At 59.4% G+C, this 54047-nt stretch carries 52 protein-coding genes, 2 tRNA genes, 1 pseudogene and 1 riboswitch; of the genes and pseudogenes, 22 read left to right on the top strand and 33 right to left on the bottom strand.

Features of this window, described 5'->3' with window-relative positions; all coding sequences use genetic code 11:
- Positions 1 to 131 precede the first annotated feature (131 nt).
- Positions 132 to 374 (bottom strand): hypothetical protein, encoded by a 243-nt coding sequence (locus COA65_10490; GenBank protein ID PCJ56687.1) that lies wholly within the window; start codon positions 372 to 374, stop codon positions 132 to 134.
- An 18-nt stretch (positions 375 to 392) separates the two neighbouring features.
- Here COA65_10490 and COA65_10485 point away from each other — a divergent pair, with 18 nt between their 5' ends.
- Positions 393 to 920, top strand: coding sequence for a hypothetical protein (locus tag COA65_10485; protein PCJ56686.1), 528 nt, complete (start codon positions 393 to 395; stop codon positions 918 to 920).
- Here the strand turns inward: COA65_10485 and COA65_10480 are convergent.
- From COA65_10480 to COA65_10395, 18 genes are all read right to left on the bottom strand, one after another.
- Complete coding sequence (locus COA65_10480; protein ID PCJ56695.1) at positions 917 to 2302, bottom strand: potassium transporter TrkH; 1386 nt, start codon at positions 2300 to 2302, stop codon at positions 917 to 919. The genes COA65_10485 and COA65_10480 overlap by 4 nt on opposite strands.
- A gap of 183 nt (positions 2303 to 2485) precedes the next feature.
- Complete coding sequence (gene folE / locus COA65_10475; GenBank protein PCJ56685.1) at positions 2486 to 3097, bottom strand: GTP cyclohydrolase I FolE; 612 nt, start codon at positions 3095 to 3097, stop codon at positions 2486 to 2488.
- Positions 3098 to 3151: 54 nt separating this feature from the next.
- Complete coding sequence (locus COA65_10470) at positions 3152 to 3544, bottom strand: Co2+/Mg2+ efflux protein ApaG (protein ID PCJ56684.1); 393 nt, start codon at positions 3542 to 3544, stop codon at positions 3152 to 3154.
- 131 nt (positions 3545 to 3675) lie between these two features.
- On the bottom strand, positions 3676 to 4872 hold the full coding sequence (gene metZ, locus COA65_10465; protein PCJ56683.1) for an O-succinylhomoserine sulfhydrylase: 1197 nt from the start codon (positions 4870 to 4872) through the stop codon (positions 3676 to 3678).
- A gap of 132 nt (positions 4873 to 5004) precedes the next feature.
- Positions 5005 to 5082: riboswitch (SAM riboswitch) on the bottom strand.
- An 80-nt stretch (positions 5083 to 5162) separates the two neighbouring features.
- Entirely contained in the window at positions 5163 to 6128 is a 966-nt protein-coding gene (locus COA65_10460) for a radical SAM protein (protein ID PCJ56682.1), read from the bottom strand.
- Between the two features lie 29 nt (positions 6129 to 6157).
- Positions 6158 to 7552, bottom strand: coding sequence for a bifunctional folylpolyglutamate synthase/dihydrofolate synthase (locus COA65_10455; protein PCJ56681.1), 1395 nt, complete (start codon positions 7550 to 7552; stop codon positions 6158 to 6160).
- Between the two features lie 35 nt (positions 7553 to 7587).
- On the bottom strand, positions 7588 to 8496 hold the full coding sequence (locus COA65_10450; protein ID PCJ56680.1) for an acetyl-CoA carboxylase carboxyl transferase subunit beta: 909 nt from the start codon (positions 8494 to 8496) through the stop codon (positions 7588 to 7590).
- Positions 8493 to 9377, bottom strand: a complete 885-nt coding sequence (locus COA65_10445; protein ID PCJ56679.1) for a tryptophan synthase subunit alpha — start codon at positions 9375 to 9377, stop codon at positions 8493 to 8495. Before COA65_10445 ends, COA65_10450 begins: the two co-directional genes overlap by 4 nt.
- Positions 9374 to 10600, bottom strand: coding sequence for a tryptophan synthase subunit beta (trpB, locus tag COA65_10440; protein PCJ56678.1), 1227 nt, complete (start codon positions 10598 to 10600; stop codon positions 9374 to 9376). Before trpB ends, COA65_10445 begins: the two co-directional genes overlap by 4 nt.
- A gap of 34 nt (positions 10601 to 10634) precedes the next feature.
- On the bottom strand, positions 10635 to 11273 hold the full coding sequence (locus COA65_10435) for a phosphoribosylanthranilate isomerase (GenBank protein ID PCJ56677.1): 639 nt from the start codon (positions 11271 to 11273) through the stop codon (positions 10635 to 10637).
- Positions 11270 to 12043, bottom strand: coding sequence for an orotidine-5'-phosphate decarboxylase (locus COA65_10430; protein ID PCJ56676.1), 774 nt, complete (start codon positions 12041 to 12043; stop codon positions 11270 to 11272). The genes COA65_10435 and COA65_10430 overlap by 4 nt, the downstream gene beginning before the upstream one ends.
- A 134-nt stretch (positions 12044 to 12177) precedes the next feature.
- On the bottom strand, positions 12178 to 12519 hold the full coding sequence (locus COA65_10425; protein PCJ56675.1) for a hypothetical protein: 342 nt from the start codon (positions 12517 to 12519) through the stop codon (positions 12178 to 12180).
- Positions 12520 to 12571: 52 nt separating this feature from the next.
- Positions 12572 to 12856, bottom strand: a complete 285-nt coding sequence (locus COA65_10420; protein PCJ56674.1) for an integration host factor subunit beta — start codon at positions 12854 to 12856, stop codon at positions 12572 to 12574.
- 123 nt (positions 12857 to 12979) lie between these two features.
- A complete protein-coding gene (sppA, locus tag COA65_10415; protein ID PCJ56673.1) occupies positions 12980 to 13882 on the bottom strand; it encodes a signal peptide peptidase SppA in 903 nt (300 codons plus the stop codon).
- 42 nt (positions 13883 to 13924) lie between these two features.
- Positions 13925 to 15808, bottom strand: a complete 1884-nt coding sequence (locus tag COA65_10410; protein ID PCJ56672.1) for a 30S ribosomal protein S1 — start codon at positions 15806 to 15808, stop codon at positions 13925 to 13927.
- Between the two features lie 12 nt (positions 15809 to 15820).
- Positions 15821 to 16495, bottom strand: a complete 675-nt coding sequence (locus COA65_10405) for a cytidylate kinase (GenBank protein PCJ56694.1) — start codon at positions 16493 to 16495, stop codon at positions 15821 to 15823.
- Between the two features lie 5 nt (positions 16496 to 16500).
- A complete protein-coding gene (gene aroA / locus COA65_10400; GenBank protein ID PCJ56671.1) occupies positions 16501 to 17838 on the bottom strand; it encodes a 3-phosphoshikimate 1-carboxyvinyltransferase in 1338 nt (445 codons plus the stop codon).
- Positions 17839 to 18083: 245 nt separating this feature from the next.
- A complete protein-coding gene (locus COA65_10395) occupies positions 18084 to 19367 on the bottom strand; it encodes an outer membrane lipoprotein-sorting protein (protein ID PCJ56670.1) in 1284 nt (427 codons plus the stop codon).
- Between the two features lie 272 nt (positions 19368 to 19639).
- On the opposite strand from COA65_10395, the gene COA65_10390 reads away from it, so the two are divergent.
- The 3 genes from COA65_10390 to COA65_10380 all read left to right on the top strand — a co-directional run bounded on the left by COA65_10390 (position 19640) and on the right by COA65_10380 (position 20596).
- A tRNA-Ala gene (locus COA65_10390) sits at positions 19640 to 19715 on the top strand.
- A gap of 177 nt (positions 19716 to 19892) precedes the next feature.
- Complete coding sequence (locus tag COA65_10385; GenBank protein ID PCJ56669.1) at positions 19893 to 20360, top strand: heat-shock protein Hsp20; 468 nt, start codon at positions 19893 to 19895, stop codon at positions 20358 to 20360.
- A gap of 11 nt (positions 20361 to 20371) precedes the next feature.
- Complete coding sequence (locus COA65_10380; protein ID PCJ56668.1) at positions 20372 to 20596, top strand: hypothetical protein; 225 nt, start codon at positions 20372 to 20374, stop codon at positions 20594 to 20596.
- Positions 20597 to 20782: 186 nt separating this feature from the next.
- Here the strand turns inward: COA65_10380 and ptsN are convergent, their stop codons facing one another.
- The 8 genes from ptsN to COA65_10340 form a co-directional block, all read right to left on the bottom strand.
- Positions 20783 to 21247 carry a PTS IIA-like nitrogen-regulatory protein PtsN gene (gene ptsN / locus COA65_10375; protein ID PCJ56667.1) on the bottom strand — a complete coding sequence of 155 codons (465 nt, stop codon included), beginning with the start codon at positions 21245 to 21247 and terminating at the stop codon, positions 20783 to 20785.
- 141 nt (positions 21248 to 21388) lie between these two features.
- Positions 21389 to 22840, bottom strand: coding sequence for an RNA polymerase sigma-54 factor (gene rpoN / locus COA65_10370; GenBank protein ID PCJ56666.1), 1452 nt, complete (start codon positions 22838 to 22840; stop codon positions 21389 to 21391).
- 15 nt (positions 22841 to 22855) lie between these two features.
- Positions 22856 to 23644: an LPS export ABC transporter ATP-binding protein gene (gene lptB / locus COA65_10365; GenBank protein ID PCJ56665.1), complete on the bottom strand. Its 789-nt coding sequence runs from the start codon at positions 23642 to 23644 to the stop codon at positions 22856 to 22858.
- Between the two features lie 17 nt (positions 23645 to 23661).
- Positions 23662 to 24510, bottom strand: a complete 849-nt coding sequence (locus COA65_10360) for a hypothetical protein (protein PCJ56664.1) — start codon at positions 24508 to 24510, stop codon at positions 23662 to 23664.
- A complete protein-coding gene (gene lptC / locus COA65_10355) occupies positions 24507 to 25202 on the bottom strand; it encodes an LPS export ABC transporter periplasmic protein LptC (GenBank protein ID PCJ56663.1) in 696 nt (231 codons plus the stop codon). Before lptC ends, COA65_10360 begins: the two co-directional genes overlap by 4 nt.
- Positions 25203 to 25295: 93 nt before the next feature.
- Positions 25296 to 26273: a KpsF/GutQ family sugar-phosphate isomerase gene (locus COA65_10350; GenBank protein ID PCJ56662.1), complete on the bottom strand. Its 978-nt coding sequence runs from the start codon at positions 26271 to 26273 to the stop codon at positions 25296 to 25298.
- 123 nt (positions 26274 to 26396) lie between these two features.
- Positions 26397 to 27008, bottom strand: coding sequence for a ribonuclease D (locus COA65_10345; protein ID PCJ56693.1), 612 nt, complete (start codon positions 27006 to 27008; stop codon positions 26397 to 26399).
- Between the two features lie 107 nt (positions 27009 to 27115).
- Positions 27116 to 27202: transfer RNA gene (locus COA65_10340), tRNA-Leu, on the bottom strand.
- 110 nt (positions 27203 to 27312) lie between these two features.
- Here COA65_10340 and COA65_10335 point away from each other — a divergent pair.
- Positions 27313 to 28266 (top strand): complex I NDUFA9 subunit family protein, encoded by a 954-nt coding sequence (locus COA65_10335; protein ID PCJ56692.1) that lies wholly within the window; start codon positions 27313 to 27315, stop codon positions 28264 to 28266.
- 55 nt (positions 28267 to 28321) lie between these two features.
- Here COA65_10335 and COA65_10330 read toward each other — a convergent pair whose 3' ends face one another.
- Complete coding sequence (locus COA65_10330; protein PCJ56661.1) at positions 28322 to 29140, bottom strand: undecaprenyl-diphosphate phosphatase; 819 nt, start codon at positions 29138 to 29140, stop codon at positions 28322 to 28324.
- 346 nt (positions 29141 to 29486) lie between these two features.
- On the opposite strand from COA65_10330, the gene COA65_10325 reads away from it, so the two are divergent.
- The 4 genes from COA65_10325 to COA65_10310 all read left to right on the top strand — a co-directional run bounded on the left by COA65_10325 (position 29487) and on the right by COA65_10310 (position 37169).
- Positions 29487 to 30944: a dihydropyrimidine dehydrogenase gene (locus tag COA65_10325; protein ID PCJ56660.1), complete on the top strand. Its 1458-nt coding sequence runs from the start codon at positions 29487 to 29489 to the stop codon at positions 30942 to 30944.
- Between the two features lies 1 nt (position 30945).
- On the top strand, positions 30946 to 35505 hold the full coding sequence (locus COA65_10320; protein PCJ56659.1) for a glutamate synthase large subunit: 4560 nt from the start codon (positions 30946 to 30948) through the stop codon (positions 35503 to 35505).
- Positions 35506 to 35586: 81 nt separating this feature from the next.
- The gene (locus COA65_10315; GenBank protein PCJ56658.1) at positions 35587 to 36255 is read left to right on the top strand and encodes a glutathione S-transferase; all 669 of its coding nucleotides are present in this window, start codon (positions 35587 to 35589) and stop codon (positions 36253 to 36255) included.
- 17 nt (positions 36256 to 36272) lie between these two features.
- Complete coding sequence (locus COA65_10310) at positions 36273 to 37169, top strand: NAD(P)-dependent oxidoreductase (protein PCJ56657.1); 897 nt, start codon at positions 36273 to 36275, stop codon at positions 37167 to 37169.
- Here COA65_10310 and COA65_10305 read toward each other — a convergent pair.
- Positions 37134 to 37910, bottom strand: coding sequence for an alpha/beta hydrolase (locus COA65_10305; GenBank protein ID PCJ56691.1), 777 nt, complete (start codon positions 37908 to 37910; stop codon positions 37134 to 37136). The genes COA65_10310 and COA65_10305 overlap by 36 nt on opposite strands.
- A 75-nt stretch (positions 37911 to 37985) precedes the next feature.
- Between COA65_10305 and COA65_10300 the strand changes: the two genes are divergently transcribed.
- The 12 genes from COA65_10300 (at position 37986) to COA65_10245 (ending at position 50981) form a co-directional block, all read left to right on the top strand.
- Positions 37986 to 39161, top strand: a complete 1176-nt coding sequence (locus COA65_10300; GenBank protein PCJ56656.1) for a glycosyl transferase — start codon at positions 37986 to 37988, stop codon at positions 39159 to 39161.
- The gene (locus tag COA65_10295) at positions 39158 to 40129 is read left to right on the top strand and encodes an ADP-heptose--LPS heptosyltransferase (protein ID PCJ56655.1); all 972 of its coding nucleotides are present in this window, start codon (positions 39158 to 39160) and stop codon (positions 40127 to 40129) included. The genes COA65_10300 and COA65_10295 overlap by 4 nt, the downstream gene beginning before the upstream one ends.
- Before the next feature lie 80 nt (positions 40130 to 40209).
- Positions 40210 to 42123 (top strand): threonine--tRNA ligase, encoded by a 1914-nt coding sequence (locus COA65_10290; protein PCJ56654.1) that lies wholly within the window; start codon positions 40210 to 40212, stop codon positions 42121 to 42123.
- Positions 42124 to 42198: 75 nt separating this feature from the next.
- On the top strand, positions 42199 to 42735 hold the full coding sequence (locus COA65_10285) for a translation initiation factor IF-3 (protein PCJ56653.1): 537 nt from the start codon (positions 42199 to 42201) through the stop codon (positions 42733 to 42735).
- 147 nt (positions 42736 to 42882) lie between these two features.
- Positions 42883 to 43083, top strand: coding sequence for a 50S ribosomal protein L35 (locus COA65_10280; protein PCJ56652.1), 201 nt, complete (start codon positions 42883 to 42885; stop codon positions 43081 to 43083).
- Positions 43084 to 43092: 9 nt separating this feature from the next.
- Positions 43093 to 43458: a 50S ribosomal protein L20 gene (locus tag COA65_10275; protein PCJ56651.1), complete on the top strand. Its 366-nt coding sequence runs from the start codon at positions 43093 to 43095 to the stop codon at positions 43456 to 43458.
- Between the two features lie 99 nt (positions 43459 to 43557).
- The gene (locus tag COA65_10270; GenBank protein ID PCJ56650.1) at positions 43558 to 44637 is read left to right on the top strand and encodes a phenylalanine--tRNA ligase subunit alpha; all 1080 of its coding nucleotides are present in this window, start codon (positions 43558 to 43560) and stop codon (positions 44635 to 44637) included.
- Complete coding sequence (locus COA65_10265; GenBank protein ID PCJ56649.1) at positions 44634 to 47039, top strand: phenylalanine--tRNA ligase subunit beta; 2406 nt, start codon at positions 44634 to 44636, stop codon at positions 47037 to 47039. Before COA65_10270 ends, COA65_10265 begins: the two co-directional genes overlap by 4 nt.
- An 8-nt stretch (positions 47040 to 47047) precedes the next feature.
- A complete protein-coding gene (queG, locus tag COA65_10260) occupies positions 47048 to 48190 on the top strand; it encodes a tRNA epoxyqueuosine(34) reductase QueG (GenBank protein ID PCJ56648.1) in 1143 nt (380 codons plus the stop codon).
- A gap of 14 nt (positions 48191 to 48204) precedes the next feature.
- Positions 48205 to 49233, top strand: coding sequence for a tRNA preQ1(34) S-adenosylmethionine ribosyltransferase-isomerase QueA (locus COA65_10255; protein ID PCJ56690.1), 1029 nt, complete (start codon positions 48205 to 48207; stop codon positions 49231 to 49233).
- On the top strand, positions 49233 to 50348 hold the full coding sequence (locus COA65_10250; GenBank protein PCJ56647.1) for a tRNA guanosine(34) transglycosylase Tgt: 1116 nt from the start codon (positions 49233 to 49235) through the stop codon (positions 50346 to 50348). The genes COA65_10255 and COA65_10250 overlap by 1 nt, the downstream gene beginning before the upstream one ends.
- Before the next feature lie 171 nt (positions 50349 to 50519).
- Positions 50520 to 50981, top strand: a complete 462-nt coding sequence (locus tag COA65_10245; GenBank protein PCJ56689.1) for an NADPH-dependent 7-cyano-7-deazaguanine reductase QueF — start codon at positions 50520 to 50522, stop codon at positions 50979 to 50981.
- On the opposite strand, the gene queD is transcribed toward COA65_10245, so the two are convergent.
- The 4 genes from queD to COA65_10225 all read right to left on the bottom strand — a co-directional run bounded on the left by queD (position 50978) and on the right by COA65_10225 (position 53509).
- Positions 50978 to 51367, bottom strand: coding sequence for a 6-carboxytetrahydropterin synthase QueD (gene queD / locus COA65_10240; protein ID PCJ56646.1), 390 nt, complete (start codon positions 51365 to 51367; stop codon positions 50978 to 50980). The two genes, COA65_10245 and queD, sit on opposite strands and share 4 nt — an antisense overlap.
- 9 nt (positions 51368 to 51376) lie before the next feature.
- A complete protein-coding gene (gene queE / locus COA65_10235) occupies positions 51377 to 52018 on the bottom strand; it encodes a 7-carboxy-7-deazaguanine synthase (GenBank protein ID PCJ56645.1) in 642 nt (213 codons plus the stop codon).
- Positions 52015 to 52737, bottom strand: coding sequence for a 7-cyano-7-deazaguanine synthase QueC (queC, locus tag COA65_10230; GenBank protein PCJ56688.1), 723 nt, complete (start codon positions 52735 to 52737; stop codon positions 52015 to 52017). Before queC ends, queE begins: the two co-directional genes overlap by 4 nt.
- Positions 52738 to 52798: 61 nt before the next feature.
- Positions 52799 to 53509 carry a hypothetical protein gene (locus COA65_10225; protein ID PCJ56644.1) on the bottom strand — a complete coding sequence of 237 codons (711 nt, stop codon included), beginning with the start codon at positions 53507 to 53509 and terminating at the stop codon, positions 52799 to 52801.
- A 235-nt stretch (positions 53510 to 53744) separates the two neighbouring features.
- Here COA65_10225 and COA65_10220 point away from each other — a divergent pair.
- Positions 53745 to 54026: pseudogene (locus COA65_10220) on the top strand (3-beta hydroxysteroid dehydrogenase).
- The last annotated feature ends 21 nt before the right edge of the window (positions 54027 to 54047 follow it).

Genomic DNA, 54047 nt, shown 5'->3' with positions numbered 1-54047 from the left:
TGGCGTTTCCCACACACTTTCAGTCAAGAGCGCTCAACTCACGGTCGGGGAGAGCGCCTTCTCGCAACGACCCCATCCGGGGTCGTTCGTAATCAGCCAAGGAGGGTTGAGTGATCGGTTTGCCTCTATTGTTAGCTGCCAAGGAAGGCGGCTTGGAGCTTTTCTTCGCGGTCGTCGCCGGCAGCGTCGCCACCTTGATCGCCACGCTCGGCCTGATCTGGATGGTCAAGCAGTTCCTGTTCATATGCCGGCCTAACGAGCTCCTCGTGTTCTCGGGCCGCGCCAACAACAAGAACGGGCTCGGCTACCGAATGATCAGCTCGGCGACGGGCAAAGGCCGCGGGTTCCGCGTCCCCTTCTTCGAGACGGTTCAACGAATCGACCTCTCGCTCATGGAAGTCGAAGTCTCGACCCGGAGCGCGTTCTGTCGAGGCGGCGTTCGCCTCAACGTGGACGCGATCGAAATTGTGCGCGCGTACACGCCGCCGATGCGTACGCCAAACGTCGAACATCTTTTCCCGACCTCGCCCATGAAAACGGCGGAACGCTGGGCCACGGACCGGTTGACGGCGGCGGGCGCACCAGGCGGCGCAATTGCCCGTTTCGTGATCCTTGACGCCAGGGTGGTCGAAGAAAAACTTCCCACGGCTGGCGGCATTGGCGGCTATTTCACGGTGGATCAAGGGGCCCGTTACACCGCCACCCTTGAAGCCCGCCTTGAAATCATCGATGCCCAGGGCACACGGCGCGCCTTTGCCGAGGCCAAGGCCTTCCGCGACCAGACCGTCCCGGAGAACGCAAGCATCAACAAACGCGAAGATTACTGGTTCCGTTTAACGGAAGATTTGTTAAAGGACTTCGACCGCGAGATGGAAGCCGCTATCCAGACCCATCTGTCCGGCTTCCGCGTTGCGCCTTAGCCGCGCCAGAAGCCCGGTGCAAACAACACCAAAACCGTAAACAGCTCCAACCGGCCAAGCAACATGCCTGCGGCCAGCAACCATTTCGCAGTGTCTGGAAGGAAGGTGAAGCTGCCATCCGGCCCGATCACATTGCCAAGCCCAGGCCCAACATTCGTGATCGCCGTCGCCGCGCCCGATATCGCCGTCAGGAAATCAAGCCCAAGCAAGCCAAGCCCGATTGCCAATGCCGCAAAACACATCATGAAAAGAAAGATGAAACTCAACACCGAGAAAATAACGGATTCCGGAATCGGGCGACGATTGTAATGGGGCACGAACACACCGTGGGGGTGAAGAAGGCGTTTAACCTGCGCGTTCATTGCCGAATAAAGCACCTGATAGCGAAAGATTTTAATGCTGCATGTTGTTGAGCCGGCACAACCGCCGACAAACATAAGAAGGAAGAAAACGATCAGCGCAAAACTTCCCCAAAGGTCGAAGCTTGCCGTGGAATAGCCTGTTCCCGTTATGATCGAGACGACATGGAACGCAGAAAGGCGGATGGATTCCCCAAAGGAGTAGTAGTAAGAATCCCATAACCAGATCGCCATCACCGACACATAAATCAGAACGGCACCCAGGAACCAGCGAACCTGGCCGTCCCGTATCAGCGCTAGAAAATTACCGCGAACGGCCTGTAGATAAAGGACAAACGGCAGACAGGAAAGCAGCATAAAAACGATAATCGTCCAGTCGATCGCGGCGCTATTGAAGTGGCCGATGGAATGGTCCGATGTCGAAAAACCGCCCGTTGCAACCGTCGTCATGGCATGGACAACGGCTTCGAATCCCGTCATCCCCCAGATCCAAAGCAAAAAGGCACAAATCCCCGTCAGACCGATATAGACCACTGCAATGCCGGTAATGACCTGGGCAACCCGGGGCAACACTTTCTCGGACGTGTCCGAAGATTCCGTCTGGAAAAGCTGCATGCCACCCACCTGGAGCACCGGCAGCACCGCCACGGCCATCACGATGATGCCGACCCCGCCAAGCCATTGCAGCAGCGCCCGCCAAAGCAGAATCCCTGGCGGTGCATCGTCAAGGCCGACAATCACCGTCGAACCTGTCGTTGTCAGACCCGACATCGATTCAAAGAAAGCGTCCGTGTAGGAAAGCCCCAAATCCGAAAAGGCAAGCGGCAGGGCCGCGAAGATCGCGACTGCCAGCCAGCTCAAGGTCGTCAGCAAAAAGGCCTGGCGGATGCTCAGCCGCATTTCGGCGGCTCGCCCGGCCAGGATAAGCGACACCCCGACAAAAAGAGTGAACCCGGAAGAAATCGCAAAGATCAGCCAATCCGCATTCCCGACCAACGCATCGGCAATTGCCGGCACGCTCATTGCCACGGCAAGAGTCGTCAGAAGCAGACCAACAACAAACAGAATGGGTCGGAAATCAAGCAAGGCAGGCCTCGCCACCGTTTCAGCGGAACTGGAAGTAACCACTTAAAGCCGGACGCATTTTTTGTCCGGGATCGTCCTTACCCCATGCGATCAGTGGCCAATGGATGGGGAAACCCGAATCTAGCCAATCATCGCCATAAATTCACGCCGCGTTGCCGCATTCTCCCGAAACGCGCCGGTCATATGGCTGGTGACCATCGCGACCCCCGGTTTGTGGATGCCGCGCGTCGTCATGCAGTGATGTTCCGCTTCGAGCACTACCGCGACGCCCTTTGGCTCCAGAACTTCGTGAATGGCAGTGGCAATCTGTACCGTCATCTTTTCCTGAATCTGCATCCGCCTTGCATAGACTTCGATAACCCGTGCGAGTTTGCTGATGCCGATAACCCGACATTTCGGAAGATAAGCGACATGGGCAACGCCAATGATCGGCGCAAGGTGGTGTTCGCAATGGGATTCAAAGCGAATGTCGCGCAGAACAACCATTTCGTCGTAGCCGTCCGTCTCTTCGAACGTACGCTGGAGAAGTTCGACCGGGTCTTCCTCGTAACCGGCAAAAAACTCGCGGTAGGAACGCACGACACGATCCGGCGTATCGAGAAGACCCTCGCGATCCGGGTCTTCGCCCGCCCAGCGAAGAAGTATCCGCACGGCGTCCTCCGCCTCTGCCTTTGTTGGGCGCGTCTGTGCGATGGCAATGGGGCGGCAAGGGGTCGCCGACTTCGAACTCATGATGGCGTCTTCCTTTATTCTATTTTGAAATGGAGGCTGAGGGTCGGATCAACGTTAATGCAGCAAGGCATTTTCATTCGGCGAATCCAGTGAGAAAGGCGGAATGGCGATATCAAAAGAGTCCCCATTTTCCAATTCCATTTCGTAAGACCCTACCATGATCCCGCTTGACGTACGCAGTGGCGTACCACTCGTATATTCGAACGCCTCCCCCGGAGACAAAATCGGCTGTTCGCCAACAACCCCGGCGCCATGCACTTCCTGAACCCGTCCATCCGCATCCGTTATACGCCAATACCGGTTCACCAATTGGACGGTTTTGTCGCCCAAATTCTCAATACGAACCCGATAGGCCCAGACAAAATGGTGCTCATCCGGTGCCGATTGGTCCTCAAGATAGACGGGTTCGACCGTCACTTCGATTGAGTTGGTGATTTCCTTGTACATTCTGCGCTCTACGTTCGCGTTTTTGTTCCTGAAATGTTCACGCCCGCTTCCGGCACCCCCATTCTACGGCGCGCGCCGGTGATGTCCAGCATAGGGAGGACCCAAATGCCCTTTTGCGCGCCCTGAATTTTCTAAAGCGCCTTAAAAGCCTGGGCCAGGTCTTCCTTCAAATCTTCCACGTCTTCCAGGCCAACGGATATCCGGATCAGGTTTTCCCCGATCCCCATGCGAAGACGCTCCGCCTCATCAACGCTCTGATGTGTCGTCGTTGCCGGATGGGTAATCAGGCTTTTCGTATCCCCAAGGTTGTTGGAAATGTCGATCAGCTTGAGCGCATCGAGAAAACGGAACGCCTCTTTTTTCCCGCCATCGACCTCAAAGGCGATAACCGTGCCGAAATCGCGCATCTGCGCTTTTGCAAGCGCGTGCTGTGGATGGCTGGCCAAACCTGGATAGAAAAGCTTTGGCACCGTCTTTTGCTTTTCCAGAAAGATCGCCAGCGCGGCTGCATTCGCACAATGTTTTTCAACCCGAAGGGCCAGAGTCTCCAACCCCTTCAGCAAGACCCACGCATTAAACGGGCTTAACGCCGGGCCGGTGTTGCGCAGAAAACGCACGTAATTTTCCTCGGAAAATTCCGCATCGCACAGAATGGCCCCGCCCATGCACCGCCCCTGGCCATCGATATGTTTCGTGGCGGAATAAACGACGATGTCGGCGCCAAGCGTGAACGGCGATTGCAGAACAGGTGTTGCAAACACATTGTCGACGACAAGCTTCGCGCCCGCCTTATGGGCAAGCTCGGCCACGGCCGGAATGTCGATTATTTCAAGGGTTGGGTTGGAGGGCGATTCGATAAACACCATCTTCGTTTCACGGGAAAGCGCATCGCGCCACTGATCCAGATCCGTGCCATCGACGACGGTAACTTTGATGCCATAACGCGGCATCACCTCACAGGCTACGTAACGGCAGGAACCAAAAAGCGCGCGCGAAACAACCAGCCGGTCGCCGGCACATAAATAGCCAGACAAGGTTGCAAAAACGGCCGCCATCCCCGTTGCCGTCCCGTGGCAAATCTCGGCCCCCTCCAGAAGGGCCATCCGCTCTTCAAACATGGCAACGGTTGGATTTTTGAAGCGGGAATAGACGTAGCGGTCCAGCTCGCCCTTAAAGGCAAGCTCCGCCTGCGCCGCCTCGTCATAAACATAGCCGGAGGTAAGAAACAGCGCCTCGGAGGTTTCCTGAAACTGCGAGCGCACCTGCCCGCCACGGACCAGTTTTGTGCTGGTCCGCCAGTTTTCCTGATTGGATTTTCGTTCCACCATTGACGTTCTCCTTGAACCTTGCGGCACAGAACCTTGCAACATACAGACCCTTGCGGCACAGACCCTTACGGCACAGGAGCGGCGGGAGCCTGGCAAACCCCTGACCTTCAGATCAGGGATGATTGGATCAGGGGCGTTCCCACACGGACCTTTTAGCGGTTTCTTTTCCGTGGCCGCAAGCCGGTCAAACAAATCACCACGGGAGACGAACCATAAAAACCCCCCGCCTTTTCGTCAAGGGACCTTAACCGGCAAAAAACACGTCCAGGCCGAAGAAAACACCTCCGGCCTTAAGAAACGCGGCTGCACGAGGCGCCGCCGAGAACACAGAAACGCGCGCAATGGGGGTGGTTCAGCTTTACCGGGGACGCAGCAGCCTGAAGGCTACGCCCCATTTCGAAAACGGCGTCATGGGCGATCAGCGTGCACGCCTGCACAACCGGGTGGGCCGCCCCTTTTCGTTTCACAACCATGCGCGAGGTCGCGCACATGATATCGCCAGGGGCAACACCAAGACGGTCCCAACAGGCTTCGGTGATCTCCGGCACGTCCTCGTCCATGTCCATTTCCGGAAAAAGGACAAGGGCGTCCGCACAGGCCGCATCAACATCGATGCCATGGGCCCGGAAAAGACGGCCATAGCCTTCCCGCAAAATGTCAGTCGTCTCGCCCCAACAGGTGCGCCCGGCAACATGAATGGTAAAGCCGGAACGGCTAAGCCATTTGAGACCGTCGAGGGTTTTTTCCCACGTGCCGTCACCGCGCTCCTTGTCATGGAACGCCTTGCCATAGTGATCCATCGAAACGCGAACAACGAGTTTCGATCCATAGGTTTCCTGCAACGCGATCAGAGCCTTTTTATGTCGCTGCATCGGGCGCATGGCATTTGTCAGCACAAGCACGCGGAACCCGGCGGCAAGCGCGGCGCGCAACATCTCGAGAATATCCGGGTTGAGGAAAGGTTCGCCGCCGGTAAAACCGATTTCCTTTGTCGCCAGCCACGACGCCACAATCTCGTCGAGATAGGCCGCCACGTCGCCCATTGTCAGGTAAACCAGCCGATCATTTGTCGGGCTCGATTCCATATAGCAATGGGTGCAGGTCAGGTTGCAGAGGGTTCCGGTATTGAACCACAGCGTCTCAAGCCCGGAAAACGCCACGACCGCCCGTGACGTGCCGTCGGCGGTGCGATCCGGGTCATCAAACTTCTTCGGGTCGAGGCCAGCGGCCTTGCGGGCATAGGCGATATCACTCATTGCCCGGCATTGTAACGCCAAGAATCGCTCTAGGACAGGGGGTCGGGCGGAAATTCAGGCCCAAGCACCTCACCGGCAAGGTAAAGGGAGCCGGCCATCAGAACCCGGGGTGCCGGGGGGGAACCGGCCGCAACGACGCGGCGGATCGCCGACCCGGGGTCATCGGCGGCAAAGGCCTTCTCGATCCCCACACGCCTTGCTGCGGCAACCAGTGCCGCCGGAGAAAGCGCCGCCGCACTGCTGCCGGCGATGGGCACCGCGCAAAACACGTCCACATAGGGTGCCAGAGGCTTCAGAAAGGCCTCCGGGTCTTTCGTTGCCATCATGCCGACGACAAGGGAAAGGGGGTACGGTTGTGCCCCCGCCCAACGGCCAAGCGCCGCGCCCGCATGGGCATTGTGCCCGCCATCGATCCAAAGTTCGGCCCCTGGCGGCAGCAGGGCAAGCAACGGCCCACGCAAAAGGCGCTGCAAACGCGCTGGCCAGCGGACCTTTTGCAAGCCTTCGGCCAGGGCCGCGTTGGAAATCGAAAAATCGGCCCCAACGCGCACCGCACCGTCGTGCACCGCACTGCCGCCGGTATCGCCGTGAACCATACAACTGCGGGCCACGCACTCGCGGGCCACGCACGCGCGTGCCGCCGCCACGGCAATGCCGGCATTTTCAATCTGGTGGTCCCCGGCAAGGGCCGGCAAGGGAAGCGGGATTGCACCCATTCCGTCGCGATATTCCATCCCTTCTCCGGTGACGGCAATCGACCATTCCTGTCCCGCCCGGAAAAGCGGCGCATGAATTGCCTGCGCCCGCGCTTTGATAACCGCCGCCGCCGCGCGCCGCTGTGGACCGATGATGGCCGGCACGCCTGGCTTCAAAATCGCCGCCTTCTCGGCTGCAATCCCCTCAAGAGAAGGCCCCAGAAATTGCGTGTGGTCCATTGCAATTGGCGTCAACACGGACAGAAGTGGCCTGGCGACCAAATTCGTCGCGTCCAGTCGCCCGCCAAGCCCCGTCTCAAGCAACAGCACATCACCCGCCGCACGCGCTTCCGCAAAAGCCAGAAAGGCAGCGGCGGTCGTGATTTCAAAAAAGGTAATCGCTTTCTTCTCATTCGCCGCCTCGCAGCGCGCAAGCAGACGGGCCAGAGCCGCCTCATCAATCAGCCGCCCGCTTAAGCGAATGCGCTCGTTGAAACGAACAAGGTGGGGCGAAATATAGGCATGGACGCGATAGCCGGCGGCCTCGAAAATCGCCCGCAAGAAGGCAATGACCGACCCCTTGCCGTTTGTACCCGCCACGTGAACAACCGGTGGAAGTGCTGCCTGCGGGTTGCCAAGTGCCGCCAACAGGCGTTCGATCCGGTCAAGCGAAAGGTCAATCGCCTTTGGGTGAAGTGCCGACAATCGTTCGAGAATCGGGTCCACCATCAGCGTCACGGGAATCTGCGAAACGACATGGACGATCAGTCCGGACGGGGTGGCGCTACCGAAGGCTGCGCGATGGGAACGATTTCACCCGCCGGGTCGCGATTGCGCAGCAGCCCTAAAATACGCGCCAGGGTATCGCGAAGCTCTGAGCGCGGCACCACCATGTCAATCATCCCGTGCTGAAGAAGGTATTCCGCGCGCTGAAACCCCTCCGGCAGGGATTCGCGAATCGTTGTTTCAATCACACGCGCGCCGGCAAAGCCGATGATGGCACCCGGCTCGGCAATGGCTAGATCGCCAAGCATGGCAAAAGATGCCGTAACGCCGCCGGTCGTCGGGTTCGTCAAAAGGACGATATAGGGCAGGCCCGCCTCCTTGATTTCCTGAATAACCACCGTTGTGCGCGCCATCTGCATCAGGGACAGCACGCCTTCCTGCATGCGCGCGCCGCCGGAAGCGGGAATGATGACAAACGGCGATTCCTGGAGCAGGGCAAGCCGCGCTGCCGTCACGATGCCCTCACCGACGGCCATGCCCATGGACCCACCCATAAAGGCAAAATTAAAGGCAGCAACAACGGTATGAATCCCGCCGATTTTCCCGTGGGCCACAAGGATCGCGTCCGCCTCACCGGTCTTGGTGCGCGCGTCCTTTAAACGCTCCGCGTAACGCCGCTTGTCGCGGAATTTCAGTGGATCCGCAGGCACGTCTGGCAGTTCAACCCGCTGATATTCCCCCCCGTCGAAAAGCAGGGCCAGCCGCGCCGTCGCCGAAAGCCGCATGTGGAAGCCGCATTCCGGACAAACCCGTAAATTCGCTTCCAATTCACGGTGAAAAATCATCTGCCCGCAATCGGGACAGATTTCCCAAAGATTTTCCGGCACGTCGCGCTTGCGAACGATGGCCCGAATTTTGGGACGAACAAAGTTACGCAACCAATTCATGCAACGCCCTTTCTGGAAACGGATGGTTTTGGTTTATGAACGGCGCGGCGCACGCCATCGGACAGTTCCGTAACAAAATGAAGAACGGCGGCGACCACCTCCGCCTGGGACGCGTTTGATGCAAGCCCCGCTTCGATCTTCGCCACCACTGCCGAGCCAACGACAACGGCGTCGGCCGTGCCGGCAATCTTTTCCGCCTGTTCCGGGGAACGAATGCCAAAGCCAACGGCAATGGGCAGCGCCGTATGCTGACGAAGACGCGCCACCGCCTTGGCCACAACGGCATCGGGTGCCGCGCGCGTGCCGGTGATGCCGGCAATTGAAACGTAATAGAGAAAGCCGCTCGCATTTTCGAGAACCTTCGCCACGCGTTGATCGTCCGTCGTCGGTGTCGCCAGACGGATAAAAGGCAGGCCCGTCTTTACCGCCGGCAGACAAAGCTCGCGATCTTCCTCGGGCGGCAAATCCACAACGATCAGGCCATCAACGCCCGCGTCCAGCGCGTCGCGCAAAAAGGCCGCCACGCCATAAACATAAATGGGGTTGTAATAGCCCATCAGGACGAGGGGCGTTTGCGTGTTCTCCTTGCGAAATTCACGCACCATCGCAAGGGTGTGGCGAAGGGTGGCGCCGGCTTTCAGCGCGCGCAGCGAACTTGCCTGGATTGTCGGGCCGTCAGCCATCGGGTCCGAAAACGGCATGCCAAGCTCGATCACATCCGCGCCCGCGTCCGCCAGGCCTTCAAGGATGGCAAGGGAGGTCGCCGCATCGGGGTCCCCCGCCGTGATAAAGGGAATGAAGCCGGCCCGGCCGGCCTCGGCCAATTCGGCAAACCGCACGGCCAGGCGAGAGCTGGGTGCGGAGGGCTTCTCTACGCTCAAAGCACGATCCCCAACGCATCGGCAACCGTGAAGATATCCTTGTCGCCGCGACCGCAAAGATTCATGACAAGCAGATGGTCCGCCGGCAAATCCGGGGCGATTTTTGCGACATGGGCAAGGGCGTGCGCCGGTTCAAGGGCCGGGATAATGCCCTCCTTGCGCGCGCAAAGCTGAAAGGCATCCAGGGCTTCGCTGTCAGTAATGGCCACATAGTCCACCCGGCCTGAATCATGAAGCCAGGCATGCTCCGGCCCGATGCCGGGATAATCAAGGCCAGCGGAAATCGAATGCGCGTTCTGGATCTGCCCGTCGTCATCCTGCAACAGATAGGTGCGGTTGCCATGGAGAACACCAGGCGATCCGGCGGCAAGGGAGGCGGCATGGGCGTCCGTTTCAAGGCCCTTGCCGGCCGCCTCGACCCCGATCATCGCCACATCAGGGTCGTCCAGAAAAGGGTGGAACAGACCGATGGCGTTCGACCCGCCACCGATGCACGCCACCAGGGTATCGGGGTTACGGCCTTCGGCTTCCATCATCTGCTTTTTTGTCTCGCCGCCGATCACGCATTGAAAATCGCGCACCATTTGCGGATAGGGATGCGGGCCTGCGGCGGTGCCAATCAGGTAGTAGGTGTCGTCCACATTCGCCACCCAATCGCGCAACGCCTCGTTCATCGCATCCTTCAACGTCGACGAACCAGACGTGACCGGCACAATTTCCGCGCCCAGCAGCTTCATCCTAAAAACGTTCGGCGATTGCCGCTTCATATCGACTTCGCCCATGTAGATGCGGCAATCCAGACCAAACAACGCGCAGATGGTTGCCGTCGCAACCCCATGCTGGCCCGCGCCGGTCTCGGCAATGATGCGGGTTTTTTTCATCTTGCGGGCAAGCAACGCCTGACCAATGCAATTGTTGATCTTGTGCGCGCCCGTGTGGTTCAGCTCGTCCCGCTTGAAGTAGAGCTTCGCACCACCGAAATGCCGGGTAAGCCCTTCGGCAAAATAAAGCGGCGAGGGACGCCCGGCATAATATTTGAGGTAATAGGCAAGGTCGCGGACAAAGGCGTTGTCTGCCTTGGCCGCCTCATAGGCCTTCCCCACCTCAAGGACAAGCGGCATCAGGGTTTCCGCAACGAAGCGACCGCCATAGATCCCAAAATGCCCATCGGCATCGGGCCCATTGCGATAGGCGTTGTGCGTTTGTCTGGCCGTTTCCGTCATGTCGTTTGTCTCAAGCCTTCCCTGACCTAAAATATCAAAGCGCCGAAACCGCCGAAAGAAATTCAGCGATCCGCCTCGGGTCCTTATGACCCGGCCTGTCCTCAACGCCGGAGGAAACGTCAACCGCGCACGCACCGCTTAAGCGAACGGCATTTGCCACATTAGAGGCGTTCAACCCCCCCGACAACAGCCAGGGGATAGACCCGTCATACCCTAAAAGCCATTCCCATTCAAAGGCTTGCCCTCTGCCTCCGGGAAGGCTTCCCACCGGCCCGCGCGCATCGAACAACAATCGGTCGGCCACCTCCAGATAGGCATCTGCGCGAGAAACGTCGCTTGCCGCGCCAAGACGAATGGCTTTTATCACAGGCAAGGCGAATTTTTCCCGAATGGCGGCGACACGCTCTGGCGTTTCCTCGCCATGCAATTGCAGAAAATCGAGCGGCACCGTCTCGCAAACCGATGCCATCGCCCCATCCGTCGCGTCCACAAAAAGCCCGACCTTCTGCACCGTCGCTGGCGTCGCATCGGCAAGCCGGCGCGCGACGTCCGGGGAGACGTTCCGCGGCGAAGGGCCGTAGAAGACAAAGCCGACGAACTTTGCGCCCCCTTCGACCGCCGCCCCAAGGGCGTCTGGCGTTGCAATGCCGCAGATTTTTGCTTCAATCGTCATGACTTGCCGTCGATTTCCTCGACAATCCGGCGCAGGGCCGCCAGCGGATCGGGGGCTTTTGCGATCGGCCTGCCGATGACGAGAAAATCGGCACCCGCCGCCAGCGCCTCGGCCGGCGTTGCCGTCCGTTTCTGATCTGCGGCACTATGGGCAAAGGCGGGTCGGATTCCCGGCACGACAAGTTTGAAATCCGGGCCAAGCCGTTCGCGAATGGCGCGCACCTCGCGTGCCGACGCCACAACGCCATCAAGGCCGGCCTCCGCCGCAAGTTCGGCAAGGCGAAGCGCGCGCTCCCCCACGGGGCCGCGCAGGCCGATGGCGTCAAGGTCGTCCGCGTCCAGACTGGTCAGCACCGTCACCCCCAAAAGAAGGGGACAATCAATTTTTGCTTCGCGCGCAGCGTCCGCCGCCGCCAAAGTCGCGGCGCGCAGCATCGCCGCGCCGCCGGCTATGTGCAAGGTAAGGAAGGCCGGCTTCATCGCCACAGCGGCAGCTACGGCGCCGGCGACCGTGTTGGGAATGTCGTGATATTTCAGATCCAGAAAAAGCGGCGGCACGTCACCAGATGCGGCCTCGCCAGACGCTGCCTTGCCAGACGCTGCCTTGCCAAGTGCGGCAACGCCTTGCGATCCAAACGCAGTGAAAAATTCAAGCCCCAGCTTGATGCCGCCAACCTGGCCGCCAAGGGCGCGCGCAAGGGTCACGGCCGTATCAAGAACGTCCGTGTCGATTGCGCAGAAAATTTTCCGGGCGGAATTGCCTCCGGTCATGAAATTCGACGCTCACATAGCCGTGGGTTTCTAAAAACACGGGTTGTAAAAACACCCCTTCGCGCGAAGGGTCGCGGCCTGAACAAGATGCGCCCTGTATAGCAGGTTTTTGCAGACGCCACCCAGCCCGCCCGTTACGGGCCCTTGCGCCCAAAAAGCCGCCGCCGGAAGAAGGACCGCGACGCCGGCGCCGTCTCCAGATGGCCGCCAAGGCGGGCCGTTTCTTCCTCAAGGACGGTGATGGCCTTCGCCTCGCGCCGCACCTCACGCCGCGAACGACGAAGCGATGGCCAAACGGCCAGGGCACCGGCAAAAAAGCCTAAAATCGCCGCCCCAAGCACCGCCGCATAAATGGGCAGGGTTACGACATAGGGCAGCGGCCACAGCTGAACCGTCAGATCGCCGGGATTGGCGGCGGCAAAGAACGCCGCAGAAATGGCGAAGGTAAAGGCGAAAAGGCGGGCAAGAAACCGCATGGCCTGAAGTCTCGCTCCGGCCCGGAAGGCGGGTTTGGGGATCGGCGGGGCCTCAGGCCTTGCCGTTCAGCCGCTCCCGAAGTTCCTTGCCGGTCTTGAAAAAAGGAATGAACTTTTCGGCTACGTGGACCGTTTCACCGGTTCGCGGATTGCGCCCAATCCGGGCATCGCGACGTTTCACCGAGAACGCGCCGAAACCGCGCAGCTCAACCCGCTCCCCATGGGCAAGGGCGGTGGTAATCTCGTCAAAAACTGTTGCGATGACACGCTCGATATCCCGCTGGTAAAGATGCGGGTTCTGTTCCGCCAGAAATTGAATGAGTTCGGATTTTGTCATTGTCGTCCAGATCGTCCGCCCAGATCATCCGCATATGTTTTGCACACATGTTTTGCGCGCATACATTGTTTTGCGCGTGTTTCGCACTGCCTGTCGATCAACGCAGATGGCGAATGCCGCCACTTAAGGGTGCCAGAGCGAAACCAGGCCGTCAAGGGTAAGCCTTTCAGAAAAAACCGTTTTTCCTACAATTTCGGTGATGGCTTGGCGCCATGGCAGGGGTTCAGGATGGATCGCGACGTCGCGAATGGCCAGGCCTGGGGCAACCCCTCGCGCCGCCTCCAACCATTTCCGGGCCGCCCCTTCACCCCCCAGGGCGTCCACCAGTTTTCTGGCTAGGGCCTGGCGGCCGGTATAGACCCGCCCATCGGCAAGCGCGCGCGCCGTCTCAAGACCCATGCCGCGGCGATCCGCCACCATCGCGACGAAAACGCTGAACATGTCGTCAACCATGGCCTGAGTGACGTGTCGCACCTGCGGTGTCAGTTTTTCGAGGGGTGACGGCGATGCTTTTAGCGGCGCGCTTTTGATCGCCGTCGTTTTGATGCCCAGCTTCTCCAGCAGAGACGTAATTTCGGCGGTCTGGAAAATGACGCCGATCGAGCCGGTGATGGTGCCTGCGCGAGCAAGGATGTAATCGGCGGCAAGCGCCGTCATATAGCCGCCGGAAGCAGCAACCGTACCAAGGACAGCGACGACGGGTTTCTGTTCGGCAATGTCGCGCAAGGCGCTGTAGATTGCCTCCCCGCCGACCATCGTCCCGCCTGGGCTATCGATATGGACAATCACGGCCTTGATGCGATCGTCTTCTGCAATCGCCCGCAAAACGGCGTCCCGGTCGCGATCATCGACGATAATTCCGGTGACATCAACGCGGGCGATGTAAGGCCCACGCATCGAATTCAAGCCACCGCCGCCAATGACCAAAAGCCCGACAACCACGGCAAGAATGGCAAGCACACGCCAGAACGCGAGCTTGCGTTTTAGGGTTTGACGGTCGATGCGGATGTCAGCATCCAGGGACAATGCGCCTCCAAACAGGCCTTCGCTTTGAAAATGCCGCCGCCCTTAGGCGTCTTTTTCCTCGGCGCTGGCGTCCTCGGCATCTGTATCCTCAGCGCTGGCGTCCTCGGCATCTGTATCCTCAGCGCTGGCGTCCTCGGCGCTGGCGTCCTCGGTTTTATTCGCGGCCTTCTCGGCGGACTTCTTGTGAAGCGCCGCGCCCAGGATATCGCCCAGGCTTGCACCGCTGTCGGAGGAGCCGTATTGCGCCATTGCCTTCTTTTCTTCCCGAACTTCAAGCGCCTTGATCGAAAGACCAAGCTTCCGGCTTTTCGCATCGAAAGCCGTTACCAGCGCATCCACCTTGTCGCCGGCTGCGAAACGGTCGGGCCGTTGTTCGCTACGATCGCGCGATAGATCCCCCCTGCGAATGAAGGCCGTGAACTGATCGGCGACCTGAACGTCGATGCCGCGTTCCTGAACGGTAACCACCGTACAGGTGACGCGGCTGCCCTTCTTAAATTCACTGGGGCCTTCGCCGTGATAGGGGTCTTCGGTAAGCTGCTTGAGACCGAGGCTGACACGCCCCTTCTCGACATCAACTTCCAGCACCTTCGCCTTGACCATGTCCCCCTTGTTGAACTCGGCCAGAACCTCTTCGCCCGGCCGGACCCAATCCAGGTCCGAAAGATGCACCATGCCGTCGAGGTCTTCGGTCAGGCCGATGAACACGCCAAATTCGGTGACGTTCTTGATTTCGCCTTCAACGATGGCACCTGCCTTATGGGTCTCGCAAAACGCTTCCCATGGGTTTTGCATGCATTGCTTGAGACCGAGACTGATGCGCCGGCGTTCGCGATCAACGTCCAGCACCTTGACTTCGACTTCCTGGCTGGTCGAGATGATCTTGCCGGGGTGGACGTTCTTTTTCGTCCAGCTCATTTCGGAAACATGCACAAGGCCTTCCACGCCGGGCTCCAACTCGACGAACGCGCCGTAGTCGGTGATGTTCGTGACCCGGCCGGTGAAGACGCCACTGACCTGATATTTCGACTCGATGCCATCCCATGGATCCGCCTCAAGCTGCTTCATGCCCAGGCTGATGCGCTGGGTTTCCGAGTTGAAACGAATGACCTTTACCTTCACAGTTTCGCCGATGTTCAGCACGTCGGAAGGGTGGTTTATCCGCCGCCAGGCGATGTCCGTCACATGCAGCAAGCCATCCACGCCGCCCAAATCGACGAACGCACCGTAATCGGTGATGTTCTTGACCACGCCCTCGCGAACCTGGCCTTCCTGAAGGGTGGCAATAAGTTCGGAACGCGCCGAGGCGCGGGATTCTTCAAGCACGGCGCGGCGCGAAACAACGATGTTGCTGCGGCGGCGATCCATTTTTAGAATCTGGAATATCTGCGGCGTGCCCATAAGGTGGTTGACATCGCGAATGGGGCGAAGGTCCACCTGGCTTCCCGGCAGGAAGGCCACGGCACCGGACAGGTCCACCGTAAAGCCGCCTTTCACGCGACCGAACATTACACCCGACACGTGACGGCTCTCCTTGAAAGCCTCTTCAAGAACGTTCCACGATTCCTCGCGACGCGCCTTTTCACGGCTGAGAATTGCCTCGCCGTTCTTGTTTTCCATGCGAACAAGGTAAACATCGACGACATCGCCGGTCTTGATCTCAGGCGTCTGCCCTGCCTCGGCAAACTCTTTCAGAGCAACATAGCCTTCCGCCTTCAACCCGACATCAATCAGCACAAGGTCATTGTCGATGCCCAGGATTGTGCCTTTAACGACACTCCCCTCAAGGCTTTTCCCCATGCCCAACGATTCGTCTAGAAGGGCGGCAAAGCTTTCTCCCGTAACGGGAAGCTGATCCCCAGCTATAGAACTTTCCAGCACGTAACTTCTTCTCCTACTTCGTAACGGTACGCCTCGACCAGGCATCTTCCGTCAGGGTTACTTCTTATCGATCAGACCTTGGCCAATCAATGACCGCAGCGATCGAATGATTTCCATCGCTGCTTTGAAGGCAGCATCCGCATCAAGCTCGGTCGTATCAATAATCACCGCGCCTTCCGCAGGGCAAAGCGGCGCAACAGCCCGATTTTGGTCGCGCGCATCGCGCTCGCGCATTTCCTTCAAAATCCGGCTGATACCTATACTCTCCGTGCCCCGTTCCCGCAACTCCTTAAGCCGCCGCTCCGCCCGCGCTTCCAGACTGGCCGTAAGAAAAAGCTTACAGGGTGCCCCGGGGAGAACGACGGTGCCAATATCCCGACCTTCGACGACGGCCCCTTTTTTGCCCCCTGGCGGCCGGGCGGCAAAATCGCGCTGAAACCGCAACAAATGCCCTCGAACTGCTTGGAATACAGCCAATTTTGTCGCCGCCGCCGCGACGCGCTCCTGCCGCAAATCCGGATTTCCAAGGTCATATTCCGCCATTTTTTCAGCAGCAGCGACGGCTGCCACCTCATCGGAAGGGTCTTGGCCGCCATCAAGCAACGCCAGACCGATTGCCCGATAAAGGAGGCCGGTATCGAGATGGGCAAAATCCAGCGCCTCGGCCAGGCGGCGGGCCAGGGTGCCTTTTCCTGCCGCTGCCGGCCCATCAACGGCGATGACAGGTGACACCCCCGTCACGTTTCTTTTCCTGCGTCAGCAATCTGTGCGCCGATCCCATTCATCTGGTCGACGAAGCCCGGAAAACTGGTTTCGATCATGCCGCCATCGTCGATCTGAACGGGCCGTTCCGACGCCATGCCAAAGGTAAGAAATGCCATGGCGATCCGATGATCCATTTGGGTACGCACACAACTGCCGCCAGGCAAGCGCCCGGCGGTGCCATGGATTGCCAGATGGTCCCGGCCTTCCTCCACCTCAACGCCGCAGGCCCGAAGGCCATCGGCAATCGCGGCCAGCCGGTCGCTTTCCTTGACGCGCAATTCGCCAAGGCCGTTCAGGACCGTTGTGCCTTTCGCTGCTGCCGCCGCCACAGCCAGGATCGGGTATTCGTCAATCATGGAAGGCGCGCGCGACCCCGGCACCTCAACGGCGACAAGCGAAGAAGACGTCACGCGCAGATCGGCGACCGGCTCGCCCCCTTCCTCGCGCGAGTTCTGCCAGTCAAGGCTCGCCCCCATTTCCTCAAGCGTCTCATAAAACCCGGTCCGCAGGGGGTTGGTTCCAAGACCGTGGAGCGTGATGTCCGAACCGGGAACGAGCACCGCCGCCATGGCGGGAAAAGCGGCCGAAGACGGGTCACCCGGCACCGAAAGCCTGCGCGCCGTTATTTCCGGCTGCCCATCCAGATCAATGATGCGGCCACCGTCCGGGGCTTCGGAAATACGAATCGGGACGCCAAAATGACGCAGCATGCGTTCGGTATGATCGCGCGTCGGCGTGGGCTCGACAACGCGCGTCGTAGCCGGCGCGTTCAGCCCGGCCAGCAGCACCGCTGATTTTACCTGGGCGGAGGCAACGGGAAGCGTATAGGAAATCGGCACCGGCGTGGTCGCCCCGATGATGGCCATCGGCAAGCGCAAACCGGAACGGCTGACGAAGCGCGCGCCCATCGACGTCAAGGGCCGGACGATCCGGCCCATTGGGCGCCGCCGCAACGAAGCGTCACCGGTGAGAAAGCTTGTAAACGGATGCGTCGCAAGCAGCCCGGCCAGAAGCCGTGTGCCGGTGCCGGAATTCCCGAAATCGAGCACACCATCCGGCTCGGCAAACCCGCCAACGCCAACGCCGTAAAGCCGCCAGACCCCTTCGCCATCTCTGGTGATTTCGACCCCCAATGCGCGCAGGGCCGCCGCCGTTCGCCGAACGTCGTCCGCTTCCAAAAGGCCTTTGATCTCGGTCTCGCCAATGGCCATGGCACCCAGCAGAAGCGCCCGGTGCGAAATAGATTTATCGCCCGGAACGGGGATGGTGCCGTGCAGCGGATCGGCAGCAGCGGATTGAAGTGGGCGCATGACGGGCCTCGGGTGAAGCAGAGATTCCAGAAATTTCTACCACATCTGAAAGCCCCGGTGCCATGCAGGGCAAAAAAAGCATCCCATTGCCCCAAGCGATGCGCGGCTCCATTAAGAAAATCCTATTGGACAATCCAAAAGATGCCGAAGACCGGCTTGATCCTACCGCCGAATTGGGGAACAAGCCCGAAGATGGAACAAAAATAATTAAGGCACCAATCCGGATCGAGGATGGGTAGGCGGGCTTAGTTTTTCTTCCCTTCCTTTATGATGAATTGAACGTTGAGGTCTTTCGGCTGCACACCGGAGTTAAAAGCGTACCCCTCAAGGGCGCTGTCATCCAAGACGATCGTCGCATGGTTTCGCTGCCAATCCACGTTTACGGACCATGGGGGCCAAACAATCCACGCCTCGGGATCATCCTTTAGTTGAAAAAGGCGGTAGGAAAGGATCGCTATTTTCCAGTATGCCCCTTCGTTGTCGTAATATTCTCCGATGTACGGGTTCCAGTTGTCGGCATCGATATAAAGGATCTTCTTCCCGTAAGGATGATTTTCCGGAGGAATCGCCTCCACGACGTAGACCTCACGCGGCTCCCATTTGTCCGTCGGATTCCAGTAGGGCGGATGCTTGAGATCGAAACTGGGATGTTTGTCACCGGTTTTGTACGGCCTCCAGTTCGGATTCTGTGAGTTGGCTACGACCAGAATCTTCTTCTTCGCAAGAAGCCTGTAGCTCTGATACCAGGCTGGAAAGGCACTGGCGATGACGAAGTCGTCGCCGACGAAATCCGTAGGCGGCGAGGGATCCATCCAGGTGCCGCCAGAAATCCGGCGGACTTTCCGCGTCTTGACCGGATAGGCGATGATGTCATCGAGTCGACCGTCGTCGTACCGAACGAGGTACGACCCTTCGCCCCGTTGATCCTGCGGACTCAAGAGGATGCCGACCCGTTTTTCGAGGATATTTCCATCTCCAAGAACCGGACCTTCCTCGTGACGCAACAGCCCTTTCATGAAGACCCGGACAATCCGTTCGTGGCGGGAGCGTTCAACGCCGTCTTTGCCATTCACAAAAATCGTCCACACCTTCGACAGATCCTGACTGTCGCCGCGCGGTTTCCCGTAATACATGTTGTAGACAATCTTGATGGCGGCATCCGGGTCGTCTGGATCGATATCGGGGAAAGGAATGCCCGCCTGCCACCCCTGAACCTTCTTCGTTTTACTGTTCAGTTTGACGGCTGTCCGGTTTTTCTCGGTCCATGCCATCAACTTTGGATCCTTGGGATAGGGCGTCGTGTGCACAAGCTCGATCTTCAGTCCTCGCTCCCGGATCCAGGCTTGAATCGTCTTCGGCAACAGGCTTGCTATCGTTTCGCCCTCGAAGGTCTGGCTCGACAACTTGTTCAGGTTGGCAGCGTCGATGACGGTTCCTTCGGCCACTTCTTCGGAAAAAGCAGGCGCGGAAACAACCGCGAAGAAAATAATGGCAAGGAAAGTAGAAAGAATCTTGGAATTCGCCGACATGACATCCCCCCCGAATGAAAAGAGCAGGCACGCAACGCACCCGTCAGGTTACGTCTTTTCATGACCGGATTCGAGCCCCATTGAACCCGCTGCAAGTTGGTCTTATTCCAGGATTTCGGGATGGCGCGGTGCCACCCACTGCCATTGGGCCATGCAGAGCGCAAAAAAACACACCCCCAAACCGGCCTCGTTTTTTTCCTTGCTCTTGCCTGCCCAAGCCCCCACCCTGCCACCGCGCCGGGCCGGACCAGCCCGCCGCAAAACGGGCATTCGGGGCCATAGCTCAGTTGGGAGAGCGCTACAATGGCATTGTAGAGGTCGTCGGTTCGATTCCGACTGGCTCCACCATCCCCGCCCTCTTGATTTTTTTGCCGCCCTCCCCAGATAAAAACCAGCCAAAGAAATGGCGGTGCCAACCGGGCCGCCGACACCGGGTGCCGGAGTGCCGGACCCACAGCTGTGCCGCCGTGCGACGGGCTCCGCTTCGGGGAAGCCGCACGAAAAGACGGCATGAGGAGAGTGCAAATGACTCGTTTTTCGCTTTTTAACAGCCCCTTTTTGCTTGGTTTCGATCAATTCGAGCGCACCCTGGATCGCGTGACAAAGGCCGCAAATGACGGCTACCCGCCTTACAACATCGAACAGCTGGAGGATGGCGGGCTGCGCATCACCCTTGCCGTTGCCGGTTTCGGCGTAAAGGATCTGAGCACAGCCATCGAGGACAATGAATTGGTCATTGCAGGCGAACAGAAGGACGCCGACACGGCTCGCGCCTTCCATCATCAGGGCATCGCGACGCGCAAATTCCAAAGGCGGTTCGTACTTGCCGAGGGCATTGAGGTGACGGACGCGTCTTACGACAACGGCCTTCTGCACATTGACCTGGTTCGCCCGAACGTCGAAAGCCGTACCCGCAGGATTTCCATCCGCGAGGACCGTACGGCGCCACCCCAGACGGTGAACCTGCGGACGGAAACGGCAACAGCAGAATAGGACAAAAAAAGATGACAAACGGGAACGAAGAATTACGGCAGCTTTCAGGAAGTGACTTTACCTCCCTGGGCTTGCAGCAAATCGCTTATGTGCGCCCTGTCCCCATCGATGCAGAGGGGGCAAAGGGCTTTGCCGTCCATGCCGCCGACGGCACGCAGCTCGCCGTGATGCACGCCCTTAACCTTGCCCATGCAGCCATCCTGGAAAACGACATGCACCTCGTCAGCATCCATTGATAGGGGCGAAGACCCGCGTAAAAAATTTCCGGAAATTCCCTAAGGAAGAAATAGCCCGACCAACATTCCTGCCAGGCATTCCCTAAATGCAAGGCAGAACGGACAAAGCGGGCAATCTATCGGGCGGGGGCGAAAGCTCCCGCCTTTTTTGTCGCCTCACCCATCGTCAGCTTGGCGCGTGCCTGCCTAGCCGCCATCGGCCCCGTCCACGCCGACAAGAAACGCGTAAATCGCCTCCGTCGTGTCGGAACCGCGAAGCTTCGCGCAGATCGCCTCGTCCCGCAAAAGCCTGGAAATTCGCGCCAGTGCCTTTAAATGATCGGCACCCGCCGCTTCAGGAGCCAGCAGCATAAAAATCAGATCAACAGAACGCTCGTCGATCGCTTCAAAATCGATTGGCTTTTCCAGAACGGCGAAGACACCAATCAGCGTATCCAGACCACCAAGCCTGCCATGGGGAATGGCCACGCCGGCACCGACGCCGGTCGTGCCCAGCTTTTCACGCTCAAGCAGCACATCAAAAATCGCACGCTCATGCAACCCGACAAGCGAGGCCGCCCTGTGAGAAATCGCTTGCAAGACCTGTTTCTTGCTGGTTGCCCGCAGGCCAAGGATCACGCTTTCCGGCGTGATTAGATCCGCAATTTCCATAATTGGTTCAGGGTGCCTTACAGCACCGATCCCTAGCAGTGATTGGGATTCAGGCAATCCGATTGCCATGCCCTTGAAGCATGGTGCCTTTACGCGCGGCGGGACGATAGGACCGGCCCCACGCCAAGTCAATAGGCCCCGCTACAGCGTTGACCGCTTCTGACGCCGCCGCTGAACAGAAGACGGGATTCCAAGGGCTTCCCGGTATTTTGCAACGGTTCGTCTGGCAATGTCGATGGCATCGGCCTTCAGAATCTCGACGATCTTGTCATCAGAAAATGCCTGATCCGGCGTCTCGGCATCGATCAGCGCCTTGATGCGCTGGCGGACCGCCTCGGCGGAATGGGTCTTGCTGCCATCGGTTCCAGCAATCGCCGCCGTAAAGAAATATTTCAACTCGTAAACGCCACGCGGCGTAAGAAGAAATTTATTCGTCGTCACGCGGCTTACCGTACTTTCGTGCATGTCGATAACGTCGGCAATATCGCGCAGCACGAGGGGGCGCAGATACTGGACGCCATGGCGAAAAAAAGCGTCCTGCTGACGAACAATCTCGCTTGCGACGCGCAGGATTGTCGTGGCCCGCTGGTGCAGGGATTTCACCAGCCAGTTTGCCGATTGAAACCGTTCGGAGATGTATTCCTTTTCTTCCTTTTTTTGTGCCTCCGCGCTGACCCGTTGATGGTAGGCGTTGTTGACGAGAACCCTTGGGAGGGTTTCGACGTTGAGCTCGACAAGCCAGCCGCCGGCGCGCTGCGGGCGCATAAGCACGTCCGGAACGACGGCCTGGGCCACCGCCGTATCGAAAACCAGCCCCGGTTTCGGGTCCAGCGAGCGAATTTCCGCAATCATGTCGACCAGATCTTCCCTGTCCACCTGGCAAAGCTTCATAAGCCGGTCCGTCTCGTGGCGCGCCAACAGGTCAAGATGCGCAAGCATGCATTCCATCGCCGGGTCCAACCGGTCACGCTCGCGCAATTGAAGGGCGAGACATTCTTTTAAATCCCGCGCAAAAATTCCCGACGGATCGAAACCCTGCATGATGTGAAACGTCTCGATCACGCGTGCGTTGTCGCAGCCAAGCAGTTCGCCAACGTCTTCAAGCGAGCCGGCAAAATAGCCGGATTCATCGAGAAGATTGATAAGCTGGTGCCCAATCGCCTGGTCGATGGGGTTGTGCAGATCGACGTTCAATTGTCCAAGAAGATGTTCCCGCAGGCTGATTTTCCCGGGCAGCGTCTGTTCAAGACCCGGCGCGTCGCCGCCGTAGCTTCCGCCCTGGCCGCTGCCCCAGGAACCGCTCAGATCCGGGCCATCTTCATTGCCGGCCCCTTCCCAATTTTCCGTGAAATCGCCCTCCAACGGTGCGCCCTCGGAGACTTCAGTCGGGGACGCCCCTTCCTCGGGCGCTGCCGGTTGCAAATCCGTGCCGCCATCATCGAATTCCAGCAGCGGATTGCGTTCCACTTCCGCTTCAAGAAAGGTCGTGAGTTCGAGATTCGATAATTGCAGAAGCTTGATCGCCTGCTGCAATTGCGGCGTCATGACGAGGGATTGCGATTGCCGAAGATTGAGGCGTTGGGTCAATGCCATGGCGACTGCCAAAGGTTAAAGACTGAACCGCTCTCCAAGATAGACCCGTCGCACATCTTCATGCGCGACGATTTCGGAAGGCGACCCTTCCATCAAGACCATGCCATCGTGAAGAACGTAGGCGCGGTCCACAATTTCAAGAGTCTCACGAACATTATGATCCGTAATCAGAACACCGATCCCGCGGTCTTTCAGATGGGCAACAAGGTCGCGAATGTCGCCAACGGCGATCGGATCAATGCCAGCCAGCGGCTCGTCCAAAAGAATGAAACTGGGTTGCGATGCCAAGGCACGGGCAATTTCGACACGCCGCCGCTCACCACCGGAAAGCGCCAGCGCCGGTGTGCGCCGCAAATGGGTAATCGAAAATTCCGCCAGCAGATCCTCCAGGATCGTCTCGCGGGCCTCGCGGGCCGGCTCGACCCCCTCAAGAACGGCACGAATGTTGTCTTCGACGGAAAGCCCGCGAAAGATCGACATCTCCTGCGGCAAATAACCGACACCCAACCGCGCCCGGCGGTACATGGGAAGTTCCCCGATGCTTTCGCCGTCCAGAAAAATGCGCCCGTAATCCGGCGTAATCAGCCCGGTAATAATGTGAAAGCAGGTTGTCTTGCCGGCACCGTTCGGCCCCAGAAGCCCAACCGCTTCGCCCCGCTGCACGTGGAGGCTGACATCGCGCAGCACCGGCCGCTTCTTGAAGCGCTTGCCAATCTTAACAGCCCGAAGCCCGGTGTTGTCCGCGACAAGCCGTGGAGCATCCCCGGTCTTTTTTTCTTTTTTCATGGCCTTGGTTTGCGCCATTTTGGTTTAAAATCTTCCTAACGCTGGAGCGGGTTCTGGGTTTTTTTCTCGCTTTTTGAAGGCTTCAGCAACACTTTCACGCGACCGCCGCTGCCCTTCGGGCTACGCAACATCCGGCTGACGCCGCTTTTCATGTCCACTTCGGCATAGTCGCCATTCATCTGATCGTCGCCGCGCGTGATCTTAACCGATCCAATAATCGTCGCGATACCGCTTTCAACGTTGTAGATGCCGCGATCACCACGGACAATTTCGCTCGGCGTCGAAACGTGAACGTTTTGATAGGCTTCAAGGCGACGCAGTTTGCGTTTGCCCTGTGCGTCCGGCGGGCTGAAATAGGCAACCAGAACGTCCCCGCGCAACCGGCGGTCGTCACGAATGGCAAGGGCATCGCCACGCGCAATCGCCATGTTTTTATTTGCCCAATATTCGAGGCTTTTGTTCGCCGTCACACGTTCCTGCGGTGTGTCCAGCCGCACTTTGCCGGTCAGAACAAGGATGCCCTTGTCGACGTCATAGACGCCCTTGTCGCCATAGGCCTGCTCGCTTGGCGAGACAATGCGCACATTGCCCAAGGCATCCAGGCGCCAGATTTCCCGATCCCCAGCCGCATCCAGCCGGTAATGGGCCGTCAGTTTATCCCCGAAAAGATCCACCTCGCCGCGATGCGCCTTCGCATTGCCGCGCGCAATGTAGAGCAGTTTTTTCTGCCACCATTCGATGCCGTCATCGGCCGTAATCTCGATCGGGCCGTCGTCCTTGCCGCCGCCCATGCTCAACCCCTGCCCCACCGCAGGCGCAATAGCTGCTGCCAGAAGGAAGAAAGCCGCAAGAACGGTTTTTGCAAGAAACGGTTTTTGCATCATTGGACGGCCGTCCCTTCCTCGCCATAAAGAATCAGCCGGGCCTTGCCGGTGAAGTGGACGCGATCACCTTGATCAAAAATTCGAAAGCCCTCGGACTGAACATGGCCGGCAGGCCCCTGACCCGTTGTCGGCATATCGCCCGCCGCCGTTCCTTCCTGAAGGTTGATGCTGGCCTTCTCAGTATGAAATTCATACCCCGAATCATGGTAGAGATTGACGTTCCCCACCAGGTCCAGCACTTGGCGCGCCTTGTAATAGGTGCCCGTATTGCCTGAAACCACAACCCACGCCCCACCCGCAAGCACCATGTCGCCCCTCGGGTTTTCAAGATTGATACGCCCGTCGTCCATCTGTATCGCCCGACCTGCCGTAATCGTGTAATGCCGATCAGCCTTATCAAGGCCTAGGAAACGTGGGTTGATCATCTGAACGGTCTCTGCCTCTTCTGAACCGATGGTAACGAATTGCACCCGGAATTCATTGGTGCGATCGCGAAGCTGCGGCCAAAACGCGACAAGCGCAATAAGAACCGCCGCAATGGCCGGCAACAGCAATTTCAATATGCCTACATACCGACCGCGGCGTGCATGGGGGCGGATGCCTGATAAATCACGTGGGCCGCGCAACCGGTCCAGACGGCTCAGACGACCCGCGCGACCCAGGCGCCGCATCCGGCGGCTCAACCGTTTCATGCCCTGCCACTCCACAAATTCTCCCCCGCACGCGCCACGCGCAGGGACGAAAAACCGTCACCTTTGGCCTTGGCAAAGGCTGGCCGCTTTCGTTTAGGCAATGCCGGCGCGCAGGCAATCGTGAATATGGAGAATGCCCACCGGTCGGGCATCCTCAACCACGAAAAGGCTCGTGATCGTCTTCGCGTTCATATAGCCGAGCGCCTCTGCCGCCAGCGCGTTCGGGCGGATCGTCTTCGGGTTCCCCGTCATCACGTCCGCCGCCGTCTTCTCAAGAAGATCGCCCATGTGCCGCCGCAAATCGCCATCGGTGATAATACCGATAAGTTTAACGTCGTTTTGCAAGACGCCGATGCAGCCGAAGCTGCACATTGTCATGGTGAGCAAGGCATCAGCCATCGGCGCGTCCCGATCAACCAGGGGGATTTTTTCACCCCCATGCATCACATCGGAAACCCGAAGCAGATTGCGCCCCAATTGCCCGCCGGGGTGAAGCACCTGAAACGCATCGGCTGTAAAGCCCTTGCGTTCAAGCAGAGCCACGGCCAGGGCATCCCCAAGCGCCAGCATCACCGTTGTCGACGTCGTCGGCGCCAGCCCAAATGGGCAGGCTTCCGGCGCACCCGGCAACAGCAACGTCACGTCCGCCGTTTCAGCCAGCGAACTATTCGCCTTCCCCGTCACCGCAATCAATGGAATGGCGAAGCGCCGCGTATAGGCAAGAAGGTCGGCAAGTTCCTTGGTTTCGCCGGAATTCGAAAGGGCAAGCACGGCATCCTTCGGCGTAATCATGCCGAGGTCTCCGTGGCTGGCCTCGGCCGGATGCACGAAAAAAGCCGGCGTCCCGACAGACGCCAGGGTAGCAGCAATCTTGCGCGCGATATGGCCGCTTTTGCCGATGCCGGTCACGACGACGCGCCCCGTTACGGCAGCCAGCCGATCGAGCGCGTCCGTAAATTCCTGCCCAAGCGAGGCAGCAAAGCGCGAGATGCCTTCCGCTTCCATCGCAAACACGCGGCGCGCGGCGGCAAGACCGTCCGGGGTGCTGTCCGGCTTTGTCTTAGCTTTCATACTTCCCTCTAGACGCATAAAAACGTGGCGAGTATGGCCCTGAACGCCTGAAAAATCAATGCCATACGACCAGGACCGGTGCCGAAATCAATGGCCGCCTGGCGGTGAAACCAGCAGGTGGAACTAGTGGTGGAAAATATCCTCATCCGCCCACCCAGCCAGGTCAAGCAAGGCCCGGGAAGGCAGAAAACTGCAACAGGCCTCCGCAAGCCCAAGGCGCCCTTCCCGCGTCAGCATCTCAAGGAGTTTCTCGCGAAGCTGGTGCAGGTAAAGCACATCGGACGCCGCATAATTCCGCTGCGCCTGGGTCAATTCCGCCGCGCCCCAATCCGAGGATTGCTGCTGCTTTGATATGTCCACGCTCAACAACTCGCGACAAATGTCCTTCAACCCGTGACGGTCCGTATAGGTGCGCGCAAGACGCGACGCGATTTTCGTGCAAAAGACCGGCTCAGCAAGAACGCCGAGATAACGCTGAAGGATGGCCAGATCGAAACGGCCAAAATGGAAAATCTTCGTTACGTTCTTATCGGCGAGGATTCTTTTCAGATTTGGCGCGTCATACGTGTCTTTTGCGAATTGGACGAGATGCGCATTGCCGTCGCCTGCGGAAAGCTGCACCAGGCACAGCCGGTCCCTGTGTGGACGCAGGCCAAGGGTTTCCGTATCAATGGCGACGCATTCGCCAAAATCCAGGCCGTCGGGCAGATCGCCCTTATGTAGTTCGATGCTCATTCCATTGTCCCCCGGCTTATTGCCCCGGTTCATTGTCCCCCGGACGGCCACCTTCCAACGGGAGACATGTGCGTGAAAAGAATGGGATCCGACGATCCCTGTAAAAATGGTGCCCAGGAGAAGACTCGAACTTCCACGACCTTACGGCCACTAGCACCTGAAGCTAGCGCGTCTACCAATTCCGCCACCTGGGCAGCGCTGGCGTTTGCCGCCGTTGCCTCGCGTGTTCATATATAATAGGTACGTGGCTGAAAAGAAAAGAAATGCGCCACAGGGCACTTTTTCCAAAGAACGGGATGGGTTTATGACAGTCGGGTTCAGAACAACACGCGTCATCACCGTTTTCGGCGGTTCCGGCTTTCTCGGTCGTTACGTCGTCAGGCGACTGGCGGCAAGCGGCGCACGCGTGCGCGTTGCCGTCCGCAACCCGGAAGCCGCCGCATTTCTGACGCCGCTTGGCGATGTCGGCCAGATCGTCCCCGTACAGGCAAACATACGCGACGACGCATCGGTGGCCCGCGCCGTCCAGGGCGCGGACGCCGTGATCAACCTCGTCGGCATCCTCTTTGAGCGTGGGCACCAGACCTTCCGCGCCGTCCATGTCGAAGGGGCCGAGCGCATTGCTGCGGCGGCCAGGGAAGCAAAAACGCCCACCCTCATACAGATTTCCTCCCTTGCCGCCGATCCAAAGGCGGCGTCGCACTATGCGCAAACGAAAGCGGCCGGCGAAACGGCGGTCCGCGCTGCCTTTCCAAAAGCCGTGCTGCTACGGCCGGGCGTTATTTTTGGAGCGGAGGACCTGTTTTTTAACCGTTTTGCGGCGATGGCCTGCCTCGCCCCCTTTCTTCCCCTGATCGGCGGCGGCAAGACACGCCTGCAGCCGGTCGCCGTCTGGGACGTCGCCGACGCGATTGCCTGCGCCCTGGACGGTCATGACGGCGAAATCATCGAACTTGGCGGGCCCGAAACCTATACCTTCCGGGCGTTGATGGAAGCGATCCTGAAAACCATCGAACGGCGGCGCGCGTTGCTACCTGTGCCCTTCGCGGTCGCGCGGCTGGCGGCATTTTTTCTGGAATTCCTGCCCGTACCGCCGCTTACGCGCGATCAAATCCGCCTGCTGGAAAACGACAACGTCGTCAGCCGGTCGGTGAAAGGCTTTGCCGATCTGGGAATTGCGCCGACGCCTCTTGAGATTGCGTTGCCGAACCAGCTTGCCCGTTTTCGCCCCGGTGGCGGCAAGACCCACCGCGCCTGAAACAACGGCTTGGAGCCGGCAGGTTTAAGACCGCTGGTTTCAGACAGGTTGCGGCTTAAAACAGGTCGCTCGGCAAAATTCCCCAATAAACAAAGGCCAGAAGGCCTGCGCCCAGCACCACCCGGTACAAGACAAAGGGCGTGAAATTGGCGCGCCGCAGCCACCGCATCATCAGGGAAATGGCCCCAAGCGCCGTAACAAAGGCGAGGGCGGCGCCGAGAAACGCATCCTGAGTCAGCTGCACATTCTCCATTTCATAAAGATGCATCCCTTCCAGGGTCCCGGCACCAAGGATTGCCGGAATGGCGAGAAGCAGCGAAAACCGCGCCGCTTCTTCACGCTCAAAGCCAAGCATCCGGGCCGCCGTCATCGTCACACCGGAACGGCTGGTGCCCGGTACCAGCGCACAGACCTGGGCCAGGCCGATGGCAAAGGCCCCGGCAAAACCCATATGTTCAACCCGGCGAACGCGAAGGCCAAAACGGTCGGCCAAGTAGAGCAAAACGCCAAAAACAAGGGTCGTCCAGCCGATGACCAGCGGGTCGCGGAAATGGACCACCTGATCGATCAGGAAATAGCCGGCCACCACCACCGGCAGCGTCGCCAAAATCACCTGCAGGCCAAGACGGGCACCCGCATCAACCGTGCCGCCAAAAGCCTGGCCCAGGCCCCGCGCCATCCGCCAGACATCCCGCCAGCAATAGACCAGCACCGCCGCCAGGGTACCGATATGAAGGGCAACGTCGATCAACAGCCCCTGGTCCGGCCAGCCCAACCCCTTGGAGGCCAGGATCAAATGGGCCTGGGAACTGATAGGAAGAAATTCAGTGATCCCCTGGACAAGGGAAAGCATGACGATATGCAATAAAATCAAGGCGATCTATCCCCCTTGTGACGCCGCATCACCATGAGGCATCCCCTGTCATCAAGATAGGCAAAAAGCTGCTCGCTTATGTTTCTTCCGAAAAATGGAAAAAATAGTCCTGTTTGTGTACTAAATTCTCCAATATACAGTGGGCCCCCGATGGTTTTACGTGTCATCCGGTAGATTTCCTTGCAGTAGGTAAATAATATTGACATAATTCGCCTTCCTCTTTTCAACCTTCGCACACCCATGGCCATGAGCGTCCCTCTATGGCCTTCGCGTCCCAGTGCCCATCCGCGCAAGCCCGGCCAGGGATTAAGCCATCGCAACACCAAAGGGACGGAGACCGCACCAAATGGCCCAACGCATGCTCAAATTTATCAACACGGCCCAACGCATGCCGGCCAAGCGGGAGGCCGATGATCGGCGGCATGATTTCCAGGAAATCTTCGGCCCCTATGATTCAGAAAAGGCCGTTGAACAGGCCGGGCGCTGCTCGCAATGCGGCGTGCCCTTCTGCCAGATCCACTGCCCGGTTTCGAACAACATTCCCGATTGGCTGAAACTGACCGCAGAGGGCCGGCTTGAGGAGGCATACGCGCTTTCCTCCGCGACCAACAACCTGCCCGAGATTTGCGGCCGCATCTGCCCCCAGGACCGGTTGTGTGAAGGCAATTGCGTCATCGAAAAGGGTTTCGGCTCCGTTACCATCGGCGCGGTCGAAAAACACATCACGGACACCGCCTTCGAGATGGGCCTCGTCAAACCGCCAGCGCCGAGGCTGGAGCGCAAGCAATCCGTCGGCATCATCGGCGGCGGGCCGGCCGGCCTTGCCGCTGCAGAACAATTGCGGCGCAAAGGGTATCAGGTGCATGTCTACGATCGTTACGACCGGATCGGGGGCCTGCTCGTATATGGCATTCCCAGTTTCAAACTTGAAAAATGGATTGTCGAACGGCGCGTCAAGCTTCTCGCCGAAGGCAAGATCGTGTTCCATTGCAATTTCGAGGTGGGCCGCGACGCCAGCCTCCCGGAGCTCCAACAGCGCCATGACGCAATCCTCATCGCAACGGGCGTCTACAAAGCACGCGACATCGCCCTTCCTGGCGCCGGCCTGGGTGGCGTCCAGCAGGCCCTCGATTATTTAACGGCCAGCAACCGCAAGGGACTTGGCGACAATGTGCCGCTTTTCGACGACGGCACGCTGAACGCCAGCGGCAAAAACATCGTCGTTATCGGCGGTGGCGATACGGCAATGGATTGCGTCCGCACAGCCATTCGCCAGGATGCCCAATCCGTAAAATGCCTCTATCGACGCGACCGCAAGAACATGCCCGGCTCCGAACGCGAAGTGCGACATGCCGAAGAAGAAGGCGTCGAATTCCTTTGGCTTTCGGCACCGGTGGCCTTCCTTGGCGACGACACCGTCGCCAGCGTCCGCGCCAGCCGCATGCATCTTGGCGATACGGACGCAACCGGGCGGCAAACGCCGCAACCGATCACCGGTTCGCAATTTTCCATGGACGCGGACATCGTCATCAAGGCCCTCGGCTTTGACCCTGAAGAAGTCCCCGCCCTTTTCGGTGCGCCGGAATTGGCAGTCAATCGCTGGGGCACGATCACCATCGATTACCGCACGATGATGACCAATCTCGAAAGTGTTTTTGCCGCTGGCGACATTGTCCGCGGCGCGTCGCTTGTCGTGTGGGGAATCCGCGACGGGCGCGATGCCGCCGAAAACATCGACGCCTATCTCCAGGCAAAAGCGGCGGGCGAAGACTGGCCCGCCAAGAAACTTGCGGCGAGCGCCTGAAATGAAGAAGGATCCGAGTTTGCAAAAAAAGAATTCCGGCCAACGCTTCGTTGACGCGTGGCGGACAAACGCAGCCCACCTTGAAGCTACAGGCCTTTACCGCGCCGATCAGGAGCACGATGCCTGTGGCGTCGGCATGGTTGCCTCCATTGATGGCAAGCCCCGGCGCAGCGTCGTCGAAGCGGGGATCAGCGCGCTCAAGGCCGTGTGGCACCGTGGTGCCGTCGATGCCGATGGCAAGACGGGGGATGGTGCCGGCATCCATGTCGAAATCTCTCAGGAATTTTTTAAAGAGCACATCGCGCGCACCGGTCACCGGCCGGAAAAGGGACGCCTTGCTGTTGGCATGGTCTTTCTTCCCAAAACCAGCCTGACCGCACAGGAAGCCTGCCGCGCCGTCGTCGAGGCCGAGATTCTGGCCTTCGGCTATCGCATCTATGGCTGGCGGCAGGTGCCGCTCGATGCCTCCGTCATCGGCGAAAAGTCGAACGCGGCACGCCCGGAAATCGAGCAGATCATGATCGCCAATTCGCGCGGCGTCGACACCGATCAGTTTGAGCTGGACCTCTATGTCATTCGCCGCAAGATCGAAAAGCGCGTGCTTGAGGAAGAGCATATCAACGACTTCTACTTCTGCTCGCTTTCCTGCCGCTCTATTATTTACAAAGGCATGTTCCTGGCCGAACAGCTAACAAATTTTTATCCGGACCTGCTCGACAAGCGCTTCATTTCGCGCTTTGCAATCTACCACCAGCGCTATTCGACAAACACGTTTCCAACCTGGCCGCTCGCACAGCCGTTTCGCATGCTTGCCCACAATGGCGAGATCAATACGCTACGCGGAAACATCAACTGGATGCGCGTTCACGAAGCGCGCATGAAATCCGATCGCTTCGCAGAACACATCGAAGCCCTCAAGCCAGTCGTCCCGCCAGGAAGCTCGGATTCGGCCGCGCTCGATGCCGTCTTTGAGCTGCTGGTTCGGTCCGGACGAACGGCGCCGCTCGCAAAAGTCGTGATGATTCCGGATTCGTGGTCGAACAAGACTATCCTGCCGCAAAAGCATCGGGAACTTTTCCATTACTGCAACTGCATCTCCGAACCATGGGACGGACCGGCAGCCGTCACCGCAACGGACGGGCGGTGGGTCATCGCCGGCATGGACCGCAACGGCCTTCGCCCGCTGCGCTACACGATTACCGGCGATGGTCTGCTTATCGTCGGTTCCGAGGCCGGCATGGTGTGGGCGGATGAATCCGAAGTTGTGGAAAAGGGACGCGTTGGCCCCGGCCAGATCATCGGCATCAATCTGGACGAGGGGCGCTTCTATCATGACCGCGAACTCCGCGACATGCTGGCAGCAGAACATCCCTACGGAAAGTGGCTAAAAAATATCATCAAATCCGACACCTTGGTCAAAAGCGCCGCGCCCGAGAAAAGCACCTACACACACGAGGCCCTGCGCACCCACCAGGCCGCGTTTGGCTTCACCCTGGAAGAAATCGAACTTCTGCTTCACCCCATGGCCGAAGACGCGAAGGAAGCGACCGGCTCCATGGGCGACGACGCCCCCCTTGCCGTGCTTTCCGATCACTATCGGGGCCTGCACCACTATTTCCGGCAGCGATTCAGCCAGGTCACCAACCCGCCGATCGACAGCCTGCGCGAGCGCCGGGTCATGGGGCTGAAGACGCGACTTGGCAATCTGGGAAATCTGCTCGAGGCAAACGAAGGACAAACCCGGCATCTGGAACTTGAATCGCCCGTCTTGTCCAACGCCGAGTTTGAAGCCGTCCGCGCCCACATGGGAAAGGACGCCATCGAAATCGACTGCACCTTCCCGATCAAGGACGGCGAAAACGCGCTTCAGAATGCGTTGACGCGCATCCGCCAGGAAACGGAAGATGCCGTGCGCGGCGGCATCGTTCATGTGATCCTGAGCGACCAGAATGTCGGGCCGGAACACGCCGCCATTCCGATGATTCTTGCCACCGGCGCCGTGCACACCCATCTCGTCAAGCAGCAGCTTCGCTCCTTCACGTCCCTGAACGTGCGATCCGGTGAATGCCTGGACGTTCATTATTTTGCCGTTTTGATTGGTGTTGGCGCAACCACGGTCAACGCCTACCTTGCCCTTGAAACGATCGCAGACCGGCACCGCCGGGGTCTGTTTGCAAACCGGACGCTGGAAGAATGCCTTGCCCGTTATACAACAGCGGTGGGCAACGGCCTTCTCAAAGTCATGTCGAAGATGGGTATCTCGGTCATCGCCTCGTACCGCGGCGGCTACAATTTCGAAGCGGTTGGCTTGTCGCGCGCGCTTGTCGCGGAATTTTTCCCCAGCATGACGTCACGCATTTCCGGCATCGGGCTTTCCGGCATCCAGGCAAAGGCCCTTTTCCTGCATCGCCGCGCCTATGAAGAAGAAACCGTTGCCCTTCCCATCGGCGGTTCCTACAGCGTTCGCCATGGTGGCGAGGCCCATGCCGTCACCGGCAATCTCATTCATGTGCTGCAAACGGCCGTCGCCACGGATTCCTACAGCACCTACAAGAAATACAGCGAGGGCCTGCGCCACCAGCCGCCCATTCAGTTGCGCGACCTTCTGGATTTCAAACCGATCGGACAATCGATCCCCGTCGAGGAAGTCGAATCGATCACAGACATTCGCAAACGCTTTGGAACCGGCAGCATGTCCCACGGTGCCCTCTCACGCGAAGCGCATGAAACCCTCGCCATCGCCATGAACCGGATCGGCGGCGCATCGTGCAGCGGCGAGGGTGGCGAAGACCCGGCGCGCGCACAATCACTGCCAAATGGCGACAATGCAAACTCCGTCATCAAACAGATCGCCTCGGCCCGCTTTGGCGTCACGGCAGAATATTTAAACAATTGCGACGAAATCGAAATCAAGATCGCCCAGGGCGCAAAACCGGGCGAAGGCGGGCAGCTTCCCGGCTTCAAGGTGACGGAAGAAATTGCCTTGCTGCGGCATTCAACCCCGGGCGTCACGCTGATCTCGCCACCGCCACATCATGACATCTATTCAATCGAAGATTTGGCGCAGCTCATCTACGACCTGAAACAGATCAATTCCCATGCCCGGGTTTGCGTGAAACTGGTGGCCGAGGACGGCATCGGCACGATTGCCGCCGGCGTCGCCAAGGCAAAAGCAGACGTCATCCTGATTTCCGGCCATTGCGGCGGCACCGGAGCCAGCCCGCAGACCAGCATCAAATATGCCGGCATCCCCTGGGAGATGGGGTTGAGCGAGGTGAACCAGGTGCTGACGCTCAACCGGTTGCGCCATCGCGTGCGCCTGCGCGCCGACGGCGGCATTCGCACCGGTCGCGACGTCGTCATTGCGGCCATGATGGGGGCGGAAGAATTTGGCGTCGGCACCACGTCCCTCATTGCGATGGGCTGCATCATGGTCCGCCAATGCCATAGCAACACCTGCCCGGTCGGCATCTGCACCCAGGATGAACGGCTTCGCAACAAATTCGAAGGCACCCCGGAAAAAATCGTCAATCTGTTCAGCTTTATTGCCGAAGAAGTGCGCGAAATTCTGGCCTCTCTCGGCATGCGCTCCCTTGAGGAAGTCGTCGGGCGCACGGATTTGCTTGCCCAGGTCAGCCGCGGCAGCGCCCATCTCGACGACCTGGACCTCAACCCCCTTCTCACCCAGCCAGACCCGGGCGAGTTTCCGCGCCACTGCTCGCTTAAAGGCCGCAACGAAGTGCCCGACACGCTGGATGCGCGCATGGTCCAGGATGCCCACGCGGCGCTGGAAAAATCGGGCAAGGTTCAGCTTGCCTACAACATTCGCAACACCCAGCGCGCCATCGGCACCCGGCTGTCCTCGATGATCACGCGGCGCTATGGCATGGCAGGTCTGGCCGAAGACCACATCACGGTGCGCATGCGCGGCACGGCGGGCCAGTCCCTCGGCGCTTTTGCCGTCAAGGGGCTGAAGCTCGAAGTGTTTGGCGATGCGAACGACTATGTCGGCAAGGGCCTTTCCGGCGGCACCATCGTCGTACGCCCACTTACCGCCTCGCCTCTGGTGACGAACGAGAACACGATCGTCGGCAACACAGTTCTCTACGGCGCCACCAGCGGTCGCTTGTTCGCCGCCGGCCAGGCGGGCGAACGCTTCGCCGTTCGCAACTCCGGCGCCGAAACAGTCATTGAGGGCTGCGGCTCAAACGGCTGCGAATACATGACCGGCGGCACCGTTGTTATTCTTGGTGGCGTCGGCGACAATTTTGCCGCCGGCATGACCGGCGGCATGGCTTTCATCTTCGATCAAGCGGGAAATTTATCGCATCACATCAACGACGAGATGGTCATTTACCAGCGGATCCAGACCACCCATTGGGAGGACGTCCTAAAACGCCTCATCGCCGATCATGTCCAGCAAACCCAGTCCCGGTTCGCCCAAGGCCTGCTGAACGACTGGGAACAGATCGCGCCGCATTTCTGGCAGATCGTGCCGAAGGAAATGCTGAACCGGCTTGACCATCCGATCACCCTGGAAGAAACCCAGGCCAGCGCCTGAGCCATAGCGGCCAGACACAGCCCGGCTGCGCCCATCACGCGGCCCTACCCATCGCGCATGCGCTTGCGGTAAGGTTCAGCCATGCGCACCCTTTACCACCTCTGGCTCTCGCCCTTCTCGAGAAAAACGCGCATCGCGTTGGCAGAGAAGAATCTGGAATTCACGATGCAGGTTGAGCGGGTCTGGGAGCGGCGGCGCACTTTCCTTGCCATGAACCCGGCGGGCCAGGTGCCGGTGCTGGTCGAAGAAGACGGCACCGCAATTGCGGACAGCGACGCGATTTGTGAATATCTGGACGAAGCCTATCCAGAGCCGCCGCTGATCGGCGAAACACCCATGGCGCGCGCCGAAGTGCGCAGGCTTTCCGCCTGGTTCGACACAAAATTCAATCGCGAAGTGACGGAAAATCTTGTCGGCGAGAAAGTCACCAAGCGGTTTCTTAATCTAGGCGAGCCGGACTCGAACGCCATCCGGGCAGGGCTGGTAAACGTCCATTACCACCTCGATTACATCACCTATTTGATGGACCGCCGCGACTGGCTTGCCGGCGACCGGTTTTCCCTGGCCGACATTGCCGCCGCAGCGCATCTTTCAACCATCGACTATCTGGGCGACGTCCCCTGGAAACAGCACAATCCGGCGAAGGACTGGTACGCGCGCGTCAAATCCCGGCCGTCCTTCCGTCCGCTGCTGGCCGATCACATCCCCGGCATCGAACCCCCGAAGCATTACGCGGACCCGGATTTCTGAGCGCGCCGCCGAATCCCATGCAAAACCAGAAGACTCCCGGCCTGAAAGACCACCTTTTCGGTTTCGGTTTCGGCTACAGCGCGCGCGCCCTTGCGGCCCGGCTTGCCGGAACCGCCTGGCGCATTCAGGGGACAACGCGCAAGGCCACCACCCCCGGCGAAAAAACCGGCATTCCTCTGCTGCCCTTCGATGGCGACGCGCCGCTGGCGAATGCCAACCACCATCTTGCCGATGTGACGCATCTTCTGCTCTCCGTGCCGCCGGATGCGAACGGCGATCCGGTGCTGCGCCACCATGAAAAGGTTTTAGGGGCCATCCCCGGGCTTCGCTGGATCGGCTATCTCTCGACGACCGGCGTTTATGGCGACCATGGCGGCGGCTGGGTGGACGAAGAAACACCGCTGCAACCGACGACGCCGCGAAGCGAATGGCGCGCCAATGCGGAGACGGCCTGGCTAGCCTTTGGCGCGGCCCATGCCTTGCCCGTTCATATTTTTCGTCTGGCCGGCATCTATGGGCCGGGGCGCAACGCGCTTGAAGTGCTCCGCGAAGGCCGGGCACGGCGCATCTGCAAACCGGGCCAGGTTTTTTCGCGCATTCACGTCGCCGATCTGGCCGAAACCCTGCGACGTTCCATGGACGCGCCCAGGGGTGGTCGCATCTACAATGTCTGCGACGACCGCCCGGCACCGCCACAAGACGTCATCGCCTTTGCGGCAAAACTTCTTGGCGTGACGCCGCCTCCAGAAATCGCCTTTGAAGACGCCGGTCTTTCTGAAATGGCGCGCAGCTTTTACACGGACAACAAACGCGTGGCAAATGCGCGCATCAAACGGGAACTGGGCGTCACCCTTCGCTACCCGAATTACGAGGCCGGCTTAAAGGCCCTGCTCGCCACCCTTCCCACCGGTTAGGGCCAGCAGGTTTTCAAGGGTCCGCTCCAGCCTTTGAAGGTCGGCCGGCGTAGACAGACGATGGTCGCCATCGGCCACAAAAATCGCCGTCGCGTCTTGCGATTGCAACGCACGCAACAATCGCAGCGAGGTTTCCCAGGGCACGTCTGCGTCCGCCATGCCATGAAGCAGCCGCACCGGACAGTGAAGCGGGATTGACCCGCGAAGCAGAAGATGTGTGCGCCCGTCTTCGACAAGTTTTTGCGTGATCCGGGTCGGCGCGTCGCCATAAGGGTTGACGATTTCAAGAACGCCGTCACGGGCCAGGGTGGCTTTTTCGACCGCGCCAAGCTTTGCCGCAATCAGATCTTCCGTAAAATCCGGCGCGGCGGCGATGCCAAGCAGGCCGGCCACGCGCTCCATGCGCGCGCATGCCGCCAGCAACATGATCCACCCCCCCATGCTGGACCCGACAAGCAGCTGCGGTCCCTCCGTCCGTTCGTCGAGAACGGCAAGGGTGTCCTGGGTCCAGCTGCCGATCGTCCCCGCGTCAAAAGCGCCGGAGGATTGCCCATGCCCCTGATAATCGAAGCGAAGATAGGCCTGGCCCCGGGCCTTGCAGAACGCTTCCAGCGCAAGGGCCTTGGTTCCCGCCATGTCAGAGCCGAACCCGCCGAGAAAAACGACACCGGGGCATTTCCCGGCCAGACGGTGATAGGCGATTGCCGCGCCGCCCGGACGTGGTAAAATTTCTGCGTTCATCATCGTTTTCTCGACTTTTGCCGCTGCATCAGGGATTAAGAAGCCCCCGTGGATTGCCCGTCAAGGAGCCTAGACATGCCCGATGCCAAAATCGGCAGCGCTGAAAATCGCACCCCGGTTGTTTTGCAGGTTCTCCCGGCCATGGTCACCGGTGGTGTCGAACGTGGTACCGTGGACATCGCCGCGTCCCTTGTCGAAGCGGGCTGGACGTCCCTTGTCGCGTCGGCCGGCGGTCCGATGGAACACGAAATCAGACGCACGGGCGCGACCCATTTAACCTTGCCTCTTGCCAGCAAGAACCCGTTCGTCATGCGTCAGAACGCCCACCGCCTGGCGGAACTGGTGCAGACCCATGGCGTCGATATCCTCCATGCACGCAGCCGGGCACCTGCGTGGAGCGCCGCGTTTGCCGCAAAAGAAACCCATTGCCATTTCGTGACGACCTTTCACGGCACCTATGGCGCGCAAAACTGGCTCAAGCGCCATTACAACGCCATCATGACGCGCGGCGAACGCGTGATCGCCATTTCCGAATTCATCGCCGGCCATATGCGCCGCATCTACGGCGTTGAGCCGTCCAAACTTCGTATCATCCCGCGCGGTGTCAAGATGGAGACGTTCGACCCCGCCCGGGTAAGCGCCGAGCGCATCATTCAGCTTTCCCGCCAATGGCAATTGCGGGACGACGCACCGGTCGTCCTGCTGCCCGGCAGGCTGACACGCTGGAAAGGACAAAATGTGCTCCTCGAAGCGCTTGCCCGCCTGGGCCGGAGAGACGTTCAATGCCGCCTGGTCGGCTCCGACCAGGGACGTGTCGGCTATCACCGGGAACTTGAGAAAAAAATCGGCACCCTTGGCCTTTCCGGCATCGTCAAGATCATCGAACACTGCAAAGACATGCCCGCCGCGTACATGCTGGCCGATGTCGTCGTCTCCGCCTCGACGGACCCCGAAGCCTTCGGCCGCATCGCTGCCGAGGCCCAGGCGATGGGAAGACCGGTGCTGGCAAGCGACCATGGCGGCGCGCGCGAAACAGTGCTGGCAAACGTGACCGGCCGGCTGACGCCGCCGGGGGACGCCGACGCGCTGGCGCTGGCACTTGACTGGGCGCTGGGTCTTACACCCGAAGACCGCAGCCGCCTGGCGGCAAACGCACGCGCCCATGTCGCACAGAATTTTACAAATGCGGCCATGTGCAAGGCGACCCTGGACGTCTATCGCGAAGTGCTGGCAGAAGACGCCGCGCCATGACGCCCAGCGGGGAGGGGGACGAAGCGGGCGAGGTGCCGGTGCTGGTCATCAAGCTTGGTGCCCTTGGCGATTTCCTGCAAGCGCTGGGGCCCTTCGCCGCCATCCGCCGCCACCATCCCAACGCCGCCATCACCCTGCTGACAACCGCCCCCTACGCCGAAATGGCCGAACGCTGCGGCTATTTCGACCAAATCTGGCTGGACGACCGGCCAAAATTTTTACAGATCCGCGCCTGGACGCACTTACGCAACCGCCTGCGAAGCGAAGGCTTCGCGCGGGTCTACGACCTGCAGACCTCGGACCGCAGCGGCTTTTATTTCCGCCTCTTCTTCCCCGGCCCCTATCCGCAATGGTCCGGCATCGCGTCGCGCGCGTCGCACCCCCATGCAAATCCCCGGCGCAATTTTCAGCACAGCATCGAGCGCCAGGCAGAACAATTGCACATGGCCGGCATCCCGGACGTGCCCGCCGCCAACATCGACTGGATGACGGCAGATGTGTCGCAGCTGCAACCGCCTTCCCCTTATGCCCTGCTGGTGCCGGGCGGTGCCCCCCACCGCCCCGAGAAACGCTGGCCAGCCAGCCATTATGGCGAACTGGCGCAGCAGCTGGTGGGCCGGGGCATTACGCCCGTTCTGCTTGGCACCCGGGCCGAGGCGGAAACCCTGTCCACCATCCAAAATGCCGCGCCCGAGGCGGTCAATCTGATGGGCGCGACCAACCTGTTTGAAATCGCGGCCCTTGCGCGCCACGCCGTCGCGGCCATCGGCAACGACACCGGGCCCATGCATTTGATCGCGATCACCGGCACACTGAGCGTCGTTCTCTTTTCCCAGGCGTCCAACCCGGCCCTTTGCGCGCCGCGTGGACGCCGGGTCACGATCTTGCGTGAACCGGCCCTCGCCACCCTCACCCCGGACGCGGTGCTTGACGCCCTTCACCTTGGGGAGGGCTCAGCCCTGCCTTGACACCGTTTCGAAAACTTCTACATTTTCGCGGACTTACGGAAAAATGATTTTCACATACCGTTCTCCAACCCGGCAGATCCATGGTTGCAATCACCCTTCCCGATAATTCCATTCAGACTCACGATGGCGCTGTAACCGGTCTTGAGATTGCCGCAACCATCGGCAAGGGCCTGGCGAAGGCTGCCGTCGCCATTCGCGTCAACGGCGAGATGTGGGACCTCGCGCGCACAATCGAGACGGATTGTGCGATCGCCATCGTCACGCGCGAGACGGAAGAGGGCCGCGCAATTCTTCGCCACGACGCCGCCCATGTCCTGGCCGAAGCGGTGAAAGAGCTGTATCCGGAAACGCAAGTCACGATCGGCCCGGCAATCGAAAACGGCTTCTATTACGATTTTGCGCGCAAAACCCCCTTTACGCCGGAAGATCTGGAAAAGATCGAAAAGCAGATGCACGCCATCGTCGCGCGCAACGATACGATCACGCGCGAAGTCTGGAATCGCGACAAGGCCATTGCCTTCTTTAAAGACATGGGCGAGCACTACAAAGCCGAAATCATCGAGGCCATTCCACCGGGTGATGACATCACGCTTTACCGCCAGGGCGATTTCATCGACCTTTGCCGGGGCCCGCATCTGCCCACGACCGGGAAACTGGGCAAGGGCTTCAAGCTGACGAAGCTTGCCGGTGCCTATTGGCGAGGCGATTCCAAAAACGCGATGCTTCAGCGCATCTACGGCACTGCCTGGGCCAATGAAAAGGAATTAAAAGCGCATCTCTTCCGGCTGGAAGAGGCGGCAAAGCGCGACCATCGCCGCCTTGGCCGAGAAATGGACCTCTTCCACATTCAGGAAGAAGCGGTGGGGTCGATCTTCTGGCACCCCGCCGGCTGGACTCTTTACCGGGAAATCGAAGCCTATATTCGCCGCCGCCTGGAACAGGCCGGCTATGTCGAAGTGCGAACGCCGGAACTGGTCGATCGCATCCTTTGGGAACAATCCGGCCATTGGGAAAAATTCCGCGAGCATATGTTCACGGCGCAATCAGAAGATCGCACCCTGGCGCTAAAACCAATGAATTGCCCCGGCCATGTCCAGATTTTCCGCCAAGGCCTGAAAAGCTATCGCGATTTGCCCCTGCGCATGGCGGAGTTCGGCTGTTGCCATCGAAACGAGCCTTCCGGCGCGCTGCACGGGCTGATGCGCGTACGCGCCTTTACCCAGGACGACGCGCATATCTTTTGCACACCGGACCAGATCACCGACGAAACCAAAGCCTTCTGCACCCTTCTTTTAAGTGTCTATAAGGATTTTGGCTTTGATGACGTCATCGTCAAATTTGCCGATCGGCCTGAAACTCGCGCCGGCAAAGATGAAACATGGGACGAAGCGGAATGCGCCTTGCGCACGGCGACCGAGGCAACCGGCCTCGATGTGAGCTTAAACCCAGGCGAAGGCGCCTTCTATGGGCCGAAGCTTGAATTCGTACTGCGCGATGCCATCGGCCGCGAGTGGCAATGCGGCACCTTACAGGTCGATTTCGTGCTGCCGGAACGTCTGGACGCCAGCTATATCGGCGAAGACGGCGGCAAACACCGTCCGGTCATGCTGCACCGGGCCATTCTTGGCTCCATCGAACGTTTCATCGGCGTGCTGATCGAACATTACGCCGGCCGCCTGCCCGTTTGGCTGGCACCCACCCAGGCAGTTGTCGCAACCATTACCAATGCAAGCGACGGATACGCCCGCGAAGTCTTAGGCGCGTTGAAAAAGGCAGGCCTGCGCGCCGAATTGGACATTCGCAACGAAAAAATCAACTACAAAGTGCGCGAACACAGCCTCGCGAAGGTGCCTTTCCTGCTCGCAGTCGGCGGGCGCGAGGCCGAAAACCGCACGGTTTCCGTGCGCCGTCTGGGCAGCAAGGCGCAAGAAAGCCTTGCCCTTGAGGAAGCAGTCGCTAGACTTGGCACCGAAGCAGCCGCCCCAGGCCTGTAAGGCAAGGCTGTGTACGGCGCAAATTTGTCGTTAACTTATTGAAACCTATACCGAAACAATAGTTGGAGACCCTTCATAGCTAGGCTCTATTCGCAAACGCCGCCGTCCCGAAGGGGCCCGCGGATCAACGAACAAATCAATACGCCGACGATACGCTTGATCGGAGCGGACGCAGAACAGGTTGGCGTTGTCTCTTTGGAAGACGGCCTCAGCGCTGCGGAAAATGCCGGCCTCGACCTTGTCGAGATTTCCCCGAACGCCGATCCGCCCGTCTGCAAAATCCTCGATTACGGCAAGCTCAAATATCAAGAGAGCAAAAAACGCGCCGAAGCGAAGAAAAAGCAGAAGGTCATCGAGGTAAAGGAGATCAAGCTGCGCCCCGGCATCGAGACTCACGATTACGACGTGAAGCTGCGCCGGGCGACGACCTTCCTTGGCGAGGGAAACAAGGTCAAGGTAACGCTGCGTTTCCGGGGCCGGGAAATGGCCCATCAGGATTTGGGCATGAAGGTTCTCATGCGTGTCCGCGATGACGTCGAAGCCCTCGGCAAGATCGAGCAGTTTCCACGGATGGAAGGCCGCCTGATGACCATGGTGCTAACCCCGAAATAAGGCCTCGCCCCGCGCCTGGCCGCCTTTTTTTATCCCCGACCGCTTGCCATTTCAGGGTACGTTCGCTATAACCCTCGCTGCTTTCGAGCGGTAGAGGCGTAAGGGCATGCCTGGCCGCTCTGGACACCTGGATTGAAGGATAGGGAAATGCCCAAGCTGAAGACGAAAAGCAGCATCAAGCGCCGCTTCCGGATGACCGCCAAAGGCAAGGTTATTATGAACCCGTCGGGCAAGCGGCACGGAATGCGCAAACGCTCCACAAAAATGAAACGCCAGGCACGACGCACGACCTATTTGTCGAGCTCGGATGCCGCCATTGTCAAAACTTTCATGCCCTACAGCAGATAAGGATAGACAATGGCACGCGTAAAAAGAGGCGTTACCACCCACGCCCGTCACAAAAAAGTTCTTGCTCGCGCCGCCGGCTATCGCGGCCGGGGGAAGTCGAGTTTCCGGGTAGCAATTGAGCGGGTCGAAAAGGGCCTGCAATATGCCTATCGCGACCGGCGGAACAGGAAACGTAGTTTCCGCGCCCTCTGGATCCAGCGGATCAATGCGGGTGCGCGCGAACACGGGCTTAGCTATTCGCAGTTTATAAACGGACTCAAAAAAGCGGGCATCGAAATGGACCGCAAGGTGCTGTCCGATCTTGCCATCCACGATCCATCCGCCTTCAAGGAAGTGGTTGGACGTGCGCAAAAGGCCCTCGGCACCACCCCATAACCCCGGTCCCGGGCCGACAATGAAATTTCAAGAAAGGGGCTTGCAACCGTAAGCCCCTTTCTTTTTCCTTAGACCAAGGCAAAAGACCAAGGCAAACGGATGACGGATTTTAAATCCCTGCGCATGGAATTGCTGGACGGCATCGAGGACGTAAAAGACCTCGACAGCCTGGAACGCCTGCGTGTCGCCGCCCTTGGCAAGAAAGGCAAAATCACCGCCGGCATGAAAGCGTTGGGCAGCCTTGACCCAGACGAACGCCGCGCGCAAGGCGCCGCACTCAACGCCCTTAAAGAAGAAATTGCCCAGGCGATTGCCGAACGCACCCGCTTTTTCAAGAATCTGGCCTTAAACACCCGCCTGCTTGAAGAGCGACTCGACATGACGCTGCCCGCCCGGCCAGAGGCCAATGGCCGCATCCATCCCATCAGCCAAACCATGGACGAACTGCTTCAGATTTTCGGCGCCATGGGGTTTGACGTGGCCGAGGGACCGGATGTCGAAGATGACTTTCATAATTTTGCCGCCCTCAACATTCCTCCCGAACATCCGGCGCGGCAAATGCACGACACCTTCTATTTTCCGCCCGGCACGGACGGTGAGCGCAAACTGCTGCGCACGCATACCTCCCCGGTCCAGATCCGCACGATGCAGACAACGACGCCGCCGATCCGGATCATCGCGCCCGGGCGCACCTACCGGCGCGATTCCGACATCACCCACACGCCGATGTTTCACCAGATCGAAGGCCTGGTCATCGACCGCAAGACGCATATGGGCCATTTGAAAGGCTGCCTCATCGAATTCTGCCGCATTTTCTTCGAGCTCGACAACCTGCCGTTACGCTTTCGGCCAAGCTTCTTTCCTTTCACCGAGCCGTCGGCAGAAGTTGATATCGGGTGCGAACGCCGCAAGGACGACATCCGCGTCGGTGCCGGTGCCGACTGGCTTGAAATTCTTGGCTGCGGCATGGTCCATCCGAAGGTTCTGGAAAATTGCGGCATCGATTCGAACGAATATCAGGGCTTTGCGTTCGGCCTCGGCGTTGAACGGGTCGCCATGCTGAAATATGGCATTCCCGATTTGCGGACCTTTTTCGATGCCGACCTCCGCTGGCTTCACCATTACGGCTTCCTGCCCATGGACGTACCAAACATGGGTGAAGGAGGCGGCGGCCGATGAAATTCACCCTGGGCTGGCTCAAGGAATATCTCGAAACGGACGCCGATCTTGTCACCATCACCGACAAGCTGACGGCGCTTGGCCTTGAAACGGAAGACGTCATCGACCCGGCGCGCGCCCTTGGCGACTTTCTCGTCGCTGAAATTCTAAGCGCGACGAAACATCCCGATGCCGACCGTTTGCAAATTTGCCAGGTCACGACCGGCGACAAGGAACACACCATCGTTTGCGGCGCGCCGAACGCACACGCAGGCATGAAGGGCGTGCTGGCCCTGCCGGGTGCAATCCTTCCAGCCAGCGGCGAGCGTCTTCGCAAAGGCAAAATCCGTGGTGTCACCAGCGAAGGCATGCTGTGTTCAACGGCGGAGCTCAACCTTGGCGAAGATCATGGCGGCATCATTGAATTGCCAAAGGACGCCAAAATCGGTGGCCCTGCCGCCGCAGCCCTTGGCCTCGACGATCCGGTGATCCATCTGGGCCTGACACCGAACCGGGGCGATTGCCTGGGCGTACGCGGCATCGCGCGCGATCTGGCCGCCGCCGGGATTGGCCGTCTGAAGCCCTGGCAGGAAGCCCCCATTTCCGGCCAATTCAAAAGCCCCATCGATGTGGCTTTTGCTTTTTCAAAGGACGCCCAGAACGCCTGCCCGCATTTCACCGGGCGCTATATCAAAGGCGTCAAAAACGGCCCCAGCCCGGACTGGCTGGCCCGCCGCCTGATTGCCATTGGCCTGCGGCCCGTCTCGGCCTTGGTTGATGTGACGAATTTGATGACCGTCGGGCTTGGCCGCCCCATGCATGTGTTCGATGCCGATGCCGTGCAGGGCAACCTCACCATCCGCCTCGCGCGCACAGGGGAAAGCCTGCGCGCCCTTGACGGTGGCGATTACAATCTTGACCCTGAAATCTGCGTCGTCGCCGATGAAAAAGACGTCTTGAGCCTGGCCGGCATCGTCGGCGGCATCGCGTCCGGCTGCACCGACGAAACGACGAACGTGTTTCTCGAATCGGCCATCTTCGATCCACTGCGCACCGCCATGACGGGCCGCCGGCTTAACGTCGATACCGATTCCCGTCACCGCTTCGAACGCGGCGTCGATTCCGCCATGGTTGCGCCATGCCTGGAAATGGCGACGCGACTGATCCTCGAAATTTGCGGCGGCCAGGCCAGCGAATGCGTCACCGCCGGGGCAGAAGTCCCCCGCGATGTAAGCGTTCCCTTTCGCCCTTTCCGCGTGGCGTCCCTTGGCGGCGTCGATGTGCCGGAACCACAGGCCTTGAACATTCTCAAATGCCTTGGCTTTGAAAGTCAGAAAAAGGGCGATGGGTTTCAAATCCACGTTCCCAGTTGGCGAAACGACGTGCATTGCGAAGCGGACCTCGTCGAAGAGGTGTTGCGCGTCCATGGCTATGATGCGATCCCGTCGATCCCCCTTGCGCCCGACCCGGCCCTTCCGCGCACCGACGCCAGCGCACCGGCCCGGCGGCGTGTGCAATTTCTCCGCCGAAGCCTTGCCGCACGCGGCATGGTCGAAGCCGTCACCTGGTCGTTTCTTGCCCGGGGCGAGGCGGACGCCTTTGGTGGCAAGGAGGCCCTTGCCCTTGAAAATCCGATCAGTGCCGAGCTGGACCGTTTGCGGCCATCGATCCTTCCCAATCTAATCCTGGCGGCGGGACGCAACGCCGACCGCGGCATGGCCGATCTCGCTTTGTTTGAAATCGGTGCCCAATATGCCGGGCTGGAAGCCGCCGACCAGTCCCTGATGGCGTCTGGTATTCGGACCGGCCAGACGGGGCCGCGCCACTGGGGTCAGACCGCACGCAAAATCGATGCCTTCGACGCCAAGGCCGACGCGCTGGCAGCCCTGGCCACCGCCGGGGTAAAAATTGAGGGCTTGGAAACGCTCTGTGAAGGACCACCCTGGTATCACCCGGGCCGGGTGGGCACGTTGCGTCTGGGTCCAAAAAACATTCTCGCCACGTTCGGCGAAATCCACCCGGCCGTGCTTGAACAGCTGGACGTGCAAGGCCCCATCGTCGGCTTTGAAGTTTTTCTGGATCGCGTGCCCATGCCAAAAGCCGCCGCCACTGCGCGCCGGTCGGCCCTGAACGCCTCGCCCTTTCAGGCGGTCGAACGCGACTTCGCCTTTGTCGTCAAGGAAAGCGTTGCCGCAGGTACGGTGCTGCGCGCCGTGAAAAAGGCGGCACCGCAATGGATTGCCGAGGCGACAGTCTTTGACGTGTATCAGGGAAAAGGCGTCGCAGAGGGAAGCAAATCGCTGGCCATTTCCGTCCGCCTGCAACCCCGGGACAAGACGTTGACGGATGAAGAGATCGCCGCCATCGCCGAAAAGATTGTCACCGCCGTGAAGAAGGCAACCGGGGCCGAGCTTCGCCAATAGAGGCTGCCATGGCAAAAAGCGACGGGCCAGGCGGGCAACCAGCCGCCACCATCACCACAGAAATTGAAGAAAAGGCGCGCGCCCTTGGCTTTGACGCGGTGGGGTTTCTTGAGGCCACCACGGAACCCGTACGCAGTCGCAACCTCCGGCATTTTCTTGAAAAAGGGCATCACGGCGACATGGCGTGGCTGGCCCGCGAGCCGGAACGCCGCGCCAATCCAACGGCCCTTTGGCGCGACGCGCGCGGCGTCATTGTTCTGGGCATGAATTATGCGCCCGCCGACGCCCCGCTTGCCAATCTTGCCCACGGCGACATTGGCAATATCAGCGTCTATGCCCGGGGCGCGGATTACCACAAATTCATCAAGAAGCAGCTGAAACAGCTGGCCGGGTGGCTCGCAACCAATTTCGATTGCGAGGTCAAAGTCTTTGTCGATACGGCGCCGGTGATGGAAAAACCCCTGGCCGAAAAAGGCGGCCTCGGCTGGCAGGGAAAACACAGCAACCTTGTTTCAAAACAATTCGGTTCCTGGCTTTTCCTGGGTGAAATCCTGACCACCCTGTCCTTTCCACAAGCGATGCCGGAACGCGACTCTTGCGGCACCTGCCAGGCCTGCCTGACCGCCTGCCCGACAAATGCCTTTCCAAGGCCCTATGAACTGGACGCGCGACGCTGCATTTCCTATCTGACGATTGAACACAAAGGCATCATCCCGCACGAATTCCGCGAAGCGATGGGAAATCGGATTTACGGCTGCGACGATTGCCTGGCCGTTTGCCCGTGGAACAAATTCGCCCGCCAGACAAAAACACTGGCCTTTCTGCCCCGGACCGATCTGATGGCACCAAAGCTTGTCGAATTGGCGGCTCTGGACGAGGCCGCCTTCCGTCAGCACTTTTCCGGGACGCCAATCAAACGCGGCGGATGGGTGCGCTTTTTGCGCAACGTTTTGATCGCCCTTGGAAATTCCGGTGATGCCAAAAGCATCCCCGCCGTCGAACGCCACCTTGCCAACGCCGAGCCTCTCGCGCGCGGCATGGCCGTCTGGGCCCTTGGCAGGCTTTTGGACGCGAAACGCTTTGCCGAAGCCCGCGCACGCCACGCGGCCGGTGAAACGGACGCGAACGTGCGTATGGAGTGGGACCTTTGAAAGAAACCGACCGCCTGGACCATTACGATTTTGACCTGCCGCGCGAGCGAATAGCCGAACGACCGATCTCGCCCCGCGATCACGCACGCCTGCTTGTCGTTGGCGAGCCGAAGCGCGATTGCACGATGATGGATTTGCCCGACCTTCTCGAACCGGGCGATCTTCTTGTTTTCAACGACACCCGGGTCATCCCGACGCGGCTTTTCGGCCAGCGGAAAACCGGCAAAGTAGAGGTGACGCTCCACAAAGCGCTGGCGCCCGACCGTTGGCTGGCCTTTGCCAAACCAGCGCGGAAATTAAAGGCCGGCGACCGGCTAGACTTTGCCGAAGGTCTTTCCGCAACGATCATAGAAAAACGCGAGGGCGGCGAGATTTGCCTGCAACTGAGCCATGGCGACGCCGAACTGATGGCCATTTTGGAGCGGATCGGACGGCTGCCCCTGCCGCCGTACCTTCGCCGCACCCAGGGGCCGGATGCCCAGGACCGCGAAGATTATCAGACGATCTTTGCTAAAATCCCCGGTGCTGTGGCGGCACCAACCGCCGGGCTGCATTACACCGAACGCCTGTTGGCTGCGCTGGCCGCGCGCGGCGTGCGCAAGACGACCCTGACGCTGCATGTCGGTGCTGGCACCTTTCTGCCTGTGACCACCGACAATCTGGCCGAGCATCAAATCCACAGCGAATGGGGCACCCTTTCTCAGGCCACCATTGATGCCATTGCCGAAACGCGCGCGCGCGGCGGGTGCATCATTCCGGTGGGGACGACGTCGCTGCGGCTTCTTGAATCGGCCGCCGCCCCGGATGGAAGCTTGCGCCCCTATACGGGCGAAACGTCTCTTTTCATCAAGCCGGGCTATAAATTCCGGGTGGCGGATCTTTTGCTCACAAATTTTCACCTTCCACGCTCGACCCTTTTTGTGCTCGTTTGCGCCTTTGCTGGCAGAACCCGCATGGGGGAAGCCTACGCGCATGCGATCGCTGAAAAATATCGCTTCTTTTCCTATGGAGATTGTTCGTTGCTGATGCCGGAGACGAAATAATGCGGTTTGAAATCCTGGCCGAATCGGGAAAGGGCCGCTGTGGCATCCTCGAAACCGCCCATGGCGAAATCCACACGCCCGCCTTCATGCCCGTTGGCACCGCGGCCACCGTCAAAGCCATGACGCCGGAGATGGTACGCGCCAGTGGCGCCGAAGTCCTGCTTGGCAACACCTATCATCTGATGTTGCGGCCGGGGGCCGAGCGGATTGCCCGGCTTGGCGGATTGCATCGCTTCATGAACTGGGACGGCCCGATCCTGACGGATTCCGGCGGTTTTCAGGTATGGTCGCTGGCCAAACTGCGGAAGATCGAAGAGGAAGGCGTCCGCTTTCAGTCCCATCTTGACGGCGCGCGCGTGCAGCTTACGCCGGAACGCGCCATTGAAATCCAGCACCTTCTCGATGCCGATATTTCGATGGTGCTTGACGAATGCACGACATGGCCGACGACGGCAGAAGACGCCGAAAAATCGATGCAGCTTTCCATGCGCTGGGCGGAACGCTCGAAAGCAGCCTTTGTTAAACGCGACGGCTATGGCGTTTTTGGAATCGTCCAGGGAAGTGTCTTTCCCGATTTGCGGATTGCATCGGCCAAACGGCTTGGGGAAATCGGGTTCGACGGCTACGCCATCGGTGGCCTTTCCGTCGGCGAAGCACGCAAACAGACCGCCGAAGTTCTAAACGTCACCGTGCCGCAACTGCCAAAGGACAAACCCCATTACCTGATGGGCGTCGGCACGCCGGAAGATATAGTGGCCGCCGTGGCAAGCGGCGTCGATCTATTCGATTGCGTACTGCCCACCCGTTCCGGGCGCACCGGCCAGGCCTTCACGCACACCGGCAAGGTCAATATACGCAATGCCTGCCACGCCGAGGACGCAAGCCCCCTTGACCCGGCCTGCCACTGCCCGACCTGCCAAGGCTATTCGCGCGCCTATCTTCACCACCTGACGAAGGCCGGTGAAATTCTGGGAGCGATCCTGTTGACGTCGCATAATCTGCATTATTACCAGAGCGTTATGGCCGACCTTCGCGAGGCAATCCAAGAAAACCGCCTCAACGCCTTTGCCGAACGCTTTCTTAAGCCCGACGACGAAGGAAAACCGGGCCTCTGAGCCATGACGTAGAACACCCAGGTATTCATAGGCGTTTATTCCTATCATTTCATGGCCAAGATTCCGTTAACCCAATCAAGGCGATAGCCGGACATCCTCAAGCGTCTTTGGGCCTATCCAAAATAACGCGATGGGGTGCTATGGTTTTGCAGACAAATGAAAAGGCTCGATATGGTAAAAACCCCGAACGCACTCACCCAGCTGGGCAAGAAGACCGCCATCCCGGCGTCCCCAGAGAAAGCGCGGCTGGAAAGCCTCCCCAATCCGAACCCCACCACTGCCTGTCTTGTCCGTTTCACCTGCCCGGAATTTACAACCCTTTGCCCGATCACCGGCCAGCCGGATTTTGCCCATTTCGTCATCGATTACGTGCCGGCAAAACGCCTGATCGAGAGCAAGTCGCTGAAACTTTACCTGGCGTCCTTCCGCAACGAAGGCTGCTTTCACGAAGCCTGCACGCTGGCCATCGCCAAAAAACTGGAAGACGCGGCAAAGCCCAAATGGCTTCGCATCGCCGGCTATTGGTTCCCGCGCGGCGGCATTCCAATCGATGTTTTTTATCAATCCGGGCCACCGCCGAAAGAAATCTGGCTGCCGGAACCGGGCGTTTCCCCCTATCGCGGGCGCGGCTAGACGCTGCCGTCGTTCCCCCCGATAGACGGCCCCGGCCCCCGATAGACGGCCCCGGCCGTGCACGTCTCACGCAAAATCACCTGGGCCAGACCGGAAAGCTTCGGCTTTAACCGCTCCCAGATCCAGCGCGCAATCACTTCACTGGTCGGATTTTCAAGACCATCAATCTCGTTCAGGTAATGGTGGTCGAGGACCGCGTGAAGGGGTGCGAAGGCCGCTTCGAGTTCGGAAAAATCCATAACCCAGCCGGTTTTGGCACCCGGTACACCGGCGATGCGAAGCTCAACCCGAAAGGAATGGCCGTGCAAGCGTTCACATTTATGGCCCTTGGGCACGTTCGGCAAATGATGGGCCGCTTCGAAGGTAAAGGTCTTGTAGATTTCCATCGTTGTCCTCTATGGCAGGCCAAGTAATTTGTGCGCCTGCAGACTTAAACGCCATTTCGGGTGTGCCAGGCAATAATCCCTGGCGGCGGCGGTGTGCCGGTCCTTCCCTGGTGCGTCCAGAGGCTGCAGAAAAAAATGTTTGAAATCAAGCGGCTCAAAGGCTTCCGGCGCAATGCCTGCCTGGGGATAGACCAGCTTCAATTCGTCCCCCCGGGTCACTTTCAAAGATGCCCCGGCCTTCGGACTGACGCAAAGCCAGTCGATGCCGTCCGGCGGTGTCTGGGTGCCGTTTGTCTCAACGGCGATCCGGAATGCTTCCCCATGCAGCGCCGCCACAAGGGCGGCATCGAGCTGCAGCAATGGCTCGCCGCCCGTGCAAACGACAAGGGGTTCCGAGCGGCCATCACAGGCCTTGTCCCACTTGGCGCGCACGGCGCGCGCAAGGCTGCCCGCATCCGAAAAACGCCCGCCACCAACGCCGTCCATGCCGACAAAATCCGTGTCGCAAAATCGGCAGATGGCGGTGGCCCGATCCGCTTCCAGACCCGACCACAGATTGCAGCCGGTAAAGCGCAGAAAAACGGCGGCGCGACCGATTTGCGCGCCTTCACCCTGAAGGGTCGCGTAAATTTCTTTTACCGCATAGGTCATCCCGCCGTGACCGGATCTGCGTAACGCGTCGGGTCATCAATCCCGGCATCCCCAAACCCCTTGCGGCGCAAATGACAGGAATCGCAATGGCCACACGCGATCCCCACGCCGCCCTGGTTGTCCGGGGCCGGGTCGTAGCAGCTGAGCGTCAGCCCGTAATCGATGCCAAGCGCCATGCCCTGGGTCACGATGTCGGCCTTTGTGCAATCAATCAGCGGCGTGCGAATGGAAACCGCGCCCCCCTCGACCCCGGCCTTTGTCGCCAGCGCCGCCATGCGTTCAAAGGCCGCGATAAATTCGGGGCGGCAATCGGGATAGCCGCTGTAATCCAGCGCATTGACGCCGATAAAGATGGCCCTGGCACCCAGAACTTCCGCCCAGGCAAGGGCGAAGGAAAGGAAGATCGTGTTGCGCGCCGGCACATAGGTCACCGGGATTTCCGCCGCCATTTTCTTCATGTCCCGGTCCTTCGGCACAGCGATGTCGTCGGTCAATGCCGAGCCGCCAAACAGCCGCAGGTCGATTTCCTGAATTTTATGTGCCGTCGCACCAAGCCGGGCGGCAATTTTCTTCGCCGCCGCAATTTCAAGGCCATGGCGCTGGCCATAGCGAAGGGAAAGCGCATAGACGTCAAAACCGTCCGCGATCGCCAGCGCCAGCGTTGTCGCCGAATCGATGCCGCCGCTTAACAGAACGACCGCCCTGGGCTTCGTTTTCATTGCCGTTTTCGCCCGATCTCTGGCCGCATCCACGGCCAGAGCATGAAATCAGAGGGTTTTTCTAACGCCGATCGCCGAAGAGCCGCAGCATCATCAGGAAAAGGTTGATGAAATCGAGATAGAGGCTGAGCGCCCCCATCAACGCCTTCTTGCCGGCAAGTTCGCTGGCATCGGCCTCGTTGTACGCGCGCTTGATCTTCTGGGTGTCATAGGCGGTCAGACCAACAAAGATCAGAACCCCGATCACCGAAATGATGAAACTCATCATCGAGCTTTGGACGAACATGTTTACAACCGAGGCAATGATAATGCCGATCAACCCCATGAACAGAAAGGAGCCGAGACCGGTCAAATCCCGCTTCGTCGTATAGCCATAGAGACTCATGGCGGCAAAGGTGCCGGCTGAGATGAAGAAGACGCGCGCAATGCTCTCGCCGGTATAAATGACAAAGATCGAGGCCAGCGACATGCCCATGACACCGGCAAAACTCCAGAACAGGATCTGGGCGGTGCCGTACTGGAAACGATGAATGCCGAAGCTGAGCGCGAGAACGAAGCCGAGCGGCGCCAGCATGACGACCCACATGAGCGGCGTTCCGAAAATTGCGTCAAAAAAGGCTGGGGTGCTGGCAACGGCAAAGGCGATCACCCCGGTCAGCAGCAGCCCGCCCGCCATATAATTGTAGACGCGAAGCATATGACGCCGAAGTCCTTCGTCGATCACACCCATCGCAGCGCCGGTCTGCATCCGCTGTTCTTCCTGCCAAGCCATGCCTTTTCTCGTCCTCCGTCTCTTAAAATCCGTTTGCTGCCCCCATATTGGCACGACAGCCCCGCAAATCAAGAGTCTGACATCAAAACCCGTCCTTATTGGGCGATATAGCCACCGTTTCCCAAAGCAGGCGGAGCTTGCCTCTTGACTCCCTGTGGAGACCACCCGACCCTTATCGGCTATCGGCGCGCTCAGCAAAAAAACGCACACACAGCCTTCAGGGGAGGGAACACACATGGGACGCCTTTCTGGAAAAGTCGCGCTTGTTACGGGCGGCGCATTGGGCATGGGCAAGGCGACGAGCCTGCTTTTCGCAAGAGAAGGCGCAAACGTCGTCGTAACAGACATCAAGGAAGTTGAAGGCAAGGCCGTTGTTAAAGCGATCAAGCAGGCGGGCGGCGAAGCCATCTTTCTCAAACAGGACGTCACTAAAGAAAGCGAGTGGAAGGCCGTTGTCGACAGCGCCATCGGTGAATTCGGCAAGGTCGATGTGCTCGTCAACAATGCCGGTATCCTGCTTTTGAAAGGCTGTCGGGAT

The sequence above is a fragment of the Rhodospirillaceae bacterium genome (assembly GCA_002746255.1).
Lineage (GTDB): Bacteria > Pseudomonadota > Alphaproteobacteria.
Note: the sequence above shows the minus strand (reverse complement) of the source record. Positions and strands in the feature narration are given on the sequence as shown.

Coding starts and splice junctions, on each gene's coding strand:
- COA65_10380 (PCJ56668.1), top strand. CDS start 20,372: ATGACAAACGGGAACGAAGAATTACGGCAGCTTTCAGGAAGTGACTTT.
- COA65_10290 (PCJ56654.1), top strand. CDS start 40,210: ATGGTTGCAATCACCCTTCCCGATAATTCCATTCAGACTCACGATGGC.
- queG (PCJ56648.1), top strand. CDS start 47,048: ATGGCAAAAAGCGACGGGCCAGGCGGGCAACCAGCCGCCACCATCACC.
- COA65_10470 (PCJ56684.1), bottom strand. CDS start 3,544: ATGTACAAGGAAATCACCAACTCAATCGAAGTGACGGTCGAACCCGTC.
- COA65_10250 (PCJ56647.1), top strand. CDS start 49,233: ATGCGGTTTGAAATCCTGGCCGAATCGGGAAAGGGCCGCTGTGGCATC.
- ptsN (PCJ56667.1), bottom strand. CDS start 21,247: ATGGAAATTGCGGATCTAATCACGCCGGAAAGCGTGATCCTTGGCCTG.
- queE (PCJ56645.1), bottom strand. CDS start 52,018: ATGACCTATGCGGTAAAAGAAATTTACGCGACCCTTCAGGGTGAAGGC.
- COA65_10385 (PCJ56669.1), top strand. CDS start 19,893: ATGACTCGTTTTTCGCTTTTTAACAGCCCCTTTTTGCTTGGTTTCGAT.
- COA65_10275 (PCJ56651.1), top strand. CDS start 43,093: ATGGCACGCGTAAAAAGAGGCGTTACCACCCACGCCCGTCACAAAAAA.
- COA65_10270 (PCJ56650.1), top strand. CDS start 43,558: ATGACGGATTTTAAATCCCTGCGCATGGAATTGCTGGACGGCATCGAG.
- COA65_10345 (PCJ56693.1), bottom strand. CDS start 27,008: ATGAGCATCGAACTACATAAGGGCGATCTGCCCGACGGCCTGGATTTT.
- queC (PCJ56688.1), bottom strand. CDS start 52,737: ATGAAAACGAAGCCCAGGGCGGTCGTTCTGTTAAGCGGCGGCATCGAT.
- metZ (PCJ56683.1), bottom strand. CDS start 4,872: ATGGTGGAACGAAAATCCAATCAGGAAAACTGGCGGACCAGCACAAAA.
- COA65_10325 (PCJ56660.1), top strand. CDS start 29,487: ATGGCCCAACGCATGCTCAAATTTATCAACACGGCCCAACGCATGCCG.
- COA65_10430 (PCJ56676.1), bottom strand. CDS start 12,043: ATGACCGGAGGCAATTCCGCCCGGAAAATTTTCTGCGCAATCGACACG.
- lptB (PCJ56665.1), bottom strand. CDS start 23,644: ATGGCGCAAACCAAGGCCATGAAAAAAGAAAAAAAGACCGGGGATGCT.
- COA65_10455 (PCJ56681.1), bottom strand. CDS start 7,552: ATGGTGGACCCGATTCTCGAACGATTGTCGGCACTTCACCCAAAGGCG.
- trpB (PCJ56678.1), bottom strand. CDS start 10,600: ATGACGGAAACGGCCAGACAAACGCACAACGCCTATCGCAATGGGCCC.
- COA65_10245 (PCJ56689.1), top strand. CDS start 50,520: ATGGTAAAAACCCCGAACGCACTCACCCAGCTGGGCAAGAAGACCGCC.
- COA65_10460 (PCJ56682.1), bottom strand. CDS start 6,128: ATGAGTGATATCGCCTATGCCCGCAAGGCCGCTGGCCTCGACCCGAAG.
- rpoN (PCJ56666.1), bottom strand. CDS start 22,840: ATGGCATTGACCCAACGCCTCAATCTTCGGCAATCGCAATCCCTCGTC.
- queD (PCJ56646.1), bottom strand. CDS start 51,367: ATGGAAATCTACAAGACCTTTACCTTCGAAGCGGCCCATCATTTGCCG.
- COA65_10300 (PCJ56656.1), top strand. CDS start 37,986: ATGCCCGATGCCAAAATCGGCAGCGCTGAAAATCGCACCCCGGTTGTT.
- COA65_10485 (PCJ56686.1), top strand. CDS start 393: ATGGAAGTCGAAGTCTCGACCCGGAGCGCGTTCTGTCGAGGCGGCGTT.
- COA65_10310 (PCJ56657.1), top strand. CDS start 36,273: ATGCAAAACCAGAAGACTCCCGGCCTGAAAGACCACCTTTTCGGTTTC.
- COA65_10350 (PCJ56662.1), bottom strand. CDS start 26,273: ATGAAAGCTAAGACAAAGCCGGACAGCACCCCGGACGGTCTTGCCGCC.
- COA65_10265 (PCJ56649.1), top strand. CDS start 44,634: ATGAAATTCACCCTGGGCTGGCTCAAGGAATATCTCGAAACGGACGCC.
- COA65_10425 (PCJ56675.1), bottom strand. CDS start 12,519: ATGCGGTTTCTTGCCCGCCTTTTCGCCTTTACCTTCGCCATTTCTGCG.
- COA65_10435 (PCJ56677.1), bottom strand. CDS start 11,273: ATGACGATTGAAGCAAAAATCTGCGGCATTGCAACGCCAGACGCCCTT.
- COA65_10410 (PCJ56672.1), bottom strand. CDS start 15,808: ATGCCTGGTCGAGGCGTACCGTTACGAAGTAGGAGAAGAAGTTACGTG.
- COA65_10420 (PCJ56674.1), bottom strand. CDS start 12,856: ATGACAAAATCCGAACTCATTCAATTTCTGGCGGAACAGAACCCGCAT.
- COA65_10295 (PCJ56655.1), top strand. CDS start 39,158: ATGACGCCCAGCGGGGAGGGGGACGAAGCGGGCGAGGTGCCGGTGCTG.
- COA65_10450 (PCJ56680.1), bottom strand. CDS start 8,496: ATGAATTGGTTGCGTAACTTTGTTCGTCCCAAAATTCGGGCCATCGTT.
- COA65_10305 (PCJ56691.1), bottom strand. CDS start 37,910: ATGAACGCAGAAATTTTACCACGTCCGGGCGGCGCGGCAATCGCCTAT.
- aroA (PCJ56671.1), bottom strand. CDS start 17,838: ATGCGCCCACTTCAATCCGCTGCTGCCGATCCGCTGCACGGCACCATC.
- folE (PCJ56685.1), bottom strand. CDS start 3,097: ATGAGTTCGAAGTCGGCGACCCCTTGCCGCCCCATTGCCATCGCACAG.
- COA65_10335 (PCJ56692.1), top strand. CDS start 27,313: ATGACAGTCGGGTTCAGAACAACACGCGTCATCACCGTTTTCGGCGGT.
- lptC (PCJ56663.1), bottom strand. CDS start 25,202: ATGAAACGGTTGAGCCGCCGGATGCGGCGCCTGGGTCGCGCGGGTCGT.
- COA65_10280 (PCJ56652.1), top strand. CDS start 42,883: ATGCCCAAGCTGAAGACGAAAAGCAGCATCAAGCGCCGCTTCCGGATG.
- COA65_10320 (PCJ56659.1), top strand. CDS start 30,946: ATGAAGAAGGATCCGAGTTTGCAAAAAAAGAATTCCGGCCAACGCTTC.
- COA65_10225 (PCJ56644.1), bottom strand. CDS start 53,509: ATGGCTTGGCAGGAAGAACAGCGGATGCAGACCGGCGCTGCGATGGGT.
- COA65_10480 (PCJ56695.1), bottom strand. CDS start 2,302: ATGAGCGTGCCGGCAATTGCCGATGCGTTGGTCGGGAATGCGGATTGG.
- COA65_10360 (PCJ56664.1), bottom strand. CDS start 24,510: ATGATGCAAAAACCGTTTCTTGCAAAAACCGTTCTTGCGGCTTTCTTC.
- COA65_10315 (PCJ56658.1), top strand. CDS start 35,587: ATGCGCACCCTTTACCACCTCTGGCTCTCGCCCTTCTCGAGAAAAACG.
- COA65_10395 (PCJ56670.1), bottom strand. CDS start 19,367: ATGTCGGCGAATTCCAAGATTCTTTCTACTTTCCTTGCCATTATTTTC.